The organism is Roseomonas indoligenes (assembly GCF_017813365.1).
Lineage (GTDB): Bacteria > Pseudomonadota > Alphaproteobacteria > Acetobacterales > Acetobacteraceae > Roseomonas > Roseomonas indoligenes.
Map to the genome: position 1 here is coordinate 1 of NZ_JAGIZA010000028.1, position 45,546 is coordinate 45,546.

Annotated in this window: 37 protein-coding genes; 13 read left to right on the forward strand and 24 right to left on the reverse strand. The window is 71.7% G+C overall.

Going from position 1 to position 45,546, the window contains the following annotated elements; all coding sequences use genetic code 11:
• The 8 genes from J5Y10_RS25290 to J5Y10_RS25325 all read left to right on the forward strand — a co-directional run.
• A partial coding sequence (locus J5Y10_RS25290; RefSeq protein ID WP_209376915.1) for a calcium-binding protein occupies positions 1–1,443 on the forward strand: 1,443 nt, incomplete at its 5' end.
• Between the two features lie 145 nt (positions 1,444–1,588).
• A complete protein-coding gene (locus J5Y10_RS25295) occupies positions 1,589–3,490 on the forward strand; it encodes a helix-turn-helix domain-containing protein (protein WP_209376916.1) in 1,902 nt (633 codons plus the stop codon).
• 147 nt (positions 3,491–3,637) lie between these two features.
• A complete protein-coding gene (locus tag J5Y10_RS25300; protein WP_209376917.1) occupies positions 3,638–4,951 on the forward strand; it encodes an LLM class flavin-dependent oxidoreductase in 1,314 nt (437 codons plus the stop codon).
• Positions 4,952–4,992: 41 nt separating this feature from the next.
• Positions 4,993–6,057 carry an ABC transporter substrate-binding protein gene (locus tag J5Y10_RS25305; RefSeq protein WP_209376918.1) on the forward strand — a complete coding sequence of 355 codons (1,065 nt, stop codon included), beginning with the start codon at positions 4,993–4,995 and terminating at the stop codon, positions 6,055–6,057.
• Positions 6,054–6,884, forward strand: coding sequence for an ABC transporter permease (locus J5Y10_RS25310; RefSeq protein WP_209376919.1), 831 nt, complete (start codon positions 6,054–6,056; stop codon positions 6,882–6,884). The genes J5Y10_RS25305 and J5Y10_RS25310 overlap by 4 nt, the downstream gene beginning before the upstream one ends.
• An 11-nt stretch (positions 6,885–6,895) precedes the next feature.
• Positions 6,896–7,681: an ABC transporter permease gene (locus tag J5Y10_RS25315; RefSeq protein WP_209376920.1), complete on the forward strand. Its 786-nt coding sequence runs from the start codon at positions 6,896–6,898 to the stop codon at positions 7,679–7,681.
• Positions 7,678–8,769 (forward strand): ABC transporter ATP-binding protein, encoded by a 1,092-nt coding sequence (locus J5Y10_RS25320; RefSeq protein WP_209376921.1) that lies wholly within the window; start codon positions 7,678–7,680, stop codon positions 8,767–8,769. Before J5Y10_RS25315 ends, J5Y10_RS25320 begins: the two co-directional genes overlap by 4 nt.
• A gap of 129 nt (positions 8,770–8,898) precedes the next feature.
• The gene (locus J5Y10_RS25325) at positions 8,899–9,438 is read left to right on the forward strand and encodes a MarR family winged helix-turn-helix transcriptional regulator (protein WP_209376922.1); all 540 of its coding nucleotides are present in this window, start codon (positions 8,899–8,901) and stop codon (positions 9,436–9,438) included.
• Here the strand turns inward: J5Y10_RS25325 and J5Y10_RS25330 are convergent, their stop codons facing one another.
• From J5Y10_RS25330 to J5Y10_RS25385, 12 genes are read right to left on the reverse strand one after another with little or no spacing between them, the layout of a single operon-like run.
• Positions 9,439–9,783 carry a 2Fe-2S iron-sulfur cluster-binding protein gene (locus J5Y10_RS25330; protein WP_209376923.1) on the reverse strand — a complete coding sequence of 115 codons (345 nt, stop codon included), beginning with the start codon at positions 9,781–9,783 and terminating at the stop codon, positions 9,439–9,441. It lies immediately after the preceding gene.
• Entirely contained in the window at positions 9,780–11,492 is a 1,713-nt protein-coding gene (locus tag J5Y10_RS25335; protein WP_342453018.1) for an FAD-dependent oxidoreductase, read from the reverse strand. Before J5Y10_RS25335 ends, J5Y10_RS25330 begins: the two co-directional genes overlap by 4 nt.
• Positions 11,493–11,496: 4 nt before the next feature.
• Positions 11,497–12,327: an alpha/beta hydrolase gene (locus J5Y10_RS25340; RefSeq protein WP_209376924.1), complete on the reverse strand. Its 831-nt coding sequence runs from the start codon at positions 12,325–12,327 to the stop codon at positions 11,497–11,499.
• Positions 12,328–12,344: 17 nt separating this feature from the next.
• Positions 12,345–13,172, reverse strand: coding sequence for a phytanoyl-CoA dioxygenase family protein (locus J5Y10_RS25345; protein ID WP_209376925.1), 828 nt, complete (start codon positions 13,170–13,172; stop codon positions 12,345–12,347).
• Positions 13,173–13,191: 19 nt separating this feature from the next.
• Entirely contained in the window at positions 13,192–13,911 is a 720-nt protein-coding gene (locus J5Y10_RS25350; protein WP_209376926.1) for an ABC transporter ATP-binding protein, read from the reverse strand.
• Positions 13,898–14,689 carry an ABC transporter ATP-binding protein gene (locus tag J5Y10_RS25355; RefSeq protein WP_209376927.1) on the reverse strand — a complete coding sequence of 264 codons (792 nt, stop codon included), beginning with the start codon at positions 14,687–14,689 and terminating at the stop codon, positions 13,898–13,900. The genes J5Y10_RS25350 and J5Y10_RS25355 overlap by 14 nt, the downstream gene beginning before the upstream one ends.
• Positions 14,686–15,729, reverse strand: coding sequence for a branched-chain amino acid ABC transporter permease (locus J5Y10_RS25360; protein ID WP_245215091.1), 1,044 nt, complete (start codon positions 15,727–15,729; stop codon positions 14,686–14,688). Before J5Y10_RS25360 ends, J5Y10_RS25355 begins: the two co-directional genes overlap by 4 nt.
• Positions 15,726–16,598, reverse strand: a complete 873-nt coding sequence (locus J5Y10_RS25365) for a branched-chain amino acid ABC transporter permease (protein ID WP_209376928.1) — start codon at positions 16,596–16,598, stop codon at positions 15,726–15,728. Before J5Y10_RS25365 ends, J5Y10_RS25360 begins: the two co-directional genes overlap by 4 nt.
• 4 nt (positions 16,599–16,602) lie before the next feature.
• Entirely contained in the window at positions 16,603–17,754 is a 1,152-nt protein-coding gene (locus tag J5Y10_RS25370; RefSeq protein ID WP_209376929.1) for an ABC transporter substrate-binding protein, read from the reverse strand.
• 22 nt (positions 17,755–17,776) lie between these two features.
• A complete protein-coding gene (locus J5Y10_RS25375) occupies positions 17,777–18,754 on the reverse strand; it encodes an isopenicillin N synthase family dioxygenase (RefSeq protein ID WP_209376930.1) in 978 nt (325 codons plus the stop codon).
• Between the two features lie 13 nt (positions 18,755–18,767).
• Complete coding sequence (locus J5Y10_RS25380) at positions 18,768–19,532, reverse strand: SDR family NAD(P)-dependent oxidoreductase (RefSeq protein WP_209376931.1); 765 nt, start codon at positions 19,530–19,532, stop codon at positions 18,768–18,770.
• Positions 19,529–20,560, reverse strand: coding sequence for an ABC transporter substrate-binding protein (locus J5Y10_RS25385; protein WP_209376932.1), 1,032 nt, complete (start codon positions 20,558–20,560; stop codon positions 19,529–19,531). Before J5Y10_RS25385 ends, J5Y10_RS25380 begins: the two co-directional genes overlap by 4 nt.
• Positions 20,561–20,852: 292 nt before the next feature.
• On the opposite strand from J5Y10_RS25385, the gene J5Y10_RS25390 reads away from it, so the two are divergent.
• The 4 genes from J5Y10_RS25390 to J5Y10_RS25405 are packed head-to-tail and all read left to right on the forward strand — an operon-like array spanning position 20,853 to position 25,766.
• A complete protein-coding gene (locus J5Y10_RS25390) occupies positions 20,853–22,142 on the forward strand; it encodes an amidohydrolase/deacetylase family metallohydrolase (protein WP_209376933.1) in 1,290 nt (429 codons plus the stop codon).
• Positions 22,139–24,490 (forward strand): xanthine dehydrogenase family protein molybdopterin-binding subunit, encoded by a 2,352-nt coding sequence (locus J5Y10_RS25395; RefSeq protein WP_209376934.1) that lies wholly within the window; start codon positions 22,139–22,141, stop codon positions 24,488–24,490. Before J5Y10_RS25390 ends, J5Y10_RS25395 begins: the two co-directional genes overlap by 4 nt.
• Positions 24,487–25,287, forward strand: a complete 801-nt coding sequence (locus J5Y10_RS25400; protein ID WP_209376935.1) for an FAD binding domain-containing protein — start codon at positions 24,487–24,489, stop codon at positions 25,285–25,287. The genes J5Y10_RS25395 and J5Y10_RS25400 overlap by 4 nt, the downstream gene beginning before the upstream one ends.
• Positions 25,284–25,766, forward strand: coding sequence for a (2Fe-2S)-binding protein (locus J5Y10_RS25405; protein ID WP_209376936.1), 483 nt, complete (start codon positions 25,284–25,286; stop codon positions 25,764–25,766). The genes J5Y10_RS25400 and J5Y10_RS25405 overlap by 4 nt, the downstream gene beginning before the upstream one ends.
• On the opposite strand, the gene J5Y10_RS25410 is transcribed toward J5Y10_RS25405, so the two are convergent.
• The 6 genes from J5Y10_RS25410 to J5Y10_RS25435 all read right to left on the reverse strand — a co-directional run bounded on the left by J5Y10_RS25410 (position 25,755) and on the right by J5Y10_RS25435 (position 34,673).
• Positions 25,755–28,025 (reverse strand): N,N-dimethylformamidase beta subunit family domain-containing protein, encoded by a 2,271-nt coding sequence (locus J5Y10_RS25410; RefSeq protein WP_209376937.1) that lies wholly within the window; start codon positions 28,023–28,025, stop codon positions 25,755–25,757. The two genes, J5Y10_RS25405 and J5Y10_RS25410, sit on opposite strands and share 12 nt — an antisense overlap.
• Positions 28,026–28,042: 17 nt before the next feature.
• Positions 28,043–28,408 (reverse strand): N,N-dimethylformamidase alpha subunit family protein, encoded by a 366-nt coding sequence (locus tag J5Y10_RS25415; RefSeq protein WP_209376938.1) that lies wholly within the window; start codon positions 28,406–28,408, stop codon positions 28,043–28,045.
• Between the two features lie 15 nt (positions 28,409–28,423).
• The gene (locus J5Y10_RS25420; RefSeq protein WP_209376939.1) at positions 28,424–30,004 is read right to left on the reverse strand and encodes an ABC transporter substrate-binding protein; all 1,581 of its coding nucleotides are present in this window, start codon (positions 30,002–30,004) and stop codon (positions 28,424–28,426) included.
• 53 nt (positions 30,005–30,057) lie between these two features.
• Entirely contained in the window at positions 30,058–31,470 is a 1,413-nt protein-coding gene (locus J5Y10_RS25425; RefSeq protein WP_209376940.1) for an amidase family protein, read from the reverse strand.
• A gap of 70 nt (positions 31,471–31,540) precedes the next feature.
• Entirely contained in the window at positions 31,541–33,361 is a 1,821-nt protein-coding gene (locus J5Y10_RS25430; protein WP_209376941.1) for a flavin-containing monooxygenase, read from the reverse strand.
• A gap of 19 nt (positions 33,362–33,380) precedes the next feature.
• Complete coding sequence (locus J5Y10_RS25435; RefSeq protein WP_245215092.1) at positions 33,381–34,673, reverse strand: aminotransferase class III-fold pyridoxal phosphate-dependent enzyme; 1,293 nt, start codon at positions 34,671–34,673, stop codon at positions 33,381–33,383.
• Positions 34,674–34,780: 107 nt separating this feature from the next.
• On the opposite strand from J5Y10_RS25435, the gene J5Y10_RS25440 reads away from it, so the two are divergent.
• On the forward strand, positions 34,781–35,422 hold the full coding sequence (locus J5Y10_RS25440; RefSeq protein WP_209376942.1) for a TetR/AcrR family transcriptional regulator: 642 nt from the start codon (positions 34,781–34,783) through the stop codon (positions 35,420–35,422).
• 4 nt (positions 35,423–35,426) lie between these two features.
• Here the strand turns inward: J5Y10_RS25440 and J5Y10_RS25445 are convergent, their stop codons facing one another.
• From J5Y10_RS25445 to J5Y10_RS25470, 6 genes are all read right to left on the reverse strand, one after another.
• Positions 35,427–37,010, reverse strand: coding sequence for an ABC transporter substrate-binding protein (locus J5Y10_RS25445; protein WP_209376943.1), 1,584 nt, complete (start codon positions 37,008–37,010; stop codon positions 35,427–35,429).
• A gap of 41 nt (positions 37,011–37,051) precedes the next feature.
• Positions 37,052–38,515 (reverse strand): amidase, encoded by a 1,464-nt coding sequence (locus J5Y10_RS25450; RefSeq protein ID WP_342453019.1) that lies wholly within the window; start codon positions 38,513–38,515, stop codon positions 37,052–37,054.
• A complete protein-coding gene (locus J5Y10_RS25455) occupies positions 38,512–40,815 on the reverse strand; it encodes a penicillin acylase family protein (RefSeq protein ID WP_209376944.1) in 2,304 nt (767 codons plus the stop codon). The genes J5Y10_RS25450 and J5Y10_RS25455 overlap by 4 nt, the downstream gene beginning before the upstream one ends.
• 157 nt (positions 40,816–40,972) lie before the next feature.
• The gene (locus tag J5Y10_RS25460) at positions 40,973–41,656 is read right to left on the reverse strand and encodes a MarC family protein (protein ID WP_209376945.1); all 684 of its coding nucleotides are present in this window, start codon (positions 41,654–41,656) and stop codon (positions 40,973–40,975) included.
• Between the two features lie 103 nt (positions 41,657–41,759).
• A complete protein-coding gene (locus J5Y10_RS25465; protein WP_209376946.1) occupies positions 41,760–44,942 on the reverse strand; it encodes an efflux RND transporter permease subunit in 3,183 nt (1,060 codons plus the stop codon).
• A 22-nt stretch (positions 44,943–44,964) separates the two neighbouring features.
• A partial coding sequence (locus J5Y10_RS25470) for an efflux RND transporter periplasmic adaptor subunit (RefSeq protein WP_209376947.1) occupies positions 44,965–45,546 on the reverse strand: 582 nt, incomplete at its 5' end.

The following is a 45,546-nucleotide window of genomic DNA, read 5'->3' on the forward strand; positions in this document are numbered from 1 at the left end:
GCCGCCGCACAGGCCTACAAGGCCCTCATGGCCGATAACCCGCCCTTCACAAGCGCCAGCGACTTCACACGCGACCCCACCTTCTCCATCGAAGCACCAGACCACCCCAACACCACCCCGCCATCTGGGGGGAGCACGCCGCCCGTCGGAAGCTCACCGCCCGTCACGAGCCCGCTACCCGTCGTCGTCCCGCCCAAGCCAACCGATGCCCCGGTCAGCGAGGTTGTCGGTTCTGGGCCCGACGCCCTGGTGCTGAAGATCAGCCAGGACGCCTGGAACGGCAGCGCCCAGTACACCATCGCCGTTGACGGCAAGGCGGTCGGCGGGGTCTTCACGGCGCATGCGGATCATGACTCCGGCCTGCACGACACCATCACCCTCAACGGCAACTGGGGTGCCGGCGCCCACACCGTCACCGTCCAGTTCATCAACGACAGCTGGGGCGGCACGGCCGACACGGATCGCAACCTCTATGTCGATGCCGGTTCCTACAACGGCGTCGGCATCTCCGGCGCCAGCGCCTCGCTCGTGCAGAACGGCCCGGCCTTCATCGCCTTCGACGCAACTCCGGAGACCCTTCGCTCCAGCCAGAGCGTGACGCTGCCCGCCAACGTCCTGAACCTCCGGCTCATGGGCTCGGGCAACATCGATGGGATGGGGAATGCGCTCGACAACACCATCACCGGCAATGCGGGCGCGAACAAGATCTCGGGCGGCGGCGGCGACGACACCCTGAACGGCGGTGCCGGCGCCGACACGATGGCGGGCGGGACCGGCGATGACGCCTACTACGTCGATCATTCCCGTGACGTGGTGACGGAGAAAGCCGGCGAGGGCTCGGACCGTGTCTTCGTCAGCGCCGACTGGACCATTTCGGCCAACCTGGAAAAGGTCGTGCTGCGGACCGCGGTGACCCTGCGGGGGAACGGCGAGGACAACCTCGTGCACGGCAGCAACGGCGCCGACCACGTGCTGGGAATGGGCGGCAACGACAGGCTGAACGGCAATGGCGGGGCGGACCTGCTGGAGGGCGGCGACGGCAACGACGTCCTGCGCGGCGGCGATGGCAACGACACGCTGATCGGCGGGCTGGGGGCGGATCGGATGTTCGGGGAGGCCGGCGCGGACGTCTTCCGCTTCGGATCGCTGGCCGAGAAGGGGGACGTGATCGAGGGCTTCGTGTCCGGCCAGGACGTGATCGAGGTATCGGCCGGCCACTTCGGGGGTGGGCTGCGCGCCGGAATGCTCAGGGCCGGGCAGTTCACCGCCAACACCACGGGCCATGCGAGTTCCCCGGCGGGGGTTGGGCAGTTCACCTACGAGACCGACACGGGCCGGCTGTGGTGGGATGCGGACGGCGCGGGCGGACAGGCGGGGACGGTGCTCGTCACCCTCTCCGGCCACCCGGCCTTCGCCGCCTCCGACATCCACCTCATCGGGTGAGGACAGGCGTCTTGGCGTCCGGTTCGCCGGCGCCGGGTTCGCGGGTGCTGCGGCCGGGCTGACAGCCGCCAGCTGCTTCCCGGGGGGGGACAGCGCCCTGTTCCATGCGAACAGGCGGGTGCCGGAATAGGGTATGACGGCGGTCATGACCGAAGCCCTGACCGCCGCCAGCGCCCATTCGGCCCCCCGACCGGAATCGGGCGGGGGGTCGAAGGCCGGGCCTCGCCTGGAGCGGCTTCGGGCCATTGCTAGCGCGGTGAATGCCGGCGGGGGCATCGAGACCATTCTGGCCCAGGTGCTCAGGGCCATCTGCAGGGACGAGCCCTGGGCGCGGGGCGGCATCATGGCCGTCAACCGCGAGAGCGGCTTCTCCGAACGGGTCACGCATTACGACCCGGCGGGCATCCCCGCCGGCAGCCCGGGGCGCTGGGCCCTCACCACCAGCCCGGTCATCCAGGTGACGGAGACGCGGCGCCCGCTGGTGATCGAGGACGCCCAGCACTCACCTGGCTTCCCCGGCTACCAAGAGGATGCCCGGAGCCGGGGTTACAGCACCGTCGCCCTCCTCCCCCTCGGCTGCACCACCGAGGAGGGGCACGAGATGGTCCTCTCCCTCCACACCCGCGAGCGGATCGAGGTGACGGGGGAGGAGCTGGACTTCCTCACCACCGTCGCGCACCTCGTCGCTCTCGCGGTGGAGAAGGTGAAGCACCTCCAGCGAGAGCAGCGGCAGAGCGACAGGCTGCGGCGCATCCTGGAGGCCGGCGCCGGGCTTATGGAGCTCGTGCTGGAGGGGGCGGCGCTTTCCGCAGTGGCCGGACTGGCCGGGGCCACCCTGGCGCATCCCATGGCGATCCTGGACTTCATCACCGGCCAGACCCTCGCCCGCGGCTCGCCCGCCCCGGAAACGCTGGATGAGCGCGGCTGGCGCGACCTGGCCCAAAGTGGGGCCGGCCCGGTCCTCGCCGCCCTGGCACGAGGGGCTCCGCCGGGGGAAGTGGCCTTCCTGGACCTCACCCCCTTCGGCCTCCCCCCTGCCCTGCCCGTGCTGGCCGAGCCCCTGCGGGTGGATGGCGAGACGGCGGGCCTCCTTCTCGTCTTTCCGCGGGAAGGCGTGATGGACAGCCTGGACCGGGTGGCGGTGCAGGAGGTGCGCTTCGCTCTGGCGGCGCAGCTCATGCGCCATCACGCCGAGGCGAAGCGGGAGGCGCAGGACCTTTCGGAGTTCCTGGAGCAGCTCGTCCGCACCGGCGGGGCGGAGCCGGCGCGGGCCAGGGCCCGGGCGGCGCGGCTGGGGCTGGATCTCGGGCGGGGGATGCGCCTCCTCGCGGTGGCCCTGCCCCGGCCGGGCGCGGAGCCGGCAGAGCTGCGGCGCATAATCGCGGGCAGCCTCGGCCGGGCCATCCCCGGCGCGCTGACGATCGAGCAGGGCGACACGGCCGCCATCCTGCTGCCGGAACCGGATGGCCCGGTGCCCGACACGGTGCTGGAGCGACTGCTGGCGGCCCCGGTCAGGGCCCGGCTGGGCGCGCGGCCGGTGATCGCCCTCGGCCCGCTCTGCAGCGCCCCCGGCCATTACGGCCCGGGCTGGGCGGAATGCGGCCGGGTGCTGGAGCTGGCGCGCATGTTCGGGCGGGACGGGCTGGTCCGGCAGGGTGATTTCGGCCCTTCCGCCCTGCTGCTCTCCGCCTTCGACGGCGCGCTGGTCCGCGCCTTCGTGGACGGCACGCTCGGCCCCATCCGCCGGCACGAGGCCGGGCATGGCGGAGGCCTGCTGGAGACGGCCACCGTCTTCATCGACGAGGCCTGCCGCTACCAGGCCTCGGCCGAGCGGCTCGGAATCCACGTCTCCACCCTGCGCTACCGGCTGCGGCGGCTGGAGGAGCTCTTCGGGCTGGACCTGGAGGACGCGGAAACCCGGTTCCGCTTCTCCCTGGCCGTGCGGCTGACCATGGTCGGCCCTGGCTCCTCCGAGAGCCGGGACGAGGCAGCGCCGCCCGCCCGCCGGCGATCATCGGCCGGCGGTCCCGCTTCCCCGGAAAGCTAGGAAGCCGCGGGGCACCTATCCTACGGATCGGTGGATGCACGGCGGTTCCGGCGCGTGCCACGCTTCGCCCATGCACCAGGTTCCCCCCGGCCCGCCGCGCTTCCCCGCCCGCCGCGCCGCGTGCGGCACCTGAGGGAGAGCGCCCCGATGCCGCCACGCCGCATGCACCTCGTCGCCTATCTGAAGACCGGCCCCACCGCCATGCATGTGGGCGGCTGGCGGCACCCGGAATCCACGCTGGACGACATCCTCCGCCCCTCCCGCTACGAGCACATCGCGCGCGTGCTGGAGGAGGCCTGCTTCGACGCCTGCTTCTTCGCGGACCTGTTCGGCCTCTACGACGTGCATGGCGGCAGCTACGATCCCTATCTCAGGCGGGGCGGGCAGATCAGCTTCCTCGACCCCACCGTGGTGCTGCCCGTCATGGCGGCCGCGACGCGACACCTCGGCCTCGGCGCCACGCTCTCCACCACCTTCCACACCGCCTACCATCTCGCGCGCTGGCTCGGCTCGCTGGACGCGATGAGCGGGGGACGCGTGGCCTGGAACGTCGTCACCTCCGCGACCGACCTGGAGGCGCAGAACGCGGGAATGGACGAGCTGCCGCCGAAGGACCTGCGCTACGACCGCGCGGACGAGGTGCTGGAGGCATGCTTCGCCCTTTGGGAGGGCTGGGACCCCGACGCAATGGTGCTGGACAAGCGGGCCGGCATCCTCGCCGACCCTTCCAAGGTCCGCTACGCCAATTACGAGGGACAGTGGGTGAAGACCCGCGGCCCGCTCTCCATTCCCCGCAGCCCGCAGGGGCGGCCCGTGATCATGCAGGCCGGCAGCTCCGACCGCGGGCGGGCCTTCGCGGCGCGCTGGGCGGAGGCGATCTTCACCACCCAGCGCGGCGTGGAGGACATGCGCGCCTTCCGGGAGGACATCCACGCCCGCATGGCCAGCCATGGCCGCGCGCCGGGGGATTGCGCCATCCTGCCGGGCATCTCCGTCGTGCTCGGCGAGACGGAGAGCATCGCGCGGGAACGGGCGGAGTATCTCGACAGCCTCATCGATCCCGAGCTCAGCCTCGCCGCCTCCTCATCCGGCCTCGGCGCCGACCTGACGAAGCTGGCCGAGGGCAAGACGCTCGCCGACCTCGCCCAGGGCAACCAGGGCATGCAGGGCACGGCGGACATGCTGAACCAGACGATGAAGGCCGAGGGGCTGTCGCTGAAGGAAGCCGCGGTGAAGCGCGGCAGGGGGCGCGAGATCGTCGGCACGCCTGACATGGTCGCGGACCGGCTGGAGGCGATGTTCACCAGCGGCGCCTGCGACGGCTTCGTGCTGGCCCCCACGATGTTCCCCGGCATGTTCGAGGGGTTCTGCCGCGCCGTGGTCCCGGAATTGCAGCGCCGCGGCCTGTTCCGCACAAGATACGACGGCAGCACGCTGCGCGAGAACCTGCGCACCGGCTGATCCCCCCACCGCAAGCCCAGCACAGCAAGGAGTAGCGACACATGACGGGTTCCCCCATCTGCCCGACGCGCCGCGGGCTTCTCGGCACGGCGGCAGCCCTCGGCGCCGGTGCGCTGGCGCGGCCCGCCCTGGCGCAGAGCCTGCGCGGCACCACCCTGGTCTTCGCGAGCTGGGGCGGCGCCTACCAGGAGGCGCAGAAGGTCTGCTACTGCGAGCCCTTCGCCGCGGAGACGGGCGCGCGCGTGGTGCAGGACGGCCCGATGAACGCCGCGCGCTTCCGCACCATGGCCGAGAGCGGCGCGCCGGACTGGGACGTGGTGGACGTGACCATCAACACCCTTTTCACCGGCACGCATGACGGGCTGCTGGAGAAGATCGACACCTCCGTCGTGGACACCAGCCGCATCGCGCCGCAATTCGTGCACGAGTACGGGATCGGCTGCATCGCCTGGTCCTACAACCTGGCCTACAACACGAAGACTTTCCCCGCCGGCCGGCGCCCGACCACCTGGGCGGACCTGTTCGACACGCGCAAGTTCCCGGGCAAGCGCACCATGCTCGACCAGCCGACCGCCAATCTGGAGGCCGCGCTGATGGCCGACGGTGTCGCGCCCGCCGACCTCTACCCGCTGGATGTCGAGCGCGCGCTGCGGAAGATCGATACGATCAAGGCGCAGACGGTCTTCTGGACCACCAACTCCCAGTCCCAGCAGCTCTTCGTGGACGAGGAGGTGAGCGTCGGCATCATCCTCAACGGCCGCGCCTACGACGCCTCCAGGAAGGGCGCCGATATCGGCATCGCCTGGGAGGGGAACATCCAGTCCGTGGACTACCTCGTGGTTCCCAAGGGCAGCAAGAACCGGGCGGCGGCGATGAAGCTGATCGACGTGATGACCCGGGCGGAGAACCAAGCGAAGCTCGCCAGCATGATCGCCTACGCGCCGACCAACCCGGCCGCGTTCAAGGACATCGACCCGGCCCTCGCACCCTGGCTCTCCACCTCGCCGGAGAACACGCGGAAGGGCTTCGTCATCAACGCGGAGTGGTGGCGGCAGAACGAGCGGAGGCTGATGGAGCGCTGGGCCGCCTGGAAGCTGGCGCGTTGAGCACCCGCCGGGAGTCCTGGCCCTGGCTCCTGCTGCTGCCGGCGGCGCTGGTGATGCTCGTCGCCTTCGCGCTGCCGGTGGGCATGCTGCTCGCCCGCGCCTTCACCCAGCCCGAGCCCGGGCTGCAGAACTTCCTCCTCCTGTGGGAGAGGCCGGTCTACCTGCAGATCCTCGGCAACACGGTGATGATCGCGGCAGTGGCCACGCCGGTCACGCTCCTCCTGGCCTATCCGGTGGCGCATGCGATGGCGCACGGCAATCCCCGCACGCGCCGCCTGCTGACCTTCCTCGTGCTCGTCCCCTTCTGGACCAGCCTTCTCGTGCGCAGCTTCGCCACCGTCATCCTGCTGCAGCGGCGCGGGCCGCTGAACACGCTGCTGATGAATATCGGCCTCATCGATGCGCCGCTGCCGCTGATTTATAACCTGACCGGCGTGCTGCTCGGCGCCGTGCAGACGCTGCTGCCCTTCGTCATTTTCCCGCTCTACAACTCCATGCGGCGGATCGACCCCACGTTGATGCCGGCGGCGCTGACCATGGGCGCCTCGCCGGCCCGCGCCTTCCTGCGCGTGTACCTGCCGCTCTCGCTGCCCGGGCTGATGACGGGCGCGACGCTCGTCTTCATCAGCATGCTCGGCTACTTCGTCATCCCCGCGCTGCTCGGCGGCCCGCGCGAGACCATGGTCGGGCAGCTCATCCAGGACCAGATCGGCCAGCTGGGCAGTTGGGGCGTCGCCGGCGCGCTCTCCTTCGTGCTGCTGGCGATCACCGCCGCCCTGCTCGGCCTGCTGCACCGCCTCGTCGGGCTGAAGGCGGTGGCGCGGTGAAGGGGGACGGTATGGGCCGATGGCGCCTGCTGCGCGCCCTGGCCTGCACCCTGGTAGGGATCTACCTCATCGCGCCGCTGGTGGTGGTGCTGATCATCTCCTTCAGCTCCGCCGCCTTCCTGCGCTTCCCGCCGCCCGGCTTCTCGCTGCGCTGGTACGCCAACCTGGCGAACGACCCGGCCTGGATCGACGCCACCTGGGTCAGCATCCAGGTCCTCGTCCCCACGGCGGTCCTCTCCACCGCGCTCGGCACCGCGGCCGCCCTCGCCCTCATCCGGGGGCGGCTGCCCGGCGCGGGCTTCCTCGGCGCTGCGCTCATGGCGCCGCTGGTGGTGCCGGGCATCATCACCTCCGCCGGGCTCTACATCATCTACCGCACCATCGGGCTGAACGGCACGCTCACTGGCATGGTGATCGGCCATGTCGTCGTCACCCTGCCCTACGTGATCGCCACCGTCGGCTCCGCCCTGCGCTCGCTCGACCCTCGGCTGGAGGCGGCGGCGGCCACCCTCGGCGCACCGCCCTCCGCCGCCTTCCGCCGCATCACCCTGCCCCTGCTGGCGCCCGCGGTGCTGTCCTCCATGCTCTTCGCCGCCGTGCTCTCCTTCGACGAGCTGATCGTCTCGCTCTTCGTCGGCTCGGCCCGGCTGCGCACCGTGCCCGTGCAGATGTGGTCCAACATCCGCGGCGACTTCGACCCCACGGTCGCCGCCATCGCCTCGCTCTGCTTTCTCGTCGCCCTGATCGCCCTCGGCCTGGAGGCGCTGCTGCGCCGCCGCAACGGAGACCGCGAATGATCTCGCCCGAGTTGGGGCCCATCCTGGAGCTGCGCGGCATCCGCAAGCATTACGGCCGCCATGCCGCCGTGGACGACGTCAGCCTGAAGCTGCGGCACGGCGAGTTCCTCACCTTCCTCGGCCCCTCCGGATCGGGGAAGACCACGACGCTGATGATGGTGGCGGGGCTGCAGCAGCCGGATAGCGGGCAGATCATCCTCGCCGGCAAGCCCGTGGACAGGCTTCCGCCCTACAAGCGCGACATCGGCATGGTGTTCCAGCACTACGCCCTGTTCCCGCACATGACGGTGCGCCGGAACGTCGCCTTCCCGCTGGAGATGCGCGGCACCCCGAGGGCCGAGGCGGAGCGGATGGTCACCGCCGCCCTCGCCATGGTCGGCCTGCCCGACCACGGGGACCGGCTGCCCCGCCAGCTCTCCGGCGGCCAGCAGCAGCGCGTGGCCCTGGCCCGCGCCATGGTCTATCGCCCGGCCCTGCTGCTGATGGACGAGCCGCTGGGCGCACTGGACAAGGCCCTGCGGGAGGGGCTGCAGCTGGAGATCAAGCGCCTGCACCGGGAGCAGCGGATGTCCGTGCTCTACGTCACGCACGACCAGTCCGAGGCGCTGACGATGAGCGACCGCATCGCCGTCTTCGATGGCGGCCGGATCCAGCAGATCGGCACGCCCTCCGACCTCTACGAGCGCCCGGCCACGCGCTTCGTCGCGGGCTTCGTGGGGGAGACGAACTTCGTCCCGGCCGAGTTGCTGGGACGTGAGGGGGAGGCGCGGCGGGCGCTGGTGGCCGGCGTGCCCATGCCCGTCTCCGCCCGCTTCCTCGCCGCGCCCGGCACGCCCGCCGTGCTGGCGATCCGGCCCGAGCGGCTTCGCCTCTCCGCCCCGGCCGATGATGATGGCGGGGGCGTGCCGGCGGAGCTGGTGGACCTGATCTACCTGGGCAATGCCCGCCGCTTCGTGCTGCGCCTGCCGGGCGGACAGGAATGGTCGGCGGTGATGCAGGCGGAGGCGGCGGAGGCGGTGATGCTGCGCCCCGGGGATGCCGTCCGCCTCTCCTGGAACGAGGTGCACGCCACCGCCTTCCCGGCCTGACCGGGCCGGCGATTGGCCCGGGCCCTCCTGCCACGGGCCGCGCCGGCAGGCTTCCCTCGGCGGGCCCGAGGGCCTAAACGCCCGCATCCGGCGATCGGCCGTCGCTTCGATGAGGGAGTAGCGCCCGGCATGCACGCGCCCCGCAAAGGCAAGGCGCAGCCGATTCGGGCGCCCGAGGCCCGGGCCTTGCGGCGGGCCGCCGAGCCCCCGGCAGATCCGGGCGCGGCCCTGATGGAGCGGCCGGGGGTCCTCGTCCGCCGGCTGCACCAGGTGCATTCCGCCATGTTCCAGGAGGAGACGGCGGGCTTCGGCGTGACCCCCGTGCAGTTCAGCCTGATGACCCTGCTGACGGAGCGGCCGGGGCTGGAGCAGGGCGCGGCCGCCGCCGGGCTGCGGCTGGACCGCTTCACCACGGCCGACGTGGTGCGGCGGCTGGAGGCGGCGGGGCTGCTGCGGACCCGGCCCGGGCAGGACCGCCGGGCCAAGGCCCTTTTCCTGACCCGCAAGGGCGCGCAGGTCTTTGCCTCCATGGGCGAGGCCGTCTCCCGCGCGCATGACCGGCTGGTGGAGCCCCTGCCCCCGGCCCGGCGCGGCACCTTCCTGCGCATGCTGCGCCAGTTGGTGGACCAGCACGGCGCGGTCGGCGCGCCCTCACCGAAGGTGCGCTGATCAGCCCGCAGCCGGTTCCGGCGGGCGCTCGTCCGGCGGGGCGATGGATGTGACGAGGTCTCGCAGCAGCGGCTTGTTGGGCAGCGGGTCCAGCCGCATCTCCCGCGCCTCCAGCCGCACGGTGCAGGAATAGGCCACCTTGCCGTCCACCAGCAGCATGCATTCCTTGCAGGCATTGGCGTTAAGGCAGGCGTAGCGCATCGCCAGCCCGGGATCGACGCGCTCCCTCACCCAGCGCAGCCCGTCCAGCACGGACTGCCCGTGCTCGAAGGGCACCTCGAAGCGGTCCCGCCGCGGCGCCTCTCCGGCGACGCCGCGATGGACGGAGAGGACGGCGACGCTCATGCGGCCTCCGCGACGGGCTGGGAGGCCAGGCAAAGGCAGCCCCGTTCCAGCGCGACTGTCTGGTTGTGGGTCCAGGCGGCGTCGAGGCCGGGATGGTCCTCGCGCTGGTGGGCGCCGCGGCTCTCCGTACGGGCAGTGGCGGCCAGTACCACGGCCTGCGCCACCTGCAGCCCGGCCCGCAGGTCGAACCAGTCGGCCCGCGCCAGGTCGTGCGGCAGGGGTGCGCCGGCCGGCGCCTCGCCGAGTTCGGTGGCGAGGTCATCCAGGCGCCGCGCGGCGCGGGCCAGGCCGGCGGCGGTGCGGAAGGGCCCGACATCATCGGCCATCACGGCCTGAAGCCGGTGGAACAGCGCGGCGGTGTTCCCGCCCGGCCGCGCTGGGCCGGTTCCGCCGGCGAGCGCCAGGGCGTCGCGGGCCGCGGCATCATTCCAGCCGGTGCCGTCCCGCGCCGCGATCGCGGCCGCCTCCCGCCCGGCGACGCGCCCGAAGGCCAGGGCCTCCGTGATCGCGTTGCCGGAGAGGCGGTTGGCGCCGTTGGCCCCGCCCACCGCCTCCCCGGCGGCGAGCAGGCCGGGGATGCCCGTGTGCATGGCCGGGTCCACCCGGATCCCGCCCATGTGGTAGTGGGCGATCGGCGCCACCTCGACGGCGGTTTGCGTCAGGTCGATGCCGTTGGCGGCCAGACGGTCGATCACCGGGCCGAAATTCTCCCGCAGCACGGCCTCCGGCACGTGCTGGAAGCTCAGCCAGGCCCCGCCGGAGGGAGAGCCGCGGCCGGCCGCCACCTCCCGCGTGATGGCATAGGTGGCCAGGTCGCGCGTGACGACGTAGCGGCCGCCATCGGGCGCGCCGTAGCGGTCGGTGAACTCTTCCATCGCCCCGTTCAGCAGCCGCCCGCCGAGCTTGTAGCGGAAGGGGTCCCACATGATCGGGTCCATGCCGATCATGCGCGGCGCGAGATGGCCGATCGGGAAGAACTGCACGAACTCCATGTCGATCAGCGTGGCGCCCGCGCGCAGCGCCAGGGCGTAGCCGTCCCCCGCCATGTTGGCGGAGGCGCTGTTGCGGCGGTACAGCCGGGTCAGCCCGCCGGTCGCGATAATCGTGGCGCCGGCGGCGATGCGGAGCGGCACGCCATGGGCAAGGTCCAGCGCCACCGCGCCCTGCACCCGGCCATCGGAGAGGACGAGGTCCGTCACCAGCACCTCCCCCATGCGGCGGATGCCGCCCTGGCGCTGGGCCTGGGTCCGCAGCGCGCGGGAGACGGCAGGGCCGGTGCTGAGGAAATCCACGTAGACGCAGCGCGGCCGGTCATGCCCGGGGGCCTGCACCTGGCGGATGCGGCCATCGCCGTGCCGTGCCCAGCCGGCCTTCCAGGCATCCATTTCCCGGATCACCTCCACCCCGTCCTCGCAGAGGAGGCGCGCAAGGCGCGGGTCGCAGAGGTCTCGGCCGGCGGCGAGGGTGTCGCGCAGGTGGTGGGCCGGGTCGTCCTCCGTCTCGCTGCCCAGCGCGGCGGCCACGGTCATCTGGGCCATGACGGTGGCGCCGCCACGGCCGACCAGGGAACGGTCGAGCAGCAGGACATCGGCGCCGCGCCGCGCCGCCTCGATCGCGGCGTAGAGCCCGGCGCCGCCCGCGCCGATGACGAGGACATCGGCCCGCAGCAGGGCCGCGTCGGGACGGCCGGACGGAATCGAGGCGGTCACGGCGTCAGGCCCTCAGCAGGCTTTCCGCGGCCGCGAGCAGCGCGCCGTCGGGGCGGCGCAGGTGATCCAGCACGCTGAAATGGTCCGCGCCCTCCACCGCCAGCAGCGGGCCGGGCGCCCCGGCCGCGGCGCGGCGGGCGTGGAACTCCTGGGATTGCCGCCGCAGCTCCGGCAGCTCCTCCGCGCCATAGGCGACGGTGATGGGCTTGGGGGAGACCGGCAGGAATTGCGGGGAGAAGGCGGCGATTTCCTCCGCGGTGAGCTGCAGCGCATCGTTCAGCCCCGTGCCCTGGATGGGGCCGAGGTCGTGGATGCCGGAGATCGCCAGCGCGGCGGTGACCGCCGGGTGGTCCGCCAGCAGCGCCGCCAAATGCCCGCCGGCCGACCAGCCGGAGAGGACCACCGGGCCGGCGATCCCCTTGGCCGGCCCGTTCGCCTGAAGCCAGTCCATCGCCTGCCGCATCTCCGCGGCGATGACGGTCATGCTCGCATCCGGCGCCAGGGTGTGGCTCGGCAGGGCGGCGGACCAGCCCCTGGCGAGCGCGCCCTCCACGATGCAGGTGAAGCGCTCGCGGCTGTTCCTCTGCCAGTAGCCGCCATGGATGAAGACGAGGCAAGGGGCGTCCGCCCGTGCCGCCGGGAACAGGTCCCAGCCCTGGCGGGGCGTGCTGCCATAGAGCTGGTCCAGCCCCTCCGGCCGCGCGGCGCGCAACGTCGCGGAGGCGGCGGCCCATCCCTCGACCGTCTCGCTGCCCGTGGGAACGGCGGCGTTGTTGTTGTAGGCGGCGCTGAGGGTGGCGCGGTCCCAGCCACGCCAGGCGTTGCTGTCGGTCATCCGAGTCCCCCGTGCCGTCAGACCAGGCCTTGCTCGGCCGCCTGCTTGACCTCGCTGTTGCGATACCCCGCCCACATCTTCTCAAGATAATCCAGGCACACGGGGTCGAGGTCCATGCGCGGCTCCGGGTCGCGGTCCCAGTGGCCGTGGCGGTCCTCGCCGCGCACCAGCATGGCACCGCGGCGCCCGAGGGTGGAGCGGGTATGGGCGGGCATGAAGAAGAAGGCCACGCCCACACGGCGCTGGTCCGAGGGATTGGGCGCCGAGCAATGCGCCGTGCGCTCGTGGTGCAGGGAGAACTGCCCGGCGCGCAACTCCATGTTCACCGCCTCGCTCTCGTCGATGCCCTGGATGGACTGACCGCGCGCCAGGAGGTTCTGCGGGTCGTAGGTCTCCTCGTGCCGGAAGTCCGCCATCAGGTGGCTGCGCGGCAGCACGCGCAGGCAACCATTCGCCGTCATGCTCGGCGTCAGCGCGACCCAGGCTGTCACCTCCTCATGCGGGTCCAGTCCGTAATAGGCGGAGTCCTGGTGCCAGGAGACGAAGCGCGTGTCGTTCGCGCGCTTGGCGAAGACGGAGGCGCCGAACAACAGGATGTCCGGGCCGATGAGGCTCTCCACCGCGTCGAGGATGCGCGGGTTGCGGCCCAGCGCGGTCATCCAGGGCGCCACCACCTGCGCCTTGATCTTCAGGCGCAGCGTCGCGTCCGGGCCGAGCTTGCCGTCGTAGCTGTCCAGCGCCGCGAGGTTCGCTGCCGCCTCCTCCGGGCTGATGGCGTCCAGAGGGTAGAGCCAGCCCTCGCGCCGGAAGTGCTCGACCTGCGCGGGGCTCAGGGAACCGGTCATGCGTGCTCTCCTCAGGGTGTCAGGCGGCGAAGGCGCGGCCGCCGAGATAGGCCTCGCGCACGTCGCTGCTCTCCAGCAGTTCGGTGCCGGTGCCGGCACGGACCACGCGGCCCGTCTCCATCAGGTAGGCGCGGTCGCAGAGGCTGAGCGCGGCCAGCGCGTTCTGCTCCACCATCAGCACCGTCAGCCCCTCGCGCCGGACCTCCTGCACGATGGAGAAGACCTGCTCGACGATGTTGGGCGCGAGGCCGAGGGAGGGCTCGTCGAACATCACTAGGCGGGGGCGCGACATCAGGGCGCGGGCGATGGCCAGCATCTGCTGCTCCCCGCCCGAGAGGGTGCCCGCCGCCTGGGCCGCGCGCTCCTTCAGCCGGGGGAAGCGCGCGTACATGGCCTCTAGGTCGGAGGCGATGCCCGCGCTGTCGGTCCGCAGCAGCGCGCCCATGGCGAGGTTCTCGCGCACGGAGAGGTGGGGGAAGACGCGCCGGCCCTCCGGGCAGTGGGCGATGCCGCGCTGCAGGATCTCGCGCGGCAAGAGGCCGGAGATCGGCTCGCCATCCCAGGTGATGCGGCCGGAGAGCGGGCGCAACAGCCCGCTGACCGTCTTCAGCGCCGTGGACTTGCCCGCGCCGTTGGCGCCGATGAGGCTGACCAGCTCGCCCTCGCGCAGCTCCAGCGAGACGCCCTTCAGCGCGGTGACGCGGCCATAGGCGACGGTGACGTCCTCAAGCCGCAGCATGGTGGCCCCCCAAGGGCGCGCCGCCGAGATAGGCGCGGATCACCTCCGGGTCCTGCCGGATGGTCTCGGGCGGGCCGTCGGCGATGATGCGGCCCTGATTCAGCACCACCACGCGGTCGGAGATGCGCATGACCATGGCCATGTCGTGCTCCACCAGCAGCACCGTGGTGCCGCGGTCCCTGAGCTGGCGGATCAGCGCCATGCACTCCGCGGTCTCGGATGGGTTCAGGCCGGCGGCTGGCTCGTCCAGCAGCAGGAGGCGCGGCGTGGCGGCCGCGGCGAGCGCGATGCCCAGCCGCCGCTGCTCCCCATAGGCCAGGGAGTCCGCGCGCAGCCCGGCGCGGGCGGCGAGCCCGACGAAGTCCAGCATCGCCATGGCTTCCCCGCGCAGCAGCGCCTCCTCCCGCCGTGTGCCGGGCAGGGCGAGGAAGGCACCCAGCAGCCCGGACCGGCCGCGCAGGTGCAGGGCAGTCAGCGCGTTGTCGAAGACCGTGCAGGCGCCGAAGATGCTGGTGCGCTGGAAGCTGCGGACGAGGCCGAGCGCCGCGATCCGCTCCGGCGAGAGGCCGATGATGTCCCGCCCGGCGAAGCGCACGGCGCCGCGGCGGGGCCGCATGTAGCCGGTGATGGCGTTGAAGGCCGTGGTCTTGCCCGCGCCGTTCGGCCCGATGAGGCTGACCACCTCGCCTTCGTTCACCATGAAGGAGAGGTCGGAGACGGCGACGAGGCCGCCGATCTGCACCATGACGTGCTCGACCTGGAGCAGGGGCACGGTCATTCCGCCGCCTCCCGCGCCGCCGCGGCGGGAAGCACGACGCGCGCACGGCGCCCCGCGAGGAGCCCGGTGAAGGCGGGCACGATGCCGCGGGGCAGGAACATCACCAGCAGGATCATCGCCAGCCCATAGGCGATCCACTGCGCCTCCGGCCGGGCGGCGCCGCGCAGCATGTCCGGCAGCAGGCCGAAGATCAGCCCGCCGACCACCGGCCCCCAGAGCGTGCCCTTGCCGCCGGTGACCACCATGATGACCATGGTGACGGTGTAGATGAACAGGAACACGTCCGGATCGATGATCCGGACGTAATGGGCGAAGAGGCTGCCCGCCGCGCCCGCGATGCCGGCGGAGACCACGGTCGCGATGACGAGGTAGTGGGTGACGCGGATACCGACGGAGCGCGCCAGCGTCTCGTTCTCCCGCAGCGCGACCAGGGCGCGCCCGATGCGGGAGCGGACGATCTGCCGCACGATGAGGAAGGCCAGCACAGCCACCCCGAGCACCAGCCAGTAGGTCTGCGGCTTGGAAGTGAGCTCCACCACGCCCTGCCCGGGCAGCCAGAGAGCGAAGGGCGGGATGCCCGTCAGCGCCATCGGGCCCTGCGTCAGCTCCACCCAGTTGAGGGAGACCATGCGCAGCACCTGCGCGAAGCAAATGGTGATGATGACGAAGTAGGCGCCGCGGACGCGGAAGGCGAGGCGCCCCAGCAGCCAGCCGAACAGCCCGGCCACCACGACCGCGGAGAGGAAGCCGACCCAGACGGGCTGCGGGTCCAGCCGGAGGCGCAGGCCGAAGCCGATGGCGATGTCGAAGCCAAGGGTCGCCAGCGCACTGGCATAGGCGCCGAGCCCGAAGAAGGCGGCATGGCCGAGGCTGAGCTGCCCGGTATAGCCCAGCAGCAGGTTGAGGCTGATGGCGCCGATGATGAAGATACCGGCCGAGGTCAGCACGGCCAGCAGGTAGGGATCGGGGAAGAGGAAGGGCACCGAGGCCATGGCGGCGGCGAAGCTCCAACCCAGAAGCGGGGCCAGCACCGCGCTCATCCCACCCTCTCCTTCGCCGCGACCAGCCCCTGCGGCCGGATGGCGAGCACGAGGATGATGAGGAGGAAGCCGAAGGCGTCCCGGTACTCGGTGGAGAGGAAACCGCCGCCGAACTCCTCCACATAGCCCAGCGCGAAGCCGCCGATCACGGCACCCGGCAGGTTGCCCAGCCCGCCGAGGATGACGATGGCGAAGGCCTTCAGCCCAACCAGGTCGCCCATGGTAGGGGAGACCATGAAGACCGGCCCGAGCAGCGCACCCGCGGCCGCCGCAAGGCCGGAGCCAATGGCGAACGTGGCCGTGCCCACCCAGGCGACGCGCACGCCCATCAGCGCCGCCGTCTCCGGGTCCTGAAAGGTGGCGCGCATGGCGATGCCGGCGCGGGTGCGGTCCAGCAGGAACCAGAAGGCCAGGAGCAGCGCGACGGCGACGCCGAGCACGAAGAGGCGCAGCGGCAGGACGGAGACGGGGCCGAAGACCAGGGGCATGCCGTCGAAGGGGCTGGGAACGAGCTTCGCCACCCCGCCCCAGGCCCACATGCTGGCGTTCTGCAGCACCAGCGCGGCGCCGATCATCGCCAGCATGACGGAATCGATGTCGGCACCCCGCAGCGGGCGCAGCAGCACGCGCTCGATCACCGCCCCCAGCGCCGCGCCGAGCAGCGCGGCGAGGAGGAGCGAGAGGTAGAAGTTCAGGCCCAGCAGCGAGACCAGCCCGTAGGCCATGTAGGCCCCGAAGGCGTAGAGCTCGCCATGCGTGAAGTTGACCACGCGCATGACGCCGAAGATCAGCGTCAGCCCGATCCCCAGCAGCGCATAGGTGCCGCCGAGGACCGTGCCGTTGACGAGGTGCTGAAGGGCCTGGTCCATGCCTTCAGACCAGGCTTGTCTTCCCGTCCGCCAGGCGGACGATATAGACGTTGGGCTGGTTCTGCCCGCTTTCCCGGCCCGCCGGCCCTTCCTTCTGGAAGTGGATGTTGCCGTTCACGCCGGGGATCTGCACCTTCCACATCGCCTCGCGGATCGCCTCCGGCTCGACCTTGCCGGCGATCCGCACGGCCTCGGCGACCGTCAGCACGGCGTCGTAGCCGCGGAAGCCCTCCGTCAGCCCGGCGAACTCCCAGCCGTGCTTGTTCCACTCCTCCGTGTAGGTCTTGGCGATCTCCGGGTGGATCGCCTTCTCCGGGAACCAGGGCGCGTAGAACAGGACGTGGTCGGAATGCGCGCCGCCGGGAAGGGGCTGGTGGATCAGCGCATCGGGGAAGGAACCGCCTGTGCTGACGATGCGCTTGCCCACGCGCTGCTCGATCGCCTGGCGCATGGCGAGCGTCAGCTGCTCCACGCCCGTGGTGATGAAGAGCGTATCGCCGTCCGACTGCTTCAGCGCGGTGAGCTGGGCGGAGAGGTCGGTCGCCTCCGGCGTCATCGTCTCAACCCGGCCGGTGGGGATCCCCTTGGCGCCGAGGATCGCGCCGTACTTCTCGGTCGCGCCGCGGCCGAAATCGTTGTTCACCGAGAGGAAGTCGATTTTCCTGATGGCCGGCGTGTACTTCCCCACCAGCTCCGCGAAGCCGATCGCCTCCATCTCGGAGGTGGGGGCGATGCGGAAGACATAGGGGTTGCCGGATGTCGTGATGCGGGCGGCGGAGGAGGTCTCCACGACCATCGGCACCTTGTACTCCATCAGCTTCGGCAGGATGGCGAGGGTGAAGGTGGAGCTCCAGGCGCCGATGAGGGCGGGCACCTTGTCGCGCAGCACCAGCTTCTCGACCGCCGCGACGGCCTCGCGCGGGTTGGACTTGTTGTCCTCCAGCACCAGCTCGATCGGCCGGCCCATCACGCCGCCGGCGCGGTTCAGCACGTCCACCGCGATCTTCGCCCCGTTGGCGACGTAGTTGCCGGAGGCGGCGACGGCGCCGGTGAGCGGCTGGGTCATGCCGATCCTGATCGGGTCGGCGGCGAAGCCCGTGCGGGAGAGGGCGGGCAGGGCAAGGCCGCTCAGCAATGCGGTGCGTCTGGTCAGCATGGCGATGGCTCCTCAGATGGGGTCAGGCGGCAGCGACACGTGTCTGGCGGTACTTCTCGTCCCGATAGGCGCCGGAGAGGACGGGCGGGTACTTCGCCCCTCCGGGCGGCGCGATGCACTCGATGGAGGCGTCGTAGTTGGGGTGGTGAAAGAAGGCGATGGACAGGCGCCGGCTCCGCGCCGCCTCGCTGTCCGGCGGGTTCACCACACGATGGACGTTGGAGACCCAGCGGTCGTTGGTCCAGCGCATGAGCAGGTCGCCGATGTTGACGACGAAGCTGCGCGGGTCCGTTTCCACGTCCAGCCAGCGCCCGTCGCGCGTCTGCGCCTGCAGCCCCCCCGGCACATTCTCGCCGTTCAGGATCGTCAGCAGCCCGTAATCCGTGTGCGCGCCGGCGCGGAGTTGCCCGGCTGCGGGCGCCTGGTGCTGCTCGGGGTAGTGGTTCAGCCGCATCGCGGTGATGTGGCGGTCGATCTTGTCGTCGAAGAAGTGCTCGGGGATGCCGAGACCGAGCGCGGCCAGGCGCATCATCTCGACCGTCAGGGCCTCCATCGCCGCGTAGTAGTTGGCGGCGGCCTCGGCAAAGCCCGCGGGGCGCTCCGGCCAGAGGTTCGGGCGGAAGTAGCGCCGGCCCTCCTCCGAGGTGTAGTAGGGCTCGTCCGGCCAGCCCTCGCGGCCGAAATGGTAGTATTCCTTCAGGTCGGGCGGCGTCTCCACGGCGTTGCCGTGGGAGAGCGCCTCCACGCCGAGCGCGATGTAGCCGCGCGGCGTCCCGGGGACCGGATGCACCGCGCGCCGCTTCTCCTCCAGCGACAGGGCGAAGAATGCGTTGGCGGTGTCGCGCAGCCCGTCCATCACCGCCGCCGGCACGCCATGGCCGGCGATCGTGAAGAAGCCGATCTCCCGGCAGGTCCGGTCCATCTCCTGCCCCGTGCGGAGGCGCGCGGCGGGGTCTCCCGCCAGGGCCTCGGACAGGTCGATCACCGGGATCTGCGGCATGGGTTCCCTCTCCTCAGTGGAAATAGGCGCCGCCGTCCACCACCAGTGTCTGCCCGGTGATGAAGGCGGCGTCCGGTCCGGCGAAGAAGCAGACGGCGCCGACAAGATCGTCCGGCACCATGTCGCGCCCGATCACGCGGTTGCGGAGCGACGGCTCCTTCACCCCCGCGATCAGGGTGGGGTTGTTCAGCACGTTGGCGCTGAGCGTGAAGCCGGGGGCCACGCTGTTCACCAGCACGGCATCGCGCCCCATCTCCGTCGCCAGGGCCCGCGTCAGCGACACCACCGCGCCCTTGCTGGCGACGTAGTGCGCCATGTAGGGATTGCCCTTGAAGGCAACGCCGGAGCTGATGTTGACGATCCGTCCGCCACCGCGCCGCCGCATGGCCGGCAGCACGCCGCGGCAGCACAGGAAGGTGCCGATGACGTTCACCTCCAGCACCCGGCGCCATTCCGCCAGGTCCAGTTCCTCGAAGGGCTTCGGCGTCAGGGTGGCGTAGATCCCGGCATTGTTGACGAGGATGTCGAGCCCGCCGAAATGCGCCTCGGCGGCCGCGACCATCGCGCCCACTGCCGCCTCCGAGGTGACGTCGCCGGTCACGCCCTGCGCCGCCAGCCCCTCCCCCCGCAGCCCGGCGGCCGCGCCCTCCGCGCCCTGCAGGTCGGCCAGCACCACCGCGGCGCCGCGCCGCGCGAGGCCGCTGGCCAGGGCAAGGCCGATCCCGGCCGCGCCCCCGGTCACCAGCGCCACGCGGCCCTGCAGCGGCGCGGCCGTCACGGCATGCGCTCGGCCTGGGGCGGCAGGAAGGCGGTGGAGAAGAGGCTTTCCGGCGCCGGCGGGTTGGCGATGCCGTTCACCTCGGCGTTGATCGCCACCAGCCGCTTCATGCGCTCCGGCTCCAGCGTGCCGAAGCCGGTGCGGCGCGCGCTCTCCGTCATGATCGCGACGTCGCGGGTCATGTTGAAGCGCTCGAGCTCCAGCGCCTCGTCGAACAGGGCTTCCCGCTTCTTCATGGCGGCCATGCCCGCCTTGGGATCGGCCAGCGCGGCCTTCAGGCCGCCGATGGAGGCGCGGACGAAGCTCCGCACCGCCTCCGGGTTGCGCTCCGCAAAGGCGGCGGAGGTGATGATGCCGTGGCCGTACAGGTCCACGCCCGCCTCCGCATAGGGCAGCGAGACGATGTCGCCGGCCGGCACGCCCGCAGCGCGCAACCCGAAGACCGCGGACTGCATCAGGCCGGTGATCGCCTCCACCTGGCCCGTGGCGAGCATGGATTCCCGCAGGCTCGCGGTCATGGATGTCCAGCGGACCGAGGCAGGGTCAATGCCCGCGGCCCGCGCGTAGACGGGGAAGAGCACGCGGCTGGATTCCCCCTCCGGCGCGCCCAGGTTGCGGCCGGGCAGGTCGGCGGCGCTGCGGATACCGGTGCGGCGGAGCGTGACGACGGCGGCCGGGTTCCTGTCGAACACCATGGCGACCGCGATCACCCGCTGGTTCGGGTTGCGCGCGTTGAACTGCACCAGCGCATTGATGTCGGCGAAGCCCATGTCGTAGGCGCCGGTGGCAACCTTGGTGATGGTATCGCCGGAGCCGTAGCCGCGGTCCTGCTGCACGCGCAGCCCGGCGTCGCGGAACAGGCCGCGCTCCTCCGCCAGGCCCCAGATGGCGTGGTAGCCCTGCGGCGCCCAGTCCCAGGCGAAGCGGAGCGGCGCGGGCGCCTGCGCGCGCGCCGGGCGGGTGCCGAGGGCTGCCGCCCCCAGGAGGGGGAGCGCGGCAACATGCCGGAGGAAGTCGGAGCGTTTCATGCTCGGCGGCCTTTCGCGACACCTGGCAAGGATGGCAGCTCTTGCAGCAAGCGCCATGCCACGCCCGCGCGCGGCGATTGCCGCCGGGCCGGCGCGGTGCCGCACAAGGATTGGGCGTTCCAGCTGGGATCAGCCGAAAAAATGTGCCTGTGCCCACATATTTCCTGTTTCGCCGGCGTGCCGAGGCGGTCCATATCTCTGCAGGGCGTGGCACAAGCCTTGCCACTCCCCAGCCCAGCCATTCCCGCAACACCGCAGCGGCCGAGGGCGGGCGCCCAGGCAGGAGGCCAAGATGGATTTCACGCAGGCGGGACCCTACGACACGGTGCTTCGCGGTGGCCGGGTGATCGACCCGGCGCAGGGCATCGACGCGATCGCGGATGTGGCCGTGCGCGCCGGGCGCATCGCCGCGGTCGGCCCGAACCTGCCGGGCGTGGCGCGGGAAACCTACAACGTCGCCGGCCAGCTTGTGCTGCCCGGCATGATCGACACCCACGCGCATGTCTACCGCTACGTCACCGGCCGCTTCGGGCTCGATGCCGACATGGTGGGCGTGCATTCCGGCGTGACCACGCTGGTGGACCAGGGCGGCCCCTCGGTCCTCACCTTCCCGGGCTTCCGGGAATACGCGGTGAAGCCCGCCGCCAGCCGCGTGCTCGCCTTTCTCTCCGCCTACATGGTGGGCGGGCTGGAGGGGCACTACTACCCCGAGCTCTACCGGCCGGACTGCATCGCCGTGGAGGACACGATCCGCAGCGGGCGCGAGAACGGCGACCTCGTGCGCGGCATCAAGGGCCATGCGGAGATCGGCGGCTTCACCCGCTGGGGCGACGAGGCGATGAAGAAGGCGGCGGAGATCGCGCGCGAGATCGACCGGCCGCTCTACATCCATTTCGGCCAGCTCTGGCCCCTGCCGGAGGACGTTCCTTCCTACGACCCGGACGCCATCCTGCCGGACATGCTGGAGATCATGCGCGCCGGCGACATCCTGGCGCATCCCTTCACCCGCCACCCCGGCGGCTTCGTGGACCGGCACGGTAAGCTCCACCCGGTGGTGCGGGAGGCGCTGGCGCGCGGCCTGAAGACCGATGTCGGCCACGGCTCCCACTTCTCCTTCAAGATGGCGCGGCTGGTGCTGGAGGCGGGCGTGCTGCCGGATACGCTCGGCGCCGACATGCACGGCTACAACACCACCCTGCCGAAGCCGCGCGGCACGCCGGACACGCATCCCGACAAGGAGGAGATGCACCTCTTCGCCGGCCGGCAGAACTTCTCCCTCGCCTCCGCCATGACGAGCATGCTGGCGCTGGGGATCGATCTCGACCACGTCGTGCGGATGGTCACGGTGAACCCCGCCGCGATGCTGCGGATGGAGGACGAGATCGGCAGCCTGCAGGTGGGGCGCGAGGCGGACATCTCCGTTCTCTCGGACGAGCGCGGCCGCTTCCTGCTGCAGGACAACGAGGACACGAAGGTGATCGCCGAGCGGCTGCTGCGCCCCGCCTTCTGCCTGCGCGCGGGCCGGCGCTACGAGGCCGATGCGGTCGTTCTTCCCCGCCCGATCCTGGCCGAGGCGGCGTGAGTCCCGACGGGGTCGGCCAGGGAGGCGGCCAAGGCGTCGGCGCCAGCCTTCTTCGCAAGGAGGATGCGCGTTTCCTGCACGGGCGCGGCCGCTATGTCGGCGACATCCGCCCGGCGGGGCTGCTGGAGGTGGCCTTCCTCCGCAGCCCGGTGGCGCATGCCCGCCTTCTCGGCGTCGGCAAGCCGGCGGACGCGGAGGCCCGGGTCTTCACCATGGCGGACTTGGCCGGGGTCGGCGGCATCCGCGCCGCCTCCGCCCTGCCGGGCTTCCGGGTCTCGGAGCAGTCCGTGCTCGCCAGCGGCAAGCTGCGCTATGTCGGCGAGGCGATTGCCGCCTGCGTCGCCTCCAGCCGCGCCGCCGCCGAGGACCTCGCCGCCGCCTGCAGCCTCGACTACGAGGAGCTGCCGGTCGTCTCCGACATGCTCACGGCCCGGGCGCCCGGGGCGCCGCTGATCCACGAGCACTGGCCCGACAACGCCTTCCTGGAGACGCAGCGGGACGAGGACCTGTCCGACCTGGACGGGATCGCGGCGGCGAAGGTCACGCGGCAGCTGCGCACGGCCCGGCAATGCATGGTACCGATGGAGGGGCGCGGCGTCCTGGCGGAGTGGGACCCTCGGCTGGAGCAGCTGGTCGTCACCAGCTCCACCCAGCAGCCGCACATCATCCGCAGCGGGCTGTCGGAGGTTCTGGGGCTGGACGAGGGCAGCATCCGCGTGATCGCGCCCGATCTCGGCGGCGGCTTCGGCTACAAGGGCATCCTCCTGCCGGAGGAGATTGCATGCGCCTGGCTGGCCATGCGGCTGGAGCGTCCGGTCCGCTGGATCGAGGACCGGCTGGAGCACCTGACGGCCAACGCCAATTGCCGGGAGCACCACTACGTCGTCACCGCCTGGGCGGATCGCAATGGGCGGCTGCTCGGCGCGGAGGTGGATGCCACGGTCGATTCCGGCGCCTACTCCTCCTACCCCTTCAGTGCCTGCCTGGAGGCGGCACAGATCGGCTCCATCTTCCCCGGTCCCTACACCCTGCCGCGCTTCCGGTTCCGCACCGTCTCCGCCTGCACGAACAAGCCGCCCATCCTGCCCTATCGCGGCGTGGCCCGCACCGGCGTGTGCTACGCGCTGGAGACGACGATGGACGCGCTGGCGCGCCAGCTCGGGATCTCCCCGGCGCGCATCCGCGAGGTGAACCTCGTCCCGCCCGATGCGATGCCCTACCGCAACCTCGTCGGGAAAGTCTTCGACAGCGGGGATTATCCGGAGGCGCTGCGCCGCGCCGTCGCGCATTTCGACCTGGACCGGATCGCGGCGCGGCAGGCAGCCGGGGAATGCGTGGGCTTCGGCCTGGCGGTGTTCTGCGAGCAGGGCGCGCACGGCACCTCCGTCTATCACGGCTGGGGCATCCCCTTCGTGCCGGGCTACGAGCAGGCCATGGCGCGCTTCACGCCGGACGGGGTGCTGGAAATCCGCACGGGGCTGCAGAACCACGGCCAGGGCATGGAGACCACCTTCGCCCAGGTGGCGCATGAGGTTCTGGGCGTGCCGGCCGCGCGCGTCCGCGTGGTGCATGGCGACACGGCGCTGACGCCCTATTCCACGGGCACCTGGGGCAGCCGCGCCGCGGTGATGGGCGGCGGCGCCGTGGCCGAGGCCTGCCGGCTTCTGGGCGAGCGGGCGCTGGCCATCGGTGCCTCCCTGCTGCAGGCGGAGCCGGGGGGGGTGGAGATCTCGGGCGGGGCCGTGCGCCGGCGCGACGGCGGGGCCGAGGTCACGCTGGAGGAGGTGGCGCGCACCTGGTACCGCCGCCCCCAGAACCTGCCGCGCGGCGTGGATCCGGGCGGGCTGGAGGTCACCGGCGGCTACCGCCCCGATCCCGATACCGGCACGCACTCCTACGCCTGCCACGCCGTGGTCGCGCGCGTGGACACCGAGACGGGCGAGGTGGTGCTGGAGGATTACGTCATCGTCGAGGATGCCGGGCAGATGCTGAACCCGATGATCGTGGACGGGCAGGTGCTCGGCGGGCTTGCCCAGGGCGTCGGCACCGCGCTGTACGAGGAGATGCCCTTCGACGCCTCCGGCCAGCCCCTGGCCGGCACGCTGGCGGACTACCTCGTCCCCGGCGCGGCGGAGTTGCCGGCGACGCGCATCGACCACATGGAGACGCCCAGTCCCTGGACGCGCTTCGGCCAGAAGGGCATCGGCGAGAGCGGGGCGATCGGCCCGCCCGCCGCCATCGTCAACGCCGTCAACGACGCGCTGCACCGGTTTGGCGCGGAGGTGATGGACCTGCCCGCCAGCCCCGCCCGCGTGATCGAGGCGCTGGAGAAGGCGCGCGCCCGTTGAAGCCCGCCCCCTTCACCTACTCCCGCCCGGCGGACTGGCCGGCCGCGGTGGCGCTGCTGGGGGGCGGCGCCCGCCCAATGGCCGGCGGGCAGTCCATCGGGCCCATGCTGAACCTGCGCATGGCGCAGCCCGAGGGGGTGATCGACCTGCGGCACCTGCCGGATGCCCGCGGCGTCACCGTGTCGGGCGGGCGCTGCCGGATCGCCGCGGGCACGACCCATGCCGCGATCGAGGACGGGGCCGTGCCGGGGCGCCTTGGCGCCATCCTGGCCGGCGTGGCGCGGCGCATCGCCTATCGCCCCGTGCGGAACCGCGGCACGGTCGGCGGCAGCCTGGCCCATGCCGACCCGGCCGCGGACTGGGTGGCGGTGCTGCCGGCCTTCCCGGGCGACGCGGTCGCGGTCGGCCCTGCCGGGGAGCGCCGCATTCCACTGGCGAGCTTCGTCACCGGCCTCCTCTCCTCGGCGCTCCGGCCGGACGAGCTGCTCCGCGCCATCGAGCTGCCCGTCCTGCCCGAGGGGACGCGCTGGGGCCACTGGAAGTTCTGCCGCAAGCCCGGCGAGTTCTCCAAGGCTACCGCCTGCGTCCTCGCGGTTCCCGGCGAGGCGCCGCGCGCCGTGCTGGCCGCGCTGGACGAGCCGCCGATGCTCATTCCCGATGCCACCGCCCTGATAGCCGCGCCGGAGGAGGAGGCTTCCCGCATCGTCGCCGCCCTGCCCGGGCTCGACCCCTGGCGCGCCGCCCTGGCGCGCACCGCGCTGCGGCGCGCCGTCCGCATGGCCGGGGAGGACGCATGACCCGCCTTCCGATCCACCTGACCGTGAACGGCGAGGCCGCCGAAGTCCTGGCGGAGCCGCGCACCCACCTTGCCGACCTGCTGCGGGGCGAGCTGCTGCTGACCGGCACGCATCTTGGCTGCGAGCACGGGGTCTGCGGCGCCTGCACGGTGGAGCTGGACGACGCCCCCGCGCGATCCTGCATCACCCATGCCGGCGCCTGCGACGGCGCCCGCATCCGCACCATCGAGGGCTTCGCGGGTGACGCGGTGATGGAGGCGCTGCGCGGCGCCTTCACCGCGGAGCACGCGCTGCAATGCGGCTACTGCACGCCGGGGATGTTGATCACCGCGCGCGACATCGTCCTGCGCCTGCCGGATGCGGACGAGGTGCGCGTGCGGGAGGAGCTCTCGGGCAATCTCTGCCGGTGCACCGGCTACCGCGGCATCGTCCGGGCCGTCCTGCGCGTGCTGGAGGCCCGGCGCGCCCTAAAGGGGTGACGGGTCGAGGAAGCGCCGGAGCACGTTGCGCGTCAGGCGGCTGACGTTGTTCTCGTAGTCCTTGCAGGTCAGCGCGCAGGCATAGGCGATGGAGCCCGTCGAGAAGACGGCCCCTCCCCCGGCCGTGGTAAAGAAGACGAGGTCCGCGCGGACGCGCGCGTTCTGGTCGCCCATCATGCCCCGGTGCAGCGTCCGGGATTCCTCGGGCACGGGAACGCCGCCGTAGCCGAGCCGGTCCGCGGTGGCGAGCCAGACGAGGCCTGGCGGCGAACCGAGCGTGGGCTCCACCCGATCCACCTCGATCCCGGCCGCGCCGCCCCCCCGCAGGCCGAACTCGCCGAGCGGTGCGTCGAGGTCGATCCCCTCCGTCAGCCAGGCCAGGGCCGGGTCGCGCGCTCCGTCCAGCCAACGATAGGGCGCCGAGGCCGTGAAGACCTGCGCGTCGAAGCCCACCCCCACGAGGCGCTGCGGCGGCCGCCCGTTGGTGCGCCAGGTGCCGGAGGGCTCGCCGGTGAAGGCCAGGCTGTCCTCTCCGGCCTCCCCCTCCCAGGTGCGCAGCCCGATCATGCCGCGGCGCACCTCCATCGCGTGCGGCCGCTCCGGGTGGAAGGCGATGCGCCAGTAGAAACCGTTGCCGCCGAGATAGATGTGCCGGCCGCCGCCGCGCTGATAGGCATCGAAGGCATCGAGCATGGGGCGGGAGACGTATTCGGGATGCGATCCCGTGATGACGCAGGCATAGGGCCGCAGCACCCCCACCCCGTGCCGGTCGATGTCTTCGTCCGTGACGATGTCATAGGTCTCGCCGAAGTGCTCGAGCCAGTCCAGCACGTGGGTGTCGTTGCCGTAGTTGAAGGTGGCGCCGCGCGGCCGCATGTTCAGGATCGGGCGGGCGGCGGTGCTGACCTTCCAGCCGCTGCCGTCATTGTGCGTATCGTAGGTCGAGAGGCCGAGCTCCCGGTGGCTCTGTAGGTAGACATCGTCGGGGGAGAGCGCGATCAGCCCTTCCAGCATCGCTTCCGCATGGACCTGATCGAGCCGCAGCGCGCTGTTGGCATAGGCCAGGAAGGTGGCGGTGCTGGCCACGAAAGCGAGGCGCGCGGAGGGGCGGCCGACCGGCGCCCGCACGAAGAAGGCAACGAAGCTCTCCACCGGCTCCGCGCCCTCCGTCCGCGCGCGCAGGCGGAGGGCGTAGAAGCCGGGCCGCCAGTCCGCCGGCACGGTCAGCCGCAGGTCGGGCTCCCAGCCGGCATCGGCCATGTCGTCCCGGTGGAAATGGATGGCGCCGTACTGCCACGGCGCCTCGGTCCAGCCTCGTGTGCTGCCGTCCCAGTTCGCGCCGGTCATGGCGCGGGCCGGCATCTGCAGGAGCGTGCCGTCCAGCCGGTTGGCCGAGCGGTCCCGGACGCGGTCGGTGTCCATGCCCTCCGACAGGTCCCAGGCCGCGAGCAGCAGCGGGTCGCCCGCATCCGGCCGCAACGCCTCGCAGAGACGGTGCAGCGCGTCCGGCGGCAGGGGCGCGGCGTAGAGGCGCGGCCGGTCCAGCTTGCCGTCGTAGAGCCCGATCACCCGCGGCGAGGGACCGGCCGCGGCGGCGTGGCCGGCCATCGTCAGCACCGTGTCCGCGGGCCAGGACAGCGCCGCCGGGCCGGGTGCCGCGACGGTGGCGCTGCGGTCCCGCCCGGACTGCGGATCGAGGCTGCGGACGGTGATCCGGACCTCGCGCGCGGCGGGGTCCCAACTGCCGCCGAGCAGCACCCATTCCCGTTCCAGCAACGGGTGCGGCGAGACCGCGCGCCAGCTTCCCGTGCCGTCCGCGACGACGAATTCCGGCCGCCCCTCGGCATCGAGTCCGAGGCGCCAGCCCCGCTTCGTCTCCTCGCACCAGCGGGCCAGCACCGTCTGCGCGATGGTGCCGGCATAGTCCAGACCCGGCGCGGTCGGCCAGAGAAAGGCGCCCGCCGTGAAGCCCGACAGCGCGGCGAGCGCCGGCGCGTCCGGCACGATGGCGCAGGAGCCGGGATAGAGGGGCTGCTCCCGCAGCGGCACCACCCCGTCGATCGGGGTGCCCGGGAAAACCAGTTTCAGGCCGGGGCCGTCCGGGTCGGGATCAGCGCAGCGCACGCGGGCCACCGCGGCTTCGGCCCTCGCGATCGCCGGGCTGGAGAGGTGGAAGCGCACCTCCTCCCCCGGGGAGACGGTGAGCGGCAGGGCGTAGCCGAGGATGGCGGTGGTATCGACCGCACCGGGAACTGGCATGTCGGGGTGCTCTGGCCTCATGTGCCGGCGGGCGCGTCGGCGATACTCTCCGGCAGAGGGTTGCCGGCAAGCGCCGCCCAGCGCCGCTTAAAGACCTCCCACTCGGCCTCGGCCAGGGAGGTGAAAATCTCGTTCGGGAAGGTCCGCACGGGCTGGTTCCGCCGGAACGGCAGCTCCGCCAGCATCCAGCGCCGGTTCGGCTCCACCACGACGAGGATCCACCGCGCCCCGCGCTCCGCATCGCCGTTCCAGCGCATGCGGTGCAGCAGCTTCTGCAAGCTGTCCCCGTGCGGGCCGCGCGGCCGGCGGCGGAACTCCAGCGCCAGCTCGACCCGCGAGGGATCGAAGGGCCAGTGCGCCGCCGCCGGATCGTTCACGAGCATGGCGTTCGTGCCGGATCAGGACTTGCGGACGTTGTGGAACAGCGGGAAGCCGCTCGGGATTCCCGTGACGCTCTTCAGGAAGGCGGTGGGCTGGTAGTACAGGCCGGTCGGCAGGTAGGGAACGTCCTGGAAGGCCTGGAGCTGGATGTCCCGCACCAGCCGCTTCTGCTGCTCGGGATCGCCCGCGTCCATGAACTGGTCCCGCAGCGCCTCAATCTTCGGCAGGTCCGGCCAGCCATAGGTTCCGGCCTTGCCGGGGCCACGGACATAGGACTGGGTGGCGGGGTTGATGGCGATGACGCCGGGGATGATGTTCGCCCAGACGCTCCAGCCGCCGGCCTCCAGCCCGCCCTGGTTCGGCAGGCGGCTGGCGACGGAGCCCCAGTCCGAGGCCTGGTAGTCCAGGTTGATGCCGACGCGGCGGAACATGTCGCCGGCGATCTCGCTCTGCGCGTTCAGCACGGCGAAGTCGGTGGGCACCACGAAGGTTACGCGCTCGCCCTTGTAGCCCGCCGCCGCCAGGTCGCGCTTCACCTTCTCAAGGTTCGGCGCGCCGTTCATCACCTCCAGCCCGGCCTCGGTCGCGAGCGGGCTGCCCGGCAGGAAGAAGCCGCAGCGGGCGTTCCACAGGCTGGGGTCGCTCCCCATCACCGCCGTCATGTAGTCGGCCTGGTTGATGCCGGCGAGAAAGGCGCGGCGGATAGCCGGATTGTCGAAGGGCGGCTGCAGGTGGTTGAAGCGGATCATGCCCATGGTGCCGGCGCGGTCCTTCACCTCCACCTGGATGTTGTTCCGGCGGCGCAGAAGGGGCAGCAGGTCGGGGGCCGGGCTCTCCCACCAGTCCACCTCGCCCTGCTGCAGGGCGGCGGCGGCGGTGGCGGCGTCGGGCAGCGTGTGCCACTCGACCCGGTCGAGATAGGGGATCTTCGGGCCGGCCAGGAAGCTCGGCGTTCCGTCCGGGCGCGGCTTGTAGCCGGCGAAGCGCTCGTAGACGGCGCGCGAGCCCGCCACGCGCTCCGCCGCGACCCAGCGGAAGGGGCCGCTTCCCACCACCTCCGTCACCTGCGTCGTCGGCGGCTGGGCCGCGAGGCGCGCCGGCATGATCGGGCAGAAGGCGGAGGGCTTGGCGAGGGCCGTCGCCAGCATCGGGAAGGGCTTGCTCAGGCGGATCTGCAGCACGCGGTCGGAGAGGGCGTTCATCTCCAGCGTCACGGCGCGGATGTTCCGGCCGAGCACGTCCGCCTGGGTCCAGCGATTGATGCTGGCGATGCAGTCCCGCGCGAGCACCGGGGTCCCGTCGTGGAAGGTCAGGCCCTCGCGCAGCGTGATCTTCCAGCTCTTGCCGTCATCCTCGATGACATGGCCCTCGGCCATCTGCGGCTGGACGTTGAAGCTCTCGTCCAGCCCGTAGAGCTGGTCGAAGACGAGCATGCCGTGGGTGCGCGTCACCAGCGCCGTGTTGAACACGGGATCGACGAGGGTGAGGTCGGCCGCCGGCACGAACTTCAGCACCTTGGCGCCCTGCGCCAGGGCGGGGCCCGCCAGGGATGCGGCGCCGATGGCGGCACCCGCCTTGAACATGTCGCGACGCTTCATGGTGCTCTCCTCGTCGGGGGTGGGGGTGTTACGCGCGCACGAAGTCTCGCCTGTCAGCCCGCCAGCGGCGGGCGGTGTTGCGTCCAGGGCTGCGCGGCCTCGAAGGCGGCGCTGGCCTGCAGCACGCCGAGATCGTCGAAGCGGCGCCCGACGATCTGCAGGCCGACGGGGAAGCCGGCCTCCGTGAAGCCGCAGGGAATGCTGGCGGCGGGATTGCCCGACCAGTTGAAGGGGTAGCTGAACTCGGCCCAACTCAGCCAGTCCCAGGGGTGCTGCGGCCAGTGCTCGGGCTGCAGCCGGTCGGCCGGGAAGGCCGCCACACTGACGGCGGGGGTCAGCAGGAAGTCGTAGCCTTCCATGAACTCGTGGATGGCCTGGCAATAGGCGAAGCGGCGCTCCCGCATCGCCATGAACTGCGCGACGGTGTAGTCCGTCGTCGTGCGGATCATGGCGACGAAGCCGGGGTCCATCCGGTCCTCCCATTCCGGGAGGTACTTCAGCCGGGCGCTGAAGGTGGCGGGCCAGAAGAAGCGCGACAGCTCCGGGCCGAGCCCGCCCCAGGACGGAGCGACGGTCTCGACCTGTGCGCCCATGGCCTCGAAGACGCCGACGGCGCGGGCGACGATTGCGGCCACATCGGGATCCACGCGGGCATGGCCGAGATCGGGGCTGTAGGCGATGCGCCGGCCGCGCATGCTGGCGGAGAGCCGCGCGGCATAGTCCTCCGCCGGTGCCTCTAGCGAGGTGTAGTCCCAGGGGTGCGGACCGGCCATCGCCCCGAGCATCAGCGCCGCATCCGTCACCGTCCGCGTGAGCGGGCCGATATGGGTCGCCAGGTCGTTGTTGGACATCGGCCAGTTCGGCACGCGCCCATGGGTCGGCTTTAGCCCGTAGACGCCGCTGAAATGCGCGGGCATGCGGATAGAGCCGGCGCCGTCGCCGCCCTGGTGCAGCGGCCCGTACCCCACCGCCGCCGCGACGCCGGCGCCGGAGGAGGAGGCGCCGGCATTGTAGCCGGCCTTCCAGGGATTGCTGGTGACCCCGTAGACCGGCGCCTCGCTGACGCCCTTCCAGCCCCACTCGGCCGAGGACGTCGTCTTGCCCAGCATGACGCAGCCGGCCTCGTAGAGGCGCGTAACGCAGGGAACGTCCACGTCCGGGATCGTTCCCTCCAGGATATGCGTGCCGAAATCCGTCCGGATGCCCTTGGTGTGCTGAAGGTCCTTGATGGTGACCGGCACGCCTTCCAGCGGGCGGGGCTCGCCGCGCATCCAGCGCGCCTCCGACTCCCTCGCCGCTGCGCGCGCCTGGTCCGGCGTGGTGCGCGCCATGGCGTTGACGCGCGGGTCGGTGCGATCGACGTGGCGCAGTATTGCTTCCATCACCTCGACGGGGGAGACGGACTTGCTCCGGTAGAGGGAGAGCAGCTCACCCGCCGGCAGGAAGCCCAGATCCGCGTCCGTCATCAGCATTCCTCCGTGCGGGAAAGGGGCGTTTCGAGACAAGGCAACGGGCGTGCCATCCCTTGCCGCGCCATCAAAGAAGGGCCTCCGCCGCTTCCGCCTCGAAGACCTTCGGATCGTAGACGGGCGTGGGAATACCCTCCATCCGCGCCTTCAGCTGGATGGCGAAGAGGCGGGAGTAGAAGCGGATTTGCTGGAGGTTGCCGCCCTGCAGCCAGAGCCCTTCCTGGCGCGTGGGCTTCCACATGTTCCGCAGCTCGCCGGACCAGGGGCCGGGATCGCGCCGCGTGCCGGAGCCCAGCCCCCAGACATGCCCGACCCGCCGCGCCGCCTCCTCGGAGACGAGCCCGGCGATCCAGCTCTCCATCGGCTCGAAGCCCGTCGCGTAGACGATGAGGTCGGCCGGAAGCACGGTGCCGTCATCCAGCGCCACGCCTTCAGGCACGATGCGGGAGACCCTCACGCGGCTCCTCAGCTTGATGTCGCCGCCGATGATGAGGTCGGAGGCGCCGACATCGATGTAGTAGCCGGAACCGCGGCGCAGGTACTTCATGGAGAGGCCGCTCTCGTCCTCCCCGAAATCCAGCATGAAGCCTGCCGCCTCGAGTTGCCGGTAGAACTCGGCATCCTCCCGGCGGATCTCGTCGTATAGGGCGCGGTGCATCGGCGGCAGGGTTGCGTAGGGGCGGGAGGCGGCAATGAAATCCGCCTGCTCCGTGCCGATCCCGGCCTCCAGCGCGTCCTCCGAGTAGAGCTTGTAGCCGAAGTGGCGGAGCTGCGTGTCGGCCTTCACCACCAGGGTGGAGGAGCGCTGCACCATCGTCACGTCCGCGCCGCACTCCCACAGCTCCGCCGCGATGTCGTGCGCCGAATTGTTGGAGCCGATGACCACGCATCGCTTGCCGGCGTAGTCTTCCCCGCCGCGATAGGCGCTGGAATGGAGCTGGACGCCCCGGAAGGTCTCGGCGCCGTCATAGGCCGGCACCTGGGGTGCGCCGGACATGCCGGTGGCGAGGACTAGCTGCTTCGGGCGCAGCGTGACGGGCTGGCCCTCCCTGCGGACGGTGACCTCCCACTCGCCCTTGCTCTCATCGAAGCGCGCCGCCTCGGCGCGCGTGGAACTCCAGATGTCGAGCTCCATCAGCCCGGCATAGGACTCCAGCCAATCCGCCATCCGGTCCTTCGGCGTGAAGACCGGCCAGTGACCGGGGAAGGGAAGATAGGGGAGGTGGATGTTCCACACGGGGTCGTGCAGGCAGAGCGTGCGGTAGCGCCGCCGCCAGGCGTCGCCCGGCCGGGGATGCGCGTCGATGATCAGGGCCGGCACGCCCAGGCGGCGCAGACGGGCGCCGAGGACGATGCCGCCCTGCCCACCACCGACGATGAGGACATAGGGCTGCTCCGTCGTCCCGATCGCCCGGGCCTCCTCCTCCCGCCTCTCCCGCCAGCTCTTGCGACCCGGGGCGGCACCGTGCTCGGCGCCGGCCTCGCGCGTCCGGCCGGTCCTCTCCTCGTGCCCCTTCAGCTCCAGCGCGGCCGTCATCAGCGTCCAGCACCGCCCGTCCCGCAGGCGGATGTGGCCGCGCGCGCGGACCGTGCCCGTCTCGAAGCGGAACCAGGCCTCGGTAACCGGGCCATCGGCTTTCGCCGTGCCCGGCTCCAGGCGGAAGCCGGTCGGTTCAACGCGGGCAAGCGTCTCCTCCAGCATGGTCCGGATCGCCGAAGGGGCCTCGAAGGTCGCGATGGACCAGGTGAAGGGCAGCAGGTCCCGCCAGTAGCTCTCGGCATGGAACAGCGCCGCGGCACCGGCCGCGTCGCGGGCCGCGATCCGCTGCGAAAGCGCCGCGAGCCACTCGCCCGCCACGGCTTCCGCCGCCTGCGTCGTCACCGTCATGCGCCCCCTCGCCCGCCGCTCAGCGGTTCGCCGCCCGGATCGCTTCGACCAGCGGCTGGATCTTCTCCACCGGCTGCACGGAGGAGCGCCGGGCCTTCAGCGCGGCAAAGGCGTCGTCCGTTCGCTCCAGCGTCAGGCGTACATCCGCCTCGGTAAGGGCGGAGCAGATGAACATGTTGTGGTAGGGGCTGAGATAGACGCCGCGGTCCAGCGCCTCCGTCACCCAGGCATAGCCGAAGCGGAAATCCGGGTCCTCCTCGAAGAGGATCTGCGGCATCTGCGCCGGCCCGGTCTGGCGCAGGGTGAAGCCGTGGGCGGCCGCCTGCTGCTGCAACCCCTCGCGCAGCGCGGTGCCCCGCGCGATCGTCCGCTCCAGGTAGTCCGTCTCCCGGATGGCGCGCATCGTGGCGACGCCCGCCGCCATCGGCACGGCGGAGAACCAGAAGGATCCCGTGGCGACGATGGATCCCGCGGCCTGCCGCGCCTTCTCCACGCCGAGCAGGGCGGAGACCGGCTGGCCGTTGGCGATCGCTTTGCCCCAGCAGCTCAGGTCCGGGGAGACGCCGTAGGCCTCGATGCTGCAGTCCCGGTCCAGGCGGAAGCCCGCGCGCACGTCGTCCACGATCAGCAGCGCCCCCGCCCGGTCGCAGCTCTCCCGCGCGAACTGGAGGAAGGCGGGATCGGGCAGGAACTGGTCCTGGAAGACCTCGTGGCGGAAGGGGGTGATCATGATCCCCGCTAGGTCGTCCCCGGCCATCTTAACCGCGTCGGCAAGGCTCTCGACGTCGTTGTAGCGGAAGTGGATCACATGCGCCTTGTCCTCGGGCATGAGGCCGCGGCTGGCGCGCTGGATCGCCCAGCCGGAGGCACCGTGATAGGTCCCGCGGCCGACCAGGATCTTGCCGCGCCCGGTATGGGCGCGGGCGGTGGCCACGGCCATGGAGGTGGCGTCGGTGCCGTTCTTGCAGAACATGGCCCAGTCGGCGTGGCTGACCTGCGCGACCATGGCCTCCGCGAAGGCGACCATCGCCTCGCCCGGCCCTGTCATGGTGTCGCCCCGCGCGCGCTGGGCGGCGGCGGCCGTGTCGATCTCGGCATGGCCATAGCCGAATAAATTCGGCCCGAAGGCGCACATATAGTCGAGGTACTCGTTCCCATCGACGTCCCAGAGCCGGGCGCCCTCGGCCCGCGAGAAGAACTGCGGGTAGCCCTCCGGCAGGAGGGCGACGGACTCATGCCCGTACATCCCGTTCGGGATCACGGCGCGGGCCCGCTCCATCAGCGCCGCCCCCTGCGAACGATTCCGCCCCATCTGCCGCGCCTTCCATTCCTCGAATTAGTTCGATTTGGGAGAGGTTCTGCGGGGCTGTCAATCGCCTTGTTCCGTCGCTAGGACTGGCAGGGGGAGAGGAGAGGCCGATGGTCGAGACACGCCCGGACACGCCGAGGCGGCCGCTCCGGGCACGGGGCCGGTCCCGCTACGAGGCCCTGCTGGACGCGGTGGACGCGCTGGTGCGGCAGGGCCCGCCGGCCTCGATCAGCCTGCAGGACGTGGCGCGGGAGGCCGGGGCGCCGCTGGCTTCCGTGTACCACTACTTCCCCAACAGCACGGCCGCCTTCCTGGGGCTCGCGCAGCGCTACCACCGTTTTTTCGAGGCCGTGTACGAGGAGCCGATCCCGGAGATGCCGGAGACCTGGCCGGGCCTGAACCGCCTATGGGCCGCGCGGGGCCGCCGGGTCTACGAGACCCATCCGGCGACCATGCGGCTCTTCCTCGGGGCCGATGTCGCCGGGCGCATTCGGGAGGCCGACCTGGACGCCAACCGGCGCTTCGGCGAGCACCAATACCGGCTGCTGCGGCAACACTTCCTCATCCCCGAGGACCCGTCGCTCGTCGACCGGCTCGCGATCGGCGTCACGATCAGCGATTCGATCTGGTCCCTCTCCTACATCCGCCACGGCCGCCTGACCGATGAGATGGTGGAGGAGGCCGCGCGGGCGAAGGAGGCCTATCTGGCCGCCTTCATCCCGCCCCGCGCCGCGCGGCGCGGGGAAGACTGAGACCTCAACCCTTCCGGATGTTGTAGAAGATCGGGAAGCCGTTGAGCATGCCCGTCACATCGGCGCGGAAGGCCGTGGGCTGGGTGAAGAACCCCGTCGGCAGATAGGGGATGTCTTCGAAGGCCTGGCGCTGCAGCGCCTCCGCGAGGCTCTTCTGCTCCGCCAGGTCCTCGGAATCCATGAACCGGTCGCGCAGGGCCTCGATCTTCGGCAGGTCTGGCCAGCCGTAGGTGCCCGCCCGGCCAGGACCGCGGACATAGGACTGCGTGGCGGGGGTGGTGGCGATGATGCCGGGGATGGTGTTGCACCACACGCTCCACCCGCCCTGCTCCAGGGAGCCGCGGTTGTTCACGCGCCCGGCGATCGTGCCCCAGTCGCCGGCCTGGTAGTCGAGATTCACGCCGCTGCGGCGGAACATGTCTCCCGCGATCTCGCTCATCGCGTTCAGCCGCGCTTGGTCGGCGGGCACGACGAAGACCACGCGCTCCCCCTTGTAGCCCGCCGCCTCCAGGTTGCGCTTCACCCGGTCGAAGTTCGGCGCGCCGTCCATCGTGTCCAGCCCCACCTCGCTCGCCAGCGGGCTGCCCGGCAGGAAGAAGCCGCAGCGGTCGTTCCAGAGGGAGCGGTCCTCGCCGAGCACCGCCGTCATGTAGTCGGCCTGCCGGATGCCCGGCAGGAAGGCGCGGCGGATGGCCGGGTTGTCGAAGGGCGGCTGCAGGTGGTTCAGGCGGATCATGGACATGGAGCCGGTCCGGTCCTTCACCTCCACCCGCAGGTTGCGGTTCCGGCGCAGCAGCGGCAGCAGGTCCGGCGTCGGCTGCTCCCACCAGTCCACCTCGCCCTGCTGCATCGCGGCCGCGGCCGTGGAGGCATCGGGCAGGGTGAGCCATTCCACGCGGTCCACCCCGGCGCGCTTGCCGCCGGCGAGGAAGCTCGGGGGCTCGTCCCGCGGCACGTAGCCCTCGAAGCGCGCGTAGACTGCCCGGGCGCCCGCCATGCGCTCACCGGGAACCCAGCGGAACGGGCCGCTGCCGACGATCTCCGTTACCTGCGTGGAGACCGGCAGCTTCGCGAAGCGCTCCTGCATCACCGGGCAGAAGGAGGAGGGCTTGGCGAGCGCGGCGGCGAGGAAGGGAAAGGGCTTCTTCAGGCGGATGGTGAAGACCCGGTCGGAAACCGCCGCCATCTCGTCGGTAATGGCGCGGATGTTCTGCCCCAGCACGTCCGCCTGGCTCCACCGGGCGATGCTGGCCACGGCGTCCGCGGCGCGGATGGGCGTTCCGTCGTGGAAGGTGATGCGCTCGCGCAGCGTGATCCGCCAGGTGCGGCCGCCATCCTCGACGACATGGCCCTCCACCAGCTGGGGGCGCGGCGCGTAGTTCTCGTCCAGCCCATAGAGCTGGTCGTAGACCATCATGCCGTGGTTGCGCGTGACGAGCGCCGTGTTGAAGACCGGGTCCAGCAGCGCCAGGTCGGTCTGGGGCACGAAGCGCAGCACGCTCCGCGCGCCCGGCGTTCCCTGGGCCCGGACGACGGACGGGGCCGCGACTGCGGCGGCGGAGAGGGCCAGTACCTCACGACGCTTCATCGTTCTTCCTCCTCTTGGCGTGGTCTCGGCAGAATCCGGTGTCACGGCACGCCCAGCCAGTCCGGCAGGCGGGTGATCCAGGGGCAGGCGGCCTCGTAGCGCGCGGCGGCCTGCAGCACGCGCAAGTCGCCGCGCGGCGGGCCGATGAGTTGCAGGCCCATGGGCAGCCCGCGCGGGTCGAAACCCGCGGGCAGGCTGATGGCCGGGAGGCCCGCCATGGTGGCGCCCGCCACCACCTCCATCCAGCGGTGGTAGCTGTCCATCGGGCGGCCGTTGATCCTCGCCGGCCAGTCGATGCCGGCCTCGAAGGGGAAGACCTGGGCCGAGGGGATCAGGAGGAAGTCGAAGCGCTCGAACAGGGCCGTGAAGGCCTTGTACCAGGCCCCGCGGTCCAGCCCGGCCTTGTAGACGTCAAGGCCGCTGAGGCCGTGGCTGCCCTCGATCTCCCAGATCGCCTCCGGCTTCAACTGGCGGCGCTGCGCCGGATCGCGCCAGGCCGCGTCGTGCCGGCCGCCGATGCTCTGCTGGCGGAGGACGACGAAGGCCTGCCAGAGCCGCTCGGGGTCGAACGCCACCCGGGCTTCCTCGACGGAGCCGCCGGCCTGCCGGAAGACGTCGAACGCCGCCGTGCAGAGCTCCAGCACCCCCGGCTCGAAGGGCAGGTGCCCACCAAGGTCGCCGAGCCAACCGAGGCGCAGCGGCCCCCTCCCCTCCTCCAGCCGCTCCTCGAAGCGGAAGCCCGGATCCTCCAGCGAGAGGGGCGCGCGGGGATCGTAGCCGGCCTGGACCGAGAGCAGCATCGCCACGTCGCGCACGGTGCGGCCCATCGGGCCCTCCACGGCCATCTGGCCGTAGAAAGGGTCCGGCGTGTCGGCCGGCACGCGGCCCTGGGAGGGGCGGAAGCCGAAGACGTTGTTGAAGGCGGCGGGGTTGCGGAGCGAGCCGCCCATGTCGCCGCCATCGCCAACGGGCAGCATCCGCGTGGCCAGCGCCACCGCCGCGCCGCCGCTGGAACCGCCCGCGACGCGGGAGGGGTCGTAGGCGTTGCGGGTGAGGCCGAAGACCGGGTTGTAGCTGTTCGAGCCGTAGCCGAATTCCGGCACGTTGGTCTTGCCGATGATGACCGCGCCCGCCGCCCGCATGCGGGCGACGAAGACCGCGTCCGCCTCGGGCACCTGGTCCGCGAAGAGCGGCGAGCCGAGCGTCGTGCGCAGACCCTTCGTCGCGGCGAGGTCCTTGATGGCCTGGGGCAGCCCGTGCAGCGGCCCCACCGCATCGCCCCGCGCCACCGCCCGGTCGGCCTCCTCCGCCTCCGCCAGGAGCTCCGCCCGCGGGCGGAGCGAGACGATGGCGTTCACGCGCGGGTTCGCCGCCTCGATATGGTCGAGATAGGCCGCCATCACCTCGCGCGACGAGACCTCGCGCCGACGGATCATCGCCGCGAGCGGGACGGCATCGATCCGGCACAGCGCCGGGACGGTAATGGGGGCCGCGCCGTCGCTCACGGCCGGAGCACCTGCACGGACCGCGCGGCCGCGCGCACCCCATCCCAGCCGTAGAGCATCGGCACCATCCGCGCGCCGGCCCATTCGGCGTGCTGGTCCGTGTAGTGCGGGCTGCCCGGCTGGCCGGAGACGCCGTGGAACACGACCCAGCGGCTGTTGTCCCAGTTCCCGACATCGAAGACGTAGCGCGCCAGCGCGCCATAGGCCGCGGCGGGCCCGACGGAAGCCAGCAGGCCGTTCGCCATCACCGTGTCGTTGTCGCCGCCAATCGGCAGGGCGGGCGGATCCAGCAGCGGAGCCGCCTCAGGGAAAAGGGCGGAGAGGGGATGCGTGAAGCGCGGCCGATGCGCCTCGCCCCATGGCTTCGCGCCCTCCCCCGCCGCCTCGCGCAGCGCGGCCACGATCGCCTCGTCCCAGCTCCAGCCGTCCAGCAGGGATGCGTCGTCCCGCCGCAGCAGGTTCGGCAGCGCCCACCAGAGCTGGTTCATCGGGGCCACACCCGGTGCCACGGCGAGCCAGGGATGCGCGCCGGCGCCCGATAGCCCGCTCCGCTCCGCCAGGATGCGGGTCAGGGCCCGCCGCAGCGCGGCATAGGCCGTCGGCTCCGTCGCCCCCGCCTCCATCCGTGCATCCCAGGCCAGGAGCCGTGCCCGCAGCGCCTCCGTCTCCCCGTCCAGCGGCGCGAGTGCGGCCAGCCGCGCCTGCAGCAGCCGCGCGTTGGGCGAGAGGGTGTCGCCGTGGATCCCGCCGGCATCCTCCGCCCCGAAACCCGACATCTCCCGCAGACGCTCCAGGATGCGTGCCGCGCGGTAGGGCGGGTGGCAATCCGTGCAGAGGTAGTCCGGGTGATCGTCCGCCACGACGCGGTTGTTGGCGGTGACGATCAGCGCCTCCTCCGGGTCGATCACCCGGGGCATCTCGTCATGCGTGATCCAGCCCTGCCAGGCGTGCTCGCCCGTCCAGCCCGGTACCGGCAGCCAGCCATTCTCCCGACTGCGCCGCGGCACGCGCGCCCGCACGAGGTGGCCGATATGCCCCTTGGTGTCGGCGGCGACGAGGTTATGGTCGATCAGGCCCCAGCCGCGCGTCGCCTCAAACAGGTCCTCGACGCCCTCGGCCCCCGTCATGCGCGGCAGGCAGTCGAAGGAGAGGTCCGCTTCCGCGAACTGCACGGATCGCAGCGAGATCGCGGTGCCCCCGCGCGGATCGCCCGCGATCACCGGGCCGTTCGGCGTCTCCAGCACTTCGAAGCGCCGCGACTCCGCGCCGCGCACCGCGACCGTCTCCTCGCGCCGGGCCACTGGCACCCACTCCCCGGCACTCATCACCCGCGCGCCGTCCGCGTCCAAGCGCTCCAGGAAGACGTCGTGGATGTCCATGAAGGCGTGCGTCACGCAGTAGGCCACGCGGCCGTTTTGCGCGAAGTGCGGGAAGCCCGGAACGCCCGGCACGGTCAGCCCGATCATGTCGAAGGCATCGCAGGCCACGTGGTGCTGCGCGTACATGTTCGGGATCTCGAAGACCCGGTGCGGATCGCCCGCCAGCACCGGCCGCCCGGTGCGGCTGCGCGCGGGGCCCACCGCCCAGTTGTTGCTGCCGCCCCCCGTCTCGTCGCCGGGCAGGCCGAGCGATTCCAGCAGCGCGCGGATCGCCGGCGCCAGGGCCGCGAGGTCCGCCTCGTGGCGATGCACCTCCGCGCCCGGCGGGATGCAGAGGAGGTCGAGGCCGCCATCGTCGTAGCGGAGCTTCGCGACGCCCTCCGCCCCCACCGTCGGCAGCGCCGCCGCCCGCCACAGCTTGAACCAGACCGACCCCATCAGCAGCCCCAGCCGCCGCATCACCGCGATGCTGTGCCAGCCCTCCCAGGGCTCCGGCCGCGCATCCAGCAGGGCGTACTCCACCGGCAGGGGCGCGCCGGAGCCGAGGAAAGCGTTCACCCCGGCCGCGTAGGATTCCAGCATGGCCCGCGCCGCCTCGCCCAGCGCGGCGTGATCGCGCCGGCAGGCCGCCTCCATGCCCAGTCGCCGGACGAGGATGTCGGCCTCCACCGCCCCCGCCCCCAGCCACTCCGCCGCGCGCCCGAGGGCGCGCCGGCGCGTCAGCTCCATCTGGAACAGCCGGTCCTGCGCGTGCACGACGCCCAGGGCGAACCAGGCATCCGCCGTCGGCCCCGCTCGGAGATGCGGGATGCCGTGGGCATCGCGCAGGATCTCCACCGGCGCGAGCAGGCCGGGAAGGCGAAGCTCGCCCTCCATCGGCGGCAGCGCCTGCTTCAGGGCATGGGGATCGACTGTTGGCAAACCTGTCCCTCCGGGCAGAGCCGCGGAGTGTGGGACGCTGGAAGGGTGCTGTCGATACGCGACCGGTGGGGTCGGCGAGGGAGCGGATCGCCCGCCCGGACGAGGCTGCCCCGGGCACGAGGTGCCGCGCGCCGGAGACCCGGCCCGCGGCAGGTCTTCAACGGGCCACCCCTCCCCTCGCCAGCGGCTCGAGGAGGTCCAGCACGCCGTTGCTGAGGATCTGCACGCCGACGCAGAGGAGCAGGAAGGCCGCCAGCCGCGTGACCGCGCGCGCGCCGGTCCGCCCCATCAGGGCGATCAGCCGGTCCGCCGAGCCATAGGCAATCCAGACGGTTAGGGAGACGAGGGCCGCCGCGAGCGCCATGCCGGCGAAGAAGGCGCCGTTGCCGAACCCACTGGCCGGCCGCGAGGAAGCGAGGGCAATGGCGACGGAGATGGTGCCGGGCCCCGTGGTGAAGGGCATGGTGAGGGGGAAGAAGGCGGCGTCCTCGATGTCGCTCGCCGGGGCCGCCTGCTCCTCCTTGCGCGCCTCCTGCACCTCCGGGGCGGTCAGCAGGATCCAGGCCCGGCTCGCCACCACGAGGCCGCCGGCCACGCGCAGCGCGCCGAGCGTGATCCCGAAGAAGTTCAGCACATAGCCGCCCACCCCCAGGGAGACGAGCAGCACCAGGAGCGAGTAGACGCCGACCCGCCGCGCCAGTAGGGCCCGCTCCTCATGCGTGCGGTCCGCCAGGACCTGGCTGAAGATCAGGGCCCCGCCAAGCGGGTTCACGATGGAGAAGAGCGCGGGGAAGCCCAGCAGGAAAGCCCCCAGGGCGCCGCCGAGCGGAAGAGAGCTCATGTCCACAGCACGCTCCTTGCGGGCCCCTGTCCTGCTTGCGGGGCCGGTCGGGGTTGTCGGAGGGGATGGGGGGCGCCCCGACAAGGCCGGGGCATACCCCCTCCTAGGATCGGGACAGGGCGGCGTCCACCGGCGCCGCGGGCGCTGCCGCCTCCCGCCGCGCCATCGCCCTGGCCACCACGTAGAAGGCCGGGGTGAAGACCAGCCCGAAGGCCGTGACGCCGAGCATGCCGGCGAAGACGGCGGTGCCGAGGCTCTGCCGCATTTCCGCGCCCGGGCCCGTGGCCAGGGCCAGCGGCAGCACGCCGAGGATGAAGGCGAGCGAGGTCATCAGGATCGGCCGGAGCCGCGTGCGGGCCGCCGCCTCGGCCGCCTGCCAGCGGGTCATGCCTTCCCCCTCGGCGTGCCGGGCGAATTCCACGATGAGGATCGCGTTCTTTGCCGCCAGGCCGATCAGCACCACGAGCCCGACCTGGACGAGCACGTTGTTGTCCAGGCCCCGATGGTTCACCCCGATCATGGCCGCCATCACCGACATCGGCGCGATCAGCACCACCGCCAGCGGCAGCAGCCAGCTCTCGTAGAGTGCGGCGAGCAGCAGGATGACGAAGACCACGGCCAGGCCGAAGGCGATCGGGGCGGTGTTGCCCTGGGTGGTCTCCTGCAGCGCGATCTCTGTCCACTCGAAGCCGAAGCCCGGGGGCAGCTCCTTGCGCAGCAGCTCCTCCATGGCCGCGATCGCCTGGCCGGTGGAGACGCCGGGCTTGGGCGCGCCCTGCACCTCGGCCGCGGGGTAGAGGTTGTAGCGGGGCACGCGATAGGCGGCGGTGTCCGGCTCCAGCGTGGCCAGCGCCCCGATCGGCACCATGGCGCCGTCGGCGTTGCGCGTGCGCAGCAGGGCCACGTCGCGCGGCGTCAGGCGCTGGGTTTCCTCGGCCTGGGCTGTGACGCGGTAGGTGCGGCCGAGGATGTTGAAGTCGTTGACGAAGGTGGAGCCTAGATAGGTGGAGAGCGCCTCCGAGACGCGGGACAGAGGCACGCCCAGCATCTCCGCCTTGCTGCGGTCCACCTCGGCCCGCAGCGTCGGGGTCTTGGTGTTGAACAGGGTAAAGGCCAGGGCGATCTCCGGGCGCGCATTGGCGGCGGCCACCACGCGGTTGGTTACCTCCTCCAGCGCCCGCGACCCCCGGTCACCACGGTCCTGGATATAGAACTTGAAGCCGCCGCCGGTGCCGATGCCCGGAACGGAAGGCGGCGGGATGACGAGGGCGAGCGCGTCCTGCCCCTGGGAGAGCTTCGCCCGCACCGCCGCAGTGATGCCGGGGAAGGTCAGGCGCGCCGCCTCGCGCTCCTCGAAGGACTTGAGGGTGACGAAGACCACGCCGGCATTCGGGGCATTGGTGAAGGTGGCCCCGTCGAAGCCCGCGAAGGCCACGGCATGGGCCACGCCCGGGATCTCCCGCACGTCGCGGGCGGCCTGGCGGATCACCTCGTCGGTCCGCGACAGCGCCGCGCCCGGCGGAAGCTGGAAGGCGGTGATGAGGTAGCCACGGTCCAGCGGCGGGATCAGCCCCGTGGGCGTGCTCCGCACCTCATAGCCGGTGAAGGCGAGAAGACCGGCATAGAGGATCAGCAGCACGGCGGAGAGGCGCACCAGCCGCCGGGTCAGCGCGCCGTAGCCGAGGGAGAGCTTGTCGAAAAGCATGTTGAAGCCGCGGAAGAACAGGCCGAACGGCGCCCCGATCCAGGCGCGCCAACCCGTCGCCTTCTCGTGCGTGTGCGGGCGCAGCAGCAGGGCGGCGAGCGCGGGCGAGAGGGTAAGCGAAACGAGGGCCGAGAGCAGCGTAGCGACGGCGATGGTGACGGCGAACTGCTTGTAGAAGGCGCCGGAGATACCTTCGATGAAGGCGGTTGGAATGAACACGGCGCAGAGGACGAGGGCGATGGCGAGAAGGGCGAAGCCCACCTCGTCCATGGTGCGGCGCGTGGCGGCCACGGGGTCCATTCCCTCGGCCATGTGGCGCTCCACGTTCTCCACCACGACGATGGCGTCATCCACCACGATGCCGATCGCCAGGATCAGGCCGAACATGGACAGGTTGTTCAGCGAGAGGCCGAGGACGGAGAGGAAGGCGAGCGTGCCGATGATGGAGACGGGGATGGCGGCCAGCGGAATGATGGAGGCGCGCCAGGACTGGAGGAAGAGGATCACCACGAGCACGACGAGGATGATGGCTTCCACGAAGGTGTGGACCACAGCCTCCATGGATTGCTCGATGAAGTCCGTGGTATTGTAGACGGTGCTGTAGTCGATCCCCGGCGGGAAGTCCTTCTTCAGCTCCTCCAGCGTCGAGCGCAGGGCGGCCGCGGTGGCGAGGGCATTGGAGCCGGGGCGCTGGAAAACCGGCATGGCGACGGCGCGGTCACCGTCCAGGTAGGCGTTCACCGTGTAGTCCTGGCTCCCCAGCTCCACCCGTGCCACGTCGTGCAGCCGCAGCGGCGCGCCGTCCTCCCCCGTCGCGACCACGATATCGCCGAACTCCTCCACGCTCCGCAGGCGCCCGAGCGCGCGGATGTTGAGCTGGAAGGCGCCGTCAGAGGCGGCGGTCGGCGGCTGGTTCAGCCCGCCCGCGGCCACCTGCATGTTGGCGCGTTGCAGCGCCTGCACCACCTCGCCCGCGGTCAGCCCGCGGGCCGCGATCTTCGCGGGGTCGAGCCAGACGCGCATCGCGTAGTCCCGCGCGCCGAAGACCTGCACGTCGCCCACGCCGTCCAGGCGGGCGATGCGGTCCTTCACGTAGAGAGTGGCGTAGTTGGAGATGTACTGCGCGTCCCGCGATCCGTCCGGCGAGTACATGTGGATGAGCAGCATGATATCGGGGGAGGCCTTGCGGACCGTGATGCCGAGGCGCCGCACCTCTTCCGGCAGGCGCGGCTCCGCCACCGCGATGCGGTTCTGGACGAGCACCTGAGCCTTGTCGACATCGGTGCCCTGGCGGAACACCACGTTCATGGCCAGCCGTCCGTCGCCGGTGGCCTGGGAGGAGACGTAGAGCATTCCCTCCACGCCGTTGATCTCCTGCTCCATGGGCGAAGCGACCGTCTCCGCGATCACGGCGGCCGAGGCCCCTGGATAGGTGGCGGCGATGGTGACGGTCGGGGGCGCGATCTCCGGGTACTCGCCGATCGGCAGCCGCGTGCCGGCGATGGCGCCGATCAGCACGATCGCGATGGAGATGACGGCGGCGAAGACCGGCCGCGCGATGAAGAACTGGGCGAAGCGCATGGCACGTCCTCCTGGGTTCGGTTCAGCGGGCTTCGGCGACGCGGGCGCGACCCGCGAGGGGCCTCAGCTCCGCCGTGACACGGCCGCCGGGCCGGGCGAGATGAAGGCCGGAGACGACCACGTTGTCGTGCGGAGCGAGGCCGTCCCGCACCACGCGCAGCCCATCCACCACGGGGCCGAGGGCGACGGGCTTGGCCACCACCGTGCCATCGGCCGAGACCGTCATCACCACTCGCGCGGCCTGGTCGGCGGCGATGGCCGCGTCCGGCACCATCAGCACGTCGCCCTCCCCGGCGCGGAGGCGCAGGCGGGCGAAAGTGCCGGGGGTGAGGAAAAGGTCGGGGTTCGCGATCGTGGCGCGGGCGCGGATCGTGCCGGAGCGGTTGTTCAGCGCGGAATCCAGGAAGTCCATCCGCCCCTGGCGCGTGAACTCCGCCTCGTCGGCCAGGCGCAGCTGCACGGGGCTCTCCTCCGCCTGGGGGCCGCGGCGGGTGAAGCGCAGCAGGTCGGCCTCGCTGAGGTCGAAGGTGGCGTAGATCGGGTCCAGCGCCACGATCGTCGTCAGCAGGGTGGCGCCGGCCTGGACGAGGTTGCCGGCGTCCAC

Excerpts from the sequence above, each read along its gene's own strand:
- J5Y10_RS25295 (WP_209376916.1), top strand. The coding sequence starts at position 1,589 with ATGACCGAAGCCCTGACCGCCGCCAGCGCCCATTCGGCCCCCCGACCG.
- J5Y10_RS25300 (WP_209376917.1), top strand. The coding sequence starts at position 3,638 with ATGCCGCCACGCCGCATGCACCTCGTCGCCTATCTGAAGACCGGCCCC.
- J5Y10_RS25305 (WP_209376918.1), top strand. The coding sequence starts at position 4,993 with ATGACGGGTTCCCCCATCTGCCCGACGCGCCGCGGGCTTCTCGGCACG.
- J5Y10_RS25315 (WP_209376920.1), top strand. The coding sequence starts at position 6,896 with ATGGGCCGATGGCGCCTGCTGCGCGCCCTGGCCTGCACCCTGGTAGGG.
- J5Y10_RS25320 (WP_209376921.1), top strand. The coding sequence starts at position 7,678 with ATGATCTCGCCCGAGTTGGGGCCCATCCTGGAGCTGCGCGGCATCCGC.
- J5Y10_RS25325 (WP_209376922.1), top strand. The coding sequence starts at position 8,899 with ATGCACGCGCCCCGCAAAGGCAAGGCGCAGCCGATTCGGGCGCCCGAG.
- J5Y10_RS25330 (WP_209376923.1), bottom strand. The coding sequence starts at position 9,783 with ATGAGCGTCGCCGTCCTCTCCGTCCATCGCGGCGTCGCCGGAGAGGCG.
- J5Y10_RS25340 (WP_209376924.1), bottom strand. The coding sequence starts at position 12,327 with ATGACCGACAGCAACGCCTGGCGTGGCTGGGACCGCGCCACCCTCAGC.
- J5Y10_RS25345 (WP_209376925.1), bottom strand. The coding sequence starts at position 13,172 with ATGACCGGTTCCCTGAGCCCCGCGCAGGTCGAGCACTTCCGGCGCGAG.
- J5Y10_RS25350 (WP_209376926.1), bottom strand. The coding sequence starts at position 13,911 with ATGCTGCGGCTTGAGGACGTCACCGTCGCCTATGGCCGCGTCACCGCG.
- J5Y10_RS25355 (WP_209376927.1), bottom strand. The coding sequence starts at position 14,689 with ATGACCGTGCCCCTGCTCCAGGTCGAGCACGTCATGGTGCAGATCGGC.
- J5Y10_RS25360 (WP_245215091.1), bottom strand. The coding sequence starts at position 15,729 with ATGAGCGCGGTGCTGGCCCCGCTTCTGGGTTGGAGCTTCGCCGCCGCC.
- J5Y10_RS25365 (WP_209376928.1), bottom strand. The coding sequence starts at position 16,598 with ATGGACCAGGCCCTTCAGCACCTCGTCAACGGCACGGTCCTCGGCGGC.
- J5Y10_RS25370 (WP_209376929.1), bottom strand. The coding sequence starts at position 17,754 with ATGCTGACCAGACGCACCGCATTGCTGAGCGGCCTTGCCCTGCCCGCC.
- J5Y10_RS25375 (WP_209376930.1), bottom strand. The coding sequence starts at position 18,754 with ATGCCGCAGATCCCGGTGATCGACCTGTCCGAGGCCCTGGCGGGAGAC.
- J5Y10_RS25385 (WP_209376932.1), bottom strand. The coding sequence starts at position 20,560 with ATGAAACGCTCCGACTTCCTCCGGCATGTTGCCGCGCTCCCCCTCCTG.
- J5Y10_RS25390 (WP_209376933.1), top strand. The coding sequence starts at position 20,853 with ATGGATTTCACGCAGGCGGGACCCTACGACACGGTGCTTCGCGGTGGC.
- J5Y10_RS25405 (WP_209376936.1), top strand. The coding sequence starts at position 25,284 with ATGACCCGCCTTCCGATCCACCTGACCGTGAACGGCGAGGCCGCCGAA.
- J5Y10_RS25410 (WP_209376937.1), bottom strand. The coding sequence starts at position 28,025 with ATGCCAGTTCCCGGTGCGGTCGATACCACCGCCATCCTCGGCTACGCC.
- J5Y10_RS25415 (WP_209376938.1), bottom strand. The coding sequence starts at position 28,408 with ATGCTCGTGAACGATCCGGCGGCGGCGCACTGGCCCTTCGATCCCTCG.
- J5Y10_RS25420 (WP_209376939.1), bottom strand. The coding sequence starts at position 30,004 with ATGAAGCGTCGCGACATGTTCAAGGCGGGTGCCGCCATCGGCGCCGCA.
- J5Y10_RS25425 (WP_209376940.1), bottom strand. The coding sequence starts at position 31,470 with ATGACGGACGCGGATCTGGGCTTCCTGCCGGCGGGTGAGCTGCTCTCC.
- J5Y10_RS25430 (WP_209376941.1), bottom strand. The coding sequence starts at position 33,361 with ATGACGGTGACGACGCAGGCGGCGGAAGCCGTGGCGGGCGAGTGGCTC.
- J5Y10_RS25435 (WP_245215092.1), bottom strand. The coding sequence starts at position 34,673 with ATGGGGCGGAATCGTTCGCAGGGGGCGGCGCTGATGGAGCGGGCCCGC.
- J5Y10_RS25440 (WP_209376942.1), top strand. The coding sequence starts at position 34,781 with ATGGTCGAGACACGCCCGGACACGCCGAGGCGGCCGCTCCGGGCACGG.
- J5Y10_RS25445 (WP_209376943.1), bottom strand. The coding sequence starts at position 37,010 with ATGAAGCGTCGTGAGGTACTGGCCCTCTCCGCCGCCGCAGTCGCGGCC.
- J5Y10_RS25460 (WP_209376945.1), bottom strand. The coding sequence starts at position 41,656 with ATGAGCTCTCTTCCGCTCGGCGGCGCCCTGGGGGCTTTCCTGCTGGGC.
- J5Y10_RS25465 (WP_209376946.1), bottom strand. The coding sequence starts at position 44,942 with ATGCGCTTCGCCCAGTTCTTCATCGCGCGGCCGGTCTTCGCCGCCGTC.